47 protein-coding genes and 2 pseudogenes (2 of these 49 cut by a window edge) are annotated in these 57,671 nt (G+C 71.5%); 29 read left to right on the top strand and 20 right to left on the bottom strand.

Annotation, left to right across the window (positions count from 1 at the left end; translation table 11 throughout):
• Window positions 1-640, bottom strand: the beginning of a protein-coding gene (locus tag ACF1A1_RS01200) for a PLP-dependent aminotransferase family protein (RefSeq protein WP_391644120.1). It extends 812 nt beyond the left edge of the window; only the first 640 of its 1,452 coding nucleotides appear in the window; it begins with the start codon at window positions 638-640; the stop codon falls past the left edge of the window.
• A 197-nt stretch (window positions 641-837) separates the two neighbouring features.
• On the opposite strand from ACF1A1_RS01200, the gene ACF1A1_RS01195 reads away from it, so the two are divergent.
• Window positions 838-1,308: a carboxymuconolactone decarboxylase family protein gene (locus ACF1A1_RS01195; protein ID WP_391645302.1), complete on the top strand. Its 471-nt coding sequence runs from the start codon at window positions 838-840 to the stop codon at window positions 1,306-1,308.
• A 435-nt stretch (window positions 1,309-1,743) separates the two neighbouring features.
• Here the strand turns inward: ACF1A1_RS01195 and ACF1A1_RS01190 are convergent, their stop codons facing one another.
• From ACF1A1_RS01190 to ACF1A1_RS01180, 3 genes are all read right to left on the bottom strand, one after another.
• Window positions 1,744-3,231, bottom strand: coding sequence for a glutamate synthase subunit beta (locus tag ACF1A1_RS01190; protein WP_391644118.1), 1,488 nt, complete (start codon window positions 3,229-3,231; stop codon window positions 1,744-1,746).
• Between the two features lie 134 nt (window positions 3,232-3,365).
• Window positions 3,366-3,848, bottom strand: coding sequence for a DUF1772 domain-containing protein (locus ACF1A1_RS01185; RefSeq protein ID WP_391644116.1), 483 nt, complete (start codon window positions 3,846-3,848; stop codon window positions 3,366-3,368).
• 210 nt (window positions 3,849-4,058) lie between these two features.
• The gene (locus ACF1A1_RS01180; RefSeq protein WP_391644114.1) at window positions 4,059-4,763 is read right to left on the bottom strand and encodes a DUF2293 domain-containing protein; all 705 of its coding nucleotides are present in this window, start codon (window positions 4,761-4,763) and stop codon (window positions 4,059-4,061) included.
• Window positions 4,764-5,161: 398 nt separating this feature from the next.
• On the opposite strand from ACF1A1_RS01180, the gene ACF1A1_RS01175 reads away from it, so the two are divergent.
• The 3 genes from ACF1A1_RS01175 (at window position 5,162) to ACF1A1_RS01165 (ending at window position 6,967) form a co-directional block, all read left to right on the top strand.
• Complete coding sequence (locus tag ACF1A1_RS01175; RefSeq protein ID WP_391644112.1) at window positions 5,162-5,803, top strand: uridine kinase; 642 nt, start codon at window positions 5,162-5,164, stop codon at window positions 5,801-5,803.
• A 64-nt stretch (window positions 5,804-5,867) separates the two neighbouring features.
• A complete protein-coding gene (locus tag ACF1A1_RS01170) occupies window positions 5,868-6,281 on the top strand; it encodes a PPOX class F420-dependent oxidoreductase (RefSeq protein ID WP_391644110.1) in 414 nt (137 codons plus the stop codon).
• A gap of 251 nt (window positions 6,282-6,532) precedes the next feature.
• Complete coding sequence (locus tag ACF1A1_RS01165) at window positions 6,533-6,967, top strand: CBS domain-containing protein (RefSeq protein WP_391644108.1); 435 nt, start codon at window positions 6,533-6,535, stop codon at window positions 6,965-6,967.
• Between the two features lie 10 nt (window positions 6,968-6,977).
• Here ACF1A1_RS01165 and ACF1A1_RS01160 read toward each other — a convergent pair whose 3' ends face one another.
• Complete coding sequence (locus ACF1A1_RS01160) at window positions 6,978-8,105, bottom strand: magnesium and cobalt transport protein CorA (protein WP_391644106.1); 1,128 nt, start codon at window positions 8,103-8,105, stop codon at window positions 6,978-6,980.
• Between the two features lie 292 nt (window positions 8,106-8,397).
• Between ACF1A1_RS01160 and ACF1A1_RS01155 the strand changes: the two genes are divergently transcribed.
• Entirely contained in the window at window positions 8,398-9,192 is a 795-nt protein-coding gene (locus tag ACF1A1_RS01155; protein WP_391644104.1) for a methyltransferase domain-containing protein, read from the top strand.
• 171 nt (window positions 9,193-9,363) lie between these two features.
• On the opposite strand, the gene ACF1A1_RS01150 is transcribed toward ACF1A1_RS01155, so the two are convergent.
• Window positions 9,364-10,425 carry a carbohydrate kinase family protein gene (locus ACF1A1_RS01150; protein WP_391644102.1) on the bottom strand — a complete coding sequence of 354 codons (1,062 nt, stop codon included), beginning with the start codon at window positions 10,423-10,425 and terminating at the stop codon, window positions 9,364-9,366.
• A gap of 17 nt (window positions 10,426-10,442) precedes the next feature.
• Complete coding sequence (locus ACF1A1_RS01145) at window positions 10,443-11,351, bottom strand: pseudouridine-5'-phosphate glycosidase (protein ID WP_391644100.1); 909 nt, start codon at window positions 11,349-11,351, stop codon at window positions 10,443-10,445.
• A gap of 99 nt (window positions 11,352-11,450) precedes the next feature.
• Here ACF1A1_RS01145 and ACF1A1_RS01140 point away from each other — a divergent pair, with 99 nt between their 5' ends.
• Window positions 11,451-11,879, top strand: coding sequence for a VOC family protein (locus ACF1A1_RS01140; RefSeq protein ID WP_391644098.1), 429 nt, complete (start codon window positions 11,451-11,453; stop codon window positions 11,877-11,879).
• 271 nt (window positions 11,880-12,150) lie between these two features.
• Here the strand turns inward: ACF1A1_RS01140 and ACF1A1_RS01135 are convergent, their stop codons facing one another.
• Together ACF1A1_RS01135 and ACF1A1_RS01130 are read right to left on the bottom strand one after the other, a co-directional pair.
• Entirely contained in the window at window positions 12,151-12,705 is a 555-nt protein-coding gene (locus ACF1A1_RS01135; protein ID WP_391644096.1) for a methylated-DNA--[protein]-cysteine S-methyltransferase, read from the bottom strand.
• Window positions 12,706-12,779: 74 nt separating this feature from the next.
• Window positions 12,780-13,649 carry a glycerophosphodiester phosphodiesterase gene (locus ACF1A1_RS01130; RefSeq protein WP_391644094.1) on the bottom strand — a complete coding sequence of 290 codons (870 nt, stop codon included), beginning with the start codon at window positions 13,647-13,649 and terminating at the stop codon, window positions 12,780-12,782.
• A 273-nt stretch (window positions 13,650-13,922) separates the two neighbouring features.
• Between ACF1A1_RS01130 and ACF1A1_RS01125 the strand changes: the two genes are divergently transcribed.
• The 5 genes from ACF1A1_RS01125 (at window position 13,923) to ACF1A1_RS01105 (ending at window position 21,300) form a co-directional block, all read left to right on the top strand.
• A complete protein-coding gene (locus ACF1A1_RS01125) occupies window positions 13,923-14,786 on the top strand; it encodes an MHYT domain-containing protein (RefSeq protein WP_391644092.1) in 864 nt (287 codons plus the stop codon).
• 40 nt (window positions 14,787-14,826) lie between these two features.
• A complete protein-coding gene (uvrB, locus tag ACF1A1_RS01120) occupies window positions 14,827-16,980 on the top strand; it encodes an excinuclease ABC subunit UvrB (protein ID WP_391644090.1) in 2,154 nt (717 codons plus the stop codon).
• Window positions 16,981-17,133: 153 nt separating this feature from the next.
• Window positions 17,134-17,712 (top strand): TerD family protein, encoded by a 579-nt coding sequence (locus tag ACF1A1_RS01115; RefSeq protein WP_391644088.1) that lies wholly within the window; start codon window positions 17,134-17,136, stop codon window positions 17,710-17,712.
• Window positions 17,713-17,968: 256 nt separating this feature from the next.
• Complete coding sequence (locus tag ACF1A1_RS01110; RefSeq protein WP_391644086.1) at window positions 17,969-20,008, top strand: TerD family protein; 2,040 nt, start codon at window positions 17,969-17,971, stop codon at window positions 20,006-20,008.
• Window positions 20,009-20,310: 302 nt separating this feature from the next.
• The gene (locus tag ACF1A1_RS01105) at window positions 20,311-21,300 is read left to right on the top strand and encodes a TerC family protein (protein WP_391644085.1); all 990 of its coding nucleotides are present in this window, start codon (window positions 20,311-20,313) and stop codon (window positions 21,298-21,300) included.
• 422 nt (window positions 21,301-21,722) lie between these two features.
• Here the strand turns inward: ACF1A1_RS01105 and ACF1A1_RS01100 are convergent, their stop codons facing one another.
• Both ACF1A1_RS01100 and ACF1A1_RS01095 read right to left on the bottom strand, forming a co-directional pair.
• The gene (locus ACF1A1_RS01100) at window positions 21,723-23,039 is read right to left on the bottom strand and encodes an MFS transporter (protein WP_391644083.1); all 1,317 of its coding nucleotides are present in this window, start codon (window positions 23,037-23,039) and stop codon (window positions 21,723-21,725) included.
• A gap of 83 nt (window positions 23,040-23,122) precedes the next feature.
• Window positions 23,123-24,169 carry a S66 peptidase family protein gene (locus ACF1A1_RS01095; RefSeq protein WP_391644081.1) on the bottom strand — a complete coding sequence of 349 codons (1,047 nt, stop codon included), beginning with the start codon at window positions 24,167-24,169 and terminating at the stop codon, window positions 23,123-23,125.
• A gap of 103 nt (window positions 24,170-24,272) precedes the next feature.
• Here ACF1A1_RS01095 and aroQ point away from each other — a divergent pair, with 103 nt between their 5' ends.
• The gene (gene aroQ, locus ACF1A1_RS01090; protein ID WP_391644079.1) at window positions 24,273-24,746 is read left to right on the top strand and encodes a type II 3-dehydroquinate dehydratase; all 474 of its coding nucleotides are present in this window, start codon (window positions 24,273-24,275) and stop codon (window positions 24,744-24,746) included.
• Window positions 24,747-25,403: 657 nt separating this feature from the next.
• Here aroQ and ACF1A1_RS01085 read toward each other — a convergent pair.
• Together ACF1A1_RS01085 and ACF1A1_RS01080 are read right to left on the bottom strand one after the other, a co-directional pair.
• A complete protein-coding gene (locus tag ACF1A1_RS01085) occupies window positions 25,404-26,060 on the bottom strand; it encodes an MBL fold metallo-hydrolase (protein ID WP_391644077.1) in 657 nt (218 codons plus the stop codon).
• Window positions 26,061-26,070: 10 nt separating this feature from the next.
• Window positions 26,071-26,757 (bottom strand): maleylpyruvate isomerase family mycothiol-dependent enzyme, encoded by a 687-nt coding sequence (locus tag ACF1A1_RS01080; RefSeq protein ID WP_391644076.1) that lies wholly within the window; start codon window positions 26,755-26,757, stop codon window positions 26,071-26,073.
• 223 nt (window positions 26,758-26,980) lie between these two features.
• On the opposite strand from ACF1A1_RS01080, the gene uvrA reads away from it, so the two are divergent.
• Window positions 26,981-30,013, top strand: a complete 3,033-nt coding sequence (uvrA, locus tag ACF1A1_RS01075) for an excinuclease ABC subunit UvrA (protein ID WP_391644074.1) — start codon at window positions 26,981-26,983, stop codon at window positions 30,011-30,013.
• Window positions 30,014-30,168: 155 nt separating this feature from the next.
• On the opposite strand, the pseudogene ACF1A1_RS01070 reads toward uvrA, so the two are convergent.
• A pseudogene (locus ACF1A1_RS01070) lies at window positions 30,169-30,742 on the bottom strand (YceI family protein).
• A 100-nt stretch (window positions 30,743-30,842) separates the two neighbouring features.
• On the opposite strand from ACF1A1_RS01070, the gene ACF1A1_RS01065 reads away from it, so the two are divergent.
• Window positions 30,843-31,697 carry a helix-turn-helix domain-containing protein gene (locus ACF1A1_RS01065; protein WP_391644072.1) on the top strand — a complete coding sequence of 285 codons (855 nt, stop codon included), beginning with the start codon at window positions 30,843-30,845 and terminating at the stop codon, window positions 31,695-31,697.
• A 57-nt stretch (window positions 31,698-31,754) separates the two neighbouring features.
• Here ACF1A1_RS01065 and ACF1A1_RS01060 read toward each other — a convergent pair whose 3' ends face one another.
• Both ACF1A1_RS01060 and ACF1A1_RS01055 read right to left on the bottom strand, forming a co-directional pair.
• Window positions 31,755-32,666: a carbohydrate kinase gene (locus ACF1A1_RS01060; RefSeq protein WP_391644070.1), complete on the bottom strand. Its 912-nt coding sequence runs from the start codon at window positions 32,664-32,666 to the stop codon at window positions 31,755-31,757.
• 40 nt (window positions 32,667-32,706) lie between these two features.
• Complete coding sequence (locus ACF1A1_RS01055; RefSeq protein WP_391645300.1) at window positions 32,707-33,798, bottom strand: LacI family DNA-binding transcriptional regulator; 1,092 nt, start codon at window positions 33,796-33,798, stop codon at window positions 32,707-32,709.
• Window positions 33,799-33,927: 129 nt separating this feature from the next.
• On the opposite strand from ACF1A1_RS01055, the pseudogene ACF1A1_RS01050 reads away from it, so the two are divergent.
• Window positions 33,928-34,193, top strand: a pseudogene (locus tag ACF1A1_RS01050) (Rieske (2Fe-2S) protein); the annotation flags it as partial.
• 39 nt (window positions 34,194-34,232) lie between these two features.
• Here the strand turns inward: ACF1A1_RS01050 and ACF1A1_RS01045 are convergent.
• On the bottom strand, window positions 34,233-35,201 hold the full coding sequence (locus ACF1A1_RS01045) for a hypothetical protein (protein ID WP_391644068.1): 969 nt from the start codon (window positions 35,199-35,201) through the stop codon (window positions 34,233-34,235).
• Window positions 35,202-36,213: 1,012 nt separating this feature from the next.
• Between ACF1A1_RS01045 and uvrC the strand changes: the two genes are divergently transcribed.
• The 12 genes from uvrC (at window position 36,214) to pgi (ending at window position 52,158) form a co-directional block, all read left to right on the top strand.
• Window positions 36,214-38,418 carry an excinuclease ABC subunit UvrC gene (uvrC, locus tag ACF1A1_RS01040; RefSeq protein WP_391644066.1) on the top strand — a complete coding sequence of 735 codons (2,205 nt, stop codon included), beginning with the start codon at window positions 36,214-36,216 and terminating at the stop codon, window positions 38,416-38,418.
• Window positions 38,415-39,521: an RNase adapter RapZ gene (gene rapZ, locus ACF1A1_RS01035; protein ID WP_391644064.1), complete on the top strand. Its 1,107-nt coding sequence runs from the start codon at window positions 38,415-38,417 to the stop codon at window positions 39,519-39,521. The genes uvrC and rapZ overlap by 4 nt, the downstream gene beginning before the upstream one ends.
• Window positions 39,518-40,585 carry a uridine diphosphate-N-acetylglucosamine-binding protein YvcK gene (yvcK, locus tag ACF1A1_RS01030; RefSeq protein ID WP_391644062.1) on the top strand — a complete coding sequence of 356 codons (1,068 nt, stop codon included), beginning with the start codon at window positions 39,518-39,520 and terminating at the stop codon, window positions 40,583-40,585. Before rapZ ends, yvcK begins: the two co-directional genes overlap by 4 nt.
• Window positions 40,576-41,565, top strand: coding sequence for a DNA-binding protein WhiA (gene whiA / locus ACF1A1_RS01025; protein WP_391644060.1), 990 nt, complete (start codon window positions 40,576-40,578; stop codon window positions 41,563-41,565). Before yvcK ends, whiA begins: the two co-directional genes overlap by 10 nt.
• A 218-nt stretch (window positions 41,566-41,783) precedes the next feature.
• Window positions 41,784-44,741: a M14 family zinc carboxypeptidase gene (locus tag ACF1A1_RS01020; RefSeq protein WP_391644058.1), complete on the top strand. Its 2,958-nt coding sequence runs from the start codon at window positions 41,784-41,786 to the stop codon at window positions 44,739-44,741.
• A gap of 229 nt (window positions 44,742-44,970) precedes the next feature.
• A complete protein-coding gene (gene gap / locus ACF1A1_RS01015) occupies window positions 44,971-45,978 on the top strand; it encodes a type I glyceraldehyde-3-phosphate dehydrogenase (protein WP_391644056.1) in 1,008 nt (335 codons plus the stop codon).
• A gap of 134 nt (window positions 45,979-46,112) precedes the next feature.
• The gene (locus tag ACF1A1_RS01010) at window positions 46,113-47,324 is read left to right on the top strand and encodes a phosphoglycerate kinase (protein ID WP_391644054.1); all 1,212 of its coding nucleotides are present in this window, start codon (window positions 46,113-46,115) and stop codon (window positions 47,322-47,324) included.
• A gap of 5 nt (window positions 47,325-47,329) precedes the next feature.
• Window positions 47,330-48,106, top strand: a complete 777-nt coding sequence (gene tpiA / locus ACF1A1_RS01005) for a triose-phosphate isomerase (RefSeq protein ID WP_391644052.1) — start codon at window positions 47,330-47,332, stop codon at window positions 48,104-48,106.
• 113 nt (window positions 48,107-48,219) lie between these two features.
• Entirely contained in the window at window positions 48,220-48,450 is a 231-nt protein-coding gene (secG, locus tag ACF1A1_RS01000) for a preprotein translocase subunit SecG (RefSeq protein WP_391645298.1), read from the top strand.
• A gap of 210 nt (window positions 48,451-48,660) precedes the next feature.
• Complete coding sequence (locus ACF1A1_RS00995; protein WP_003957010.1) at window positions 48,661-48,996, top strand: RNA polymerase-binding protein RbpA; 336 nt, start codon at window positions 48,661-48,663, stop codon at window positions 48,994-48,996.
• 243 nt (window positions 48,997-49,239) lie between these two features.
• Window positions 49,240-50,433, top strand: a complete 1,194-nt coding sequence (locus ACF1A1_RS00990) for an MFS transporter (protein ID WP_391645296.1) — start codon at window positions 49,240-49,242, stop codon at window positions 50,431-50,433.
• A gap of 72 nt (window positions 50,434-50,505) precedes the next feature.
• A complete protein-coding gene (gene pgi / locus ACF1A1_RS00985; RefSeq protein ID WP_391644050.1) occupies window positions 50,506-52,158 on the top strand; it encodes a glucose-6-phosphate isomerase in 1,653 nt (550 codons plus the stop codon).
• 73 nt (window positions 52,159-52,231) lie between these two features.
• Here the strand turns inward: pgi and ACF1A1_RS00980 are convergent, their stop codons facing one another.
• From ACF1A1_RS00980 to ACF1A1_RS00970, 3 genes are read right to left on the bottom strand one after another with little or no spacing between them, the layout of a single operon-like run.
• Complete coding sequence (locus ACF1A1_RS00980; RefSeq protein ID WP_391644048.1) at window positions 52,232-54,514, bottom strand: ABC transporter permease; 2,283 nt, start codon at window positions 54,512-54,514, stop codon at window positions 52,232-52,234.
• Between the two features lie 53 nt (window positions 54,515-54,567).
• Window positions 54,568-55,323, bottom strand: a complete 756-nt coding sequence (locus ACF1A1_RS00975) for an ABC transporter ATP-binding protein (protein ID WP_391644046.1) — start codon at window positions 55,321-55,323, stop codon at window positions 54,568-54,570.
• Window positions 55,320-55,835: a PadR family transcriptional regulator gene (locus tag ACF1A1_RS00970; protein ID WP_391644044.1), complete on the bottom strand. Its 516-nt coding sequence runs from the start codon at window positions 55,833-55,835 to the stop codon at window positions 55,320-55,322. The genes ACF1A1_RS00975 and ACF1A1_RS00970 overlap by 4 nt, the downstream gene beginning before the upstream one ends.
• 122 nt (window positions 55,836-55,957) lie before the next feature.
• On the opposite strand from ACF1A1_RS00970, the gene ACF1A1_RS00965 reads away from it, so the two are divergent.
• Both ACF1A1_RS00965 and ACF1A1_RS00960 read left to right on the top strand, forming a co-directional pair.
• Window positions 55,958-57,229, top strand: coding sequence for an ABC transporter substrate-binding protein (locus ACF1A1_RS00965; protein WP_391644042.1), 1,272 nt, complete (start codon window positions 55,958-55,960; stop codon window positions 57,227-57,229).
• A gap of 175 nt (window positions 57,230-57,404) precedes the next feature.
• Window positions 57,405-57,671, top strand: partial view of a glycoside hydrolase family 13 protein gene (locus ACF1A1_RS00960; RefSeq protein WP_391644040.1) — the start only. 1,362 nt of this gene lie beyond the right edge of the window; the window shows 267 of its 1,629 coding nt (coding positions 1-267); the start codon lies at window positions 57,405-57,407; its stop codon lies off the right edge, out of view.

Here is a 57,671-nt window from a genome sequence, read left to right as displayed (position 1 = left end):
CCAGCCCGTACGCCTCCACGGCCAGCGGACCGCGCAGCACCCCGCCCCCGCCCTGCCCGAACAGCAGGCGCAAGGCGTGCGCGAAACCGGAACAGATCACGATGCGTTCGGGCTCGGTACGCACACCACGCGCGCGTGCGAGGTACTCGGTGAGCGCCTCGCGCAGCTCACGGCGCCCGGCCGGGTCGCCGGGCCCGAACACCTCGTTGGGCGCCTGCTGCAGGGCCCGCCGATAGGACGTCAGCCAGGCCGCTCGGGGGAACGCCGACGCGTCCGGAGTGCCCTGCCGGAGGTCGTGCAGCGGGCCACGCGCGCGTGGAGGTGCCTTTGCGGGCACGCGTGCGGCGTGTCGCAGCGGTTCCGCGCGCTCGGCGACCCGCGTACCGGAACCCTGACGGGCTGTCAGCCAGCCCTCCGCCACCAGCTCCGCGTAGGCGTCGGCCACCGTGTTGCGCGCGACCCCGAGGTCGGCGGCGAGCGAACGATACGGCGGCAGCCGGGTTCCCGGGGCGAGCCGCCCGCTGCGCACGGCCTCCCGCAGCGCCCGGATCAGCGCGGCCCGCCGCCCGCCCGGCCCGGACAGCTCCAGGTGCAGGTCGGCGCCGATCCGCTCCGCGGAATTGACCCACGATTCCCCCATGGAAATGCACCCTACCGGGGGTCTTTCCGGACCGTAGGTTGAAGGACATGACGACGCACACGATCGACACGACGCCCACCGGCACGAGCGGCGCGAACGACACCATCGGCACCGGCGTCACGGGGGACACCACCGGCATCCATGGCACGAGCGGCACCGCCGGCACCGCTGCGGCCCCCGTCGGCCCCTCCGCCACGATCGCCGCCGCCGAGGCCACCCGCCCCCGCCTCGACTTCGCCCGGTCCGCCCGCAAGGCCTTCCGCGCCCTCGTCGGCTTCGACGCCGCCGCCCGGGAGGGCCTCGACCCGGCTCTCGTCGAACTCATCCAGATCCGCGCCTCCCACCTCAACCACTGCGCGTACTGCCTCCACATGCACACCAACGACGCCCGCAGGGCCGGCGAGAGCGAGGACCGCCTGCACATGGTGGCCGTCTGGCGCGAGGCCCGGCACTTCTTCACCGAGAAGGAACAGGCCGCGCTGGCCCTGACGGAGGCGGTCACGCTGGTGGCCGGCGGAGGCGTCCCGGACGAGGTCTACGCCGAGGCCGCGGCCCACTTCGACGACGCGGAACTCGCCCAGGTGCTGGCCCTGATCTGCACGATCAACACGTGGAACCGGGTGGCCCTGGCGACGGCCAAGGTGGCGGGGACGGACGAGCGCCGCTGACCCCCAGGTCCCTGCGGCATGCGGGGACGGACGAGCGCCGCTGACCCACGGTCCCTGCGGACATCCGACCGGTCCCCTGCCGCCATCCGACCGGTCCCTGCGGTTGTCCGACCGGTCCCTGTGGCCGGCCGTCCGGCCGGTCTCGCGGCCGTCCGCCCGGTCGCCCTGATGCGCCCGCCCCCACGGCTGCCCAACCGGTCCCCGCAGCCACCTGCCACACCTGCCACACCCGGCCACACTCGCCACACCCGGTCGCCACGGACCGCCCGTCCCGCGGCCGCCCGGCTGGTCCCCCTGGCCACCCCGGCCGTGGGACAGCCTCGGGGACTGATGGGACCGCGAGACGCCGACCTCGCGCGGGTGGCGCCGCACCGCAGGGCCACCGCCCGTCCCCCCGTCCTCCGGGCCTCCCGGCCGGCCCCGTGGCCGCCCGGCCTACGTGCTCATGGGCCGGTCGTACGGCCCCACAGGTGCCGGCAGCCGTGTACTGCCCGTCAGGTGGCGGTCGACGGCCGCCGCCACCGCTCGTCCCTCCGCGATCGCCCACACGATCAGCGACTGCCCGCGCGCCGCGTCCCCCGCGGCGAACACGCCGGGCACGTTCGTCGCGAAGTTTGCGTCCCGCGCGATGGTGCCGCGCGGCTCCAGCGCCAGCCCCAGCTGCTCGACGAGCCCGTCCTCCCGGTCGGGTCCGGAGAAGCCGAGGGCGAGCAGTACGAGGTCGGCGGGGAGCGCCTGCCCGGTGCCCGCCACGGGCCGCCGCTGCGCGTCGACCTCGACGAGGTGCAGCGAGCGGACGTGGCCGCTCTCGTCGCCGGTGAAGCGGAGCGTGGACGCCGCGAAGAGCCGCGCGTCCGCGTCCGCCGCAGGCGCCGTCCGAAGGTCGCGTGCCTCCTCGTGCGCGGCCGACAGCCGGTAGATCTTCGGGTACGTCGGCCAGGGATCCGTGTCCTCGTCGCGCTCCGCGCCCGGCTGGGCGTAGATGTCCAGCTGGGTCACGGACGCGGCGCCCTCCCGTACGGCCGTCCCCAGGCAGTCCGCCCCGGTGTCGCCGCCGCCCACGATCACCACGTGCTTGCCGGCGGCGGACATCGGCGAGGCCTCCAGGTCCCCCTCGCACACCCGGTTGGCCAGCGGCAGATACTCCATCGCCTGATGGATGCCGGTCAACTCCCGTCCCGGAACGTGCAGTTCACGCCACGCCGTCGCCCCGGTGGCGATCACCACGGCGTCGTAGCGTGCCCGCAGGTCGGCCGCGATGACGTCCCGCCCGACCTGCGTCGACGTACGGAACTTGGTCCCCTCGGCCCGCATCTGCTCGATCCGCCGCTCCAGATGGTGCTTCTCCATCTTGAACTGAGGGATGCCGTACCGCATCAGACCGCCGATCCGGTCGTCCTTCTCGTACACGGCGACCGTGTGCCCGGCCCGGGTCAGCTGCTGCGCCGCGGCCAGGCCGGTGGGTCCGGAGCCGATCACCGCGACCGTCCGCCCGGACAGCCGGTCCGGCTGCCGCGGCGGCGTGAACCCCTCCTCCCAGGCCCGGTCGGCGATGGCGGCCTCGACGTTCTTGATGGTGACGGCGGGCTGGTTGATGGCGAGCACGCACCCGGCCTCACAGGGGGCCGGACACAACCGGCCGGTGAACTCGGGGAAGTTGTTCGTCGCGTGCAGCCGGTCGCTCGCCGCCCGCCAGTCCTCCCTCGACACGAGGTCGTTCCACTCGGGAATCAGGTTGCCGAGCGGGCAGGCGTCGTGGCAGAAGGGGATGCCGCAGTCCATGCAGCGGTCCGCCTGCTTGCTGATGATGGGGAGCAGCGCTCCGGGGACGTACACCTCGTCCCAGTCCCGAACCCGCTCCTCGACCGGCCGGCGGGGCCAGTCCTGGCGGGGCGTGGTCATGAATCCCTTGGGATCGGCCATGGCCGTGTTCCTTGCGTACGCGAGCGGCGGGCCGTGCGTCATCGGGCGGCACTCTTTGAGCCACGATACGTCCGGCCGGTCGCTCGCGCAGGGCCCGGACAGCGCTTTCTCGCTGGGTGGGACGGTGCCGGCCGTCAGGTGAGAGCCAATATGTACGCGACGGCGGCAGCGGCCGAGGCGACGGTGCGGACGTGGTTCCACGCCGTCCATTCGCGTACGTACGTCGGCCAGTACGAGGCCGCCTCCGCGGTGCCCGGGGCCAGCCTGAGCAGCGCGTTGTTCCGCGGCACGTTCGCGATCATCGTCACCCCGAACGACCCGAACAGATACAGCGCGCTGCCCAGCAGCAGTTCCACCGTTCCCTCGTCCGGCCACAGCACGAACGTCACCACCGCGATCACTGCGCACACCACTGCCGAGCCGAGGAACACGATCATGAACGCCGGCCTCACCGCGCTCACGTTGATCGCGTTCATCGCCGCCACGCCCTGCGCGGGCGGCAGTGCGGCCAGCCCCCTCATCACGAAGGTCGAGAACCCGCAGAAGGTTCCCGCCACCAGCCCGGTCCCGAGCACCCCGAGCACCGTCAGCACGAAGTACGGTCCATCGATCGTCAAGGTCAACTCCCACTCGCGTCCTGCGTGGCGTCTTACGTCGCGCCCCATGTTGCGCCCCATGTCGCGTCCCACGTCGAACCGGGAGACCGCCGGCGCCGTCCGTCATGTCATGACCAGTGAATTCCCGCACGGGAACAGTGACCATGGCCAGAAGCCTCGGAAACATACGCGAGCGTCCAGAGCGCGCGCCTGCGCGGGAGGCCCGGCACCTCAGGACGCGGCGGAGCCGATCCCCGCCCCCCACCCCCACTCCCGCAGCACCCTCTCCACCCCCGCCGTGATCCGCAGACGCGCCTCGTGCCGTGGCACCCCGCTCATCAGCAAACGGTCGTACGACGTGTCCAGATGCCGTACGGACGCCACGACCGCGGAGACGACGGCCCCCTCGGACAACGCCCGCCCGGCCGCGCTGCGCCCCACCCGCCCACTGCCCCGCACCGACGCGTGCGCGGCGATCGCATGGGCCCGGTCCGCCGGGCAGCCGGGGAACAGCCGGAGGATCTCCGCCGCGAAGGCCTCCGTGAACCGCATGTCCTGCGCCGCCCGCCGCCGCGCGTCCCGTGCCCGGCGCCGCCGTCTCGCCTCGGCGTCCGCCAGACACCGAGTCTCGGCGCGTGCCAGCCCCGCCTCCTCGACGAGGACGCCCTGCCGCTCGTAACGCCCCTTGCGCCGGTTGAACCGGACGACGACCACCGACAGCGCGCTCTCCTCCCGCGACCGGCGCGTCAGCGCCGTGTCACCGCGTGGAAGGAACACCAGGTGCCCCAGATCGGCACAGTCGAGGCAGTGCGGTGCGCCGTCCTCCAGGACGAGCATCGGCAGCGGCCCGCGGCGGCACCCGGCACAGTGCCGGCGCCGCAGCGGCTGGACGACGACAAGCCCGGTACGGGGCGGGGGAGTTGTGAGGGCCGGCATAGTGGCTTCATTCCCCCCGGTGAGCCCGGCACCACGTGGTCATCGCGTCCGTCGACGGTCTGTGCGCACTGTGTGTCCCGCTCAGGGCCGTCGCCCTCAAGATGCTCGACGACACCCCGCGGGCGAGGACACGCGACGGCCCTCCCGCGTCCTGCGGACGACGAGAACCCGCTGTGCGTCGCACCCGCCCGCCCGGCGACACCCCGGGCGCGAGGGAACGCGACGGCCCTCTCCCGCGCCCCGCAGACAACGAGAACCGGCCGTGCGTCGCCCCCCACGGCCCCCTCTCTCTGCCGCCCGCCGCGCCCCCGTGCCCGGAGCGAGAACCGTCTCCCGCGCCTGTCCGCCGCCCGCTGCGCCCACGAGCGCGACGCGTCCGGGCCGGTACCTGACGCATCATGGGCCGTGTGCGACTCGAAGCGATCACCTGGGAACGGCTCGGCGACCTCCTCGCCGACCGGCTGCGCGACCTGACGCCGGACGACGGCAGCCCCTGGCCGCGCGTCGCCTTCGACGGCGCCCCGGCGGCCTGCCCCGGTGACCTCGCCGAACGCGTCGCCGAGGCACTGCGCATACGGGGCCGCCCCTCCAGGGTCGTCGACACCCACGGCTTCCTGCGGCCCGCCTCCCTCCGCCTGGAGTACGGCCACCACGATGTCGAGGCCTACTACAACGGATGGTTCGACACCGGCGCCCTGTGGCGCGAGGTGTTCGGTCCTCTCGAGCCCGGAGGCGACGGCCGGATCCTGCCCGACCTCCGTGACCCCGTCACCGACCGCGCCACCCGCAGTTCCTACGTCTCCCTCCCGCCCGGCGGCGTTCTGCTGCTTCACGGCCCCCTCCTGCTGCGTCACTGGTTCCCCTTCGACCTGACCGTCCACGTCCTGCTCTCCCCGGCCGCCCTGCGCCGTCGCACTCCCGAGGGCGACCACTGGACGCTGCCCGCCTTCGAGCGCTACGCCCACGAGACCGACCCCGCGGCCACGGCCGACGTCCTCGTCCGTGCCGACGATCCCCGGCATCCGGCCTGGAACGGGTGAGCCGCCCACGAGGGTGATCGGGCAAACCCCTTTACATGCACGTGCATCTAAGTATGCTGCTGTCATGCCGATCCCCTCGCAGACCTCCGTCTCCTTCGACGCCCCCGTCCGTGCCCTCCTCGACGGCAGGAACTTCGCCTCCGTCGCCACCCTCGGCCCCGACGGCTCCCCCCAGAACTCGGTGGTCTGGATCAAACGGGAGGGCGACACCGTCCTCTTCTCCTCGACCGACGGCCGCCAGAAGGTGCGCAACCTCCGCCGCGACCCCCGCGTCAGCCTGACGGTCTTCGACCTCGCCAACCCCTACACCTCGGTCGAGATCCGCGGCACCGCCGAGATCCTCCCGGACCAGGACAAGCGGCTTCCGCACGAGCTGTCCCACAAGTACCTCGGCATCGATCCGCCCGCCGAGCGGGACGACGAGGTGCGCGTGATCATCCGTGTCGTGCCCCGGAAGGTCGTGGGGTTCTCGGCCTGAGGGACGGCTCCCAGGAAGGCCTGGCCGGTTGCCCCTGCCGCGCTCGCGTGCAGAGTGGCCTTCGTTCCCGCCGCCGCCTCGTCGCGGCCGTGACGTGCGATCCTCCGCGGTCCCGTTCCTTCGGCCGAAGGTGCGCCCGTCCTCCCGCCCGGCGAAAATTGAGGCGCCGGGATCGGAATACGAGATCGCAGACCGCCGGGACAGCGGCGCGTTCCGCGTCGCGCCGGCCGTCCGGCACCGGGAGGTAGACCATGACCACCGCCGGAGAGATCATGCACCGGGGCGCCCAGTGGATCCCCGCCCACGAGACCCTCGACCGCGCCGCCCAGCTGATGCGCGAGCTCAATGTCGGGGCCCTGCCCATCAGCGACGAGAACGAGCGGCTCTGCGGCATCCTCACCGACCGGGACATCGTCGTCGGCTGTGTGGCCATGGGCCACGACCCCGCCAAGGTCACCGCCGGCGAGATGGCCCAGGGCACACCGCGCTGGATCGACGCCGGAGCCGACGTCAGCGAGGTGATCCAGGAGATGCAGGAGCACCAGATCCGCCGACTGCCGGTGATCGAGAACAAGCGCCTGGTGGGCATGATCAGCGAGGCCGACCTCGCCGAGCACCTGACCGACGATCAGCTGGCCTCCTGGGCCGAGAGCGTCTACGCCAGGACCGGCACCGCCCGGCACTGACGCCGGCCGCTCACAGCCAGCCGTTGCGCCGGAAGCCGCGGTGCAGCACCAGGCAGACGAGGGATATCACCCCGATGACCATGCCGTAGCCGTACCGCCAGTGGAGTTCCGGCATGTGGTCGAAGTTCATGCCGTACAGCCCGCAGACCATCGTCGGCACGGCGACGATCGCGGCCCAGGCGGTGATCTTCCGCATGTCCTCGTTCTGCGCCACCGTGACCTGCGCGAGGTGCGCCTGGAGGATCGAGTTGAGCAGTTCGTCGAACGCGGCGATCTGTTCCGTGGCCCGCATGAGGTGGTCGGAGACGTCCCGGAAGTACGCCTGTATCTCCGGGTCGACCACCCGCACCGGCCGGTCGGCCAGGTCCACCAGGGGCCGGCCGAGGGGCACCACCGCCCGCTTCAGCTCCAGGAGTTCACGCTTGAGCTGGTAGATGCGCCCCGGGTCGGCCCGCGCGCCGTTCTCCGCGAAGACGTCCATCTCGACATGGTCGATGTCCGCCTGCACGGCGTCGATGACGTTGAGGTACTCGTCGACGACGTGGTCCGCGATCGCGTGCAGGACAGCCGACGGTCCCTTGGCGAGCTGGAGGGGGTCGGACTCCAGCTCCTCGCGCAGCGGACCGAGCGAGCCGTGCCGCCCGTGCCGCACGGTGATGACGAAGTCATGGCCGAGGAACACCATGATCTCGCCGGTGTTGACCACCTCGCTCGTGGCCGTGAGCTGCTCGTGCTCCACGTAGCAGACCGTTTTGAACACCGCGAACAGTGTCTCGCCGTACCGCTCCACCTTCGGGCGCTGGTGGGCCTCGATCGCGTCCTCGACCGCCAGCGGGTGCAGGTCGAGCAGCTCGGCGATGCCCGCGAACTCCTCGTTCGTGGGCTCGTGGAGACCGAGCCAGACGAAGCCGTGGCCGCTCTTGCGCACCCGCTCCACCGTGTCGACGAGGTCCCCGCCGACCGGAGCCCGGGCGCCGTCCTGGTACGACACGCAGTTGACCACCGAGGAGCCCAGCGGGGACCGGGCGGGATGGCTCAGGTCGACCCGCGCGCGCCGCCGGGCCAGCCGTGCCATCCTCCGCAGGCCGCCGACCGTGCCCAGGCCGGTGACCTTCCGCAGATTCCCCGCCATGGTCATCTGGCTCTCCTCGCGTGGATCTCCTCGTGGCGCCTTCCTGCGCCCTGGCGCGCCAGTTTGCCAGGCCCGCGCAGGCCGTGGGTAAGCCTGTGGGAAGGGGGCGTTCCGCTTTGTTCCCGCCTGTGGACGGCCTGATGTGGGTCTGCCCGCGGCGGGGGGACTCCCACCCCTTCCCGTCCCCTCCGTATGCCCTCCCCGTCCCCTTCCCGCTCCCCGGTCGACCACCTTCGGCCAGGGCATACCGGCCGCGTCGACCCCCGCCGGCGACCGGGACAACTGGGATGATCGTCGCATGACGCGAACCGACGGGTACCTCCTCGACAACCAGCGGTCCGAGGCGGGAGAACGCTTCGAGGCCTTCGCCGCCCTCTTCGATCCCACGACGTTCCGCCACCTCGAAGGCTTGGGCGTCGGACCCGGCTGGCGCTGCTGGGAGGTCGGTGCGGGCGGCACCTCCGTGGTGTCCTGGCTGGCGAAGAAGGTCGGGCCGACCGGCAAGGTGGTCGCGACCGACATCGACACCTCACGGCTGACCCCGGCCGCCCGCCCACCGGTCGAGGTACGCGTCCACGACGTCGGCGCCGAGCAGCCGCCGGGGGAGGGCTTCGACCTGGTGCACGCCCGGCTGGTCCTGGTCCATGTGCCGGACCGGGAACGGGCGTTGCACTCGATGGTCAGGGCCCTGCGCCCCGGCGGACGGCTCCTGGTCGAGGACGCGGACCCCGCCCTGCAACCCCTCGTCTGCCCCGACGAACACGGCCCCGAACAGCAACTGGCGAACCGGATCCGGCACGGATTCCGCAAGCTCCTCGCCGACCGGGGCGCCGACCTCTCCTACGGCCGCACACTCCCGCGCCTGCTCCGCGAGGCCGGGCTGCGGCGCGTCGAGGCCGACGCCCACTTCCCGCTCACCTCGGCCGCCTGCGCCGCCCTGGAGTCCGCGACGGTCCGCCAGATTCGCGACGACCTGGTCACCGCCGGCCTGGCGACCGACGATGACATCGACCGGCACCTGGCCAACGTCGCCTCCGGGATCATGGATCTGGCGACGGCGCCGATGATCTCGGCCTGGGGGCGGAAGGGGTAGCGCGCGCGCCCCGGGGACACGCGCGTGGGCCTTCCCGCCGTCGTGCGGCGCCGTCACCGGATGTCCGCCGTGCGGCCGGCGCCGCGGTGTCCCGGGGCCGCGTACGTGCAGCGATTTCTACTCCCAGCTGTGGGCGCTCGGCGACGGGTGGCGGCCCCGCCGGCGACACCCTCATCCGGCCTGGCCGGTGCTCACCGCCGACGCCGCGCCGTCACCTGTCGTCGGCCGTGTCGCCGTCATCCCGGTCGGCGCGGACGGGTCCGCCGTCGCCGCCGTGTCGTCACCAGGTGTGGGTGGCCTGCCACCCACCCGCTCCACCGCCCGCGCGCCCGCCCGGCATCCCTCGACCGCCGCGTCGCCCGGCTCGGCGCCCGCCAGCAGGGCGGCGAGGAACGCGCCCGTGAAGGCGTCGCCCGCGCCCGTGGTGTCCCGGGGCCTCGCGGGGACGGCGGGGACACGGGCGGTCACGGCACCGTCCCGGACCACCAGCGCGCCGTCCACGCCCTGCTTGGCCACCACCAACGGGACGTGGCGGCTCAGTTCGACCGCCGCGTCCGCCCCGTCGGGCAACCCGGTCAGCAGACACGCCTCGTCACGACTGGGCAGCAGCACGTCCACTCCCTGAACGAGCCCGAGAAAGCGGTCCACACCCAACTCCACCAGGAATCCCGCCGACGCCGGGTCGAGGCTCACCGGCACCCCACGCGCGCGTGCCGACGTCAACGCCGTCCTCACCAGCGCCCGTCCGGACGCGGAGAACAACAGGTAACCCGACAGGTGCAGCCGGTCCACCCCGTCGAGCAGGGCGTCAGACCAGTCGCCGGGATCGAGCCTCAGCGACGCGCCGCTGTCGGTGAGGAACGTCCGCTCGGCCGCCGCCCCCGTGTCGACCAGGCAGATCACCGTCCCGGTCGACGCCTCGGGATCGACGACGAGCCGGGGCCGCACCCCGCAGCCGATCAGCTCCCGTTCGTGCCAGGCCACCGCGTCCGCACCCACCCGGCCCAGCAGCCGTACGTCCGCGCACCCCCAATGCGCCGCCCAACACGCCACGTTGGCGCCGGCCCCGCCCGGCACGGTGCGGATCACGGCGGCCGTGTCCGTCCCCGGGGCCAGCGGTCCCCCGTGCCGCGCGACGACGTCCGTCACGACGTCCCCGACGACCAGCAACGCCCCACCGCGCGGACGCCCGCTCCCAGGCTCCCCGGCCCGTGGGTCACGACGCCGACCCACCCCGCCCGACCTCCCGGTCACGCCCCGGCCCACGCCGCGGCGATACTCCCCGCCAGCCGTACGTTGCCGCGCACCGCCGCCAGATTGGCCCTCAGGGACGCGCCGTCGGTGTGCCGCACCAGGTAGTCGAGCAGGAACGGTGTCACGGCCTGGCCGGTCACCCCCTCCTCCTCGCACGCGTGCAGCGCTTCGGCGAGCACACGCGCGTGCAACTCCGGATCCAACTGCTCCGCCTCCGGAACCGGATTGGCGACGATCAGCGCCGACTCCGGCACGGCGAGGGCGTCCTGAGCACGCATCACGTCCGCCACCTGCTGTGGGCTGTCCAGCGTCCAGTCCACCGGATGCCCCGAGTCGGACAGGTAGAAGCCGGGGAAGCGGTCCGTGCCGTACCCGGCCACGGCGACGCCCAGCGTCTCCAGCCGCTGCAGCGTGGCCGGAACGTCCAGGATCGACTTCACCCCGGCGCACACCACGGTGATCCGCGTGCGCGCGAGCAGACCCAGGTCGGCCGACTCGTCCTGGGTCACCGTCCACTCCCGGTGGACCCCGCCGAGCCCGCCCGTCGCGAACACCCGCACCCCCGCCAGCGCCGCCAGCAGCGCGGTCGCGGACACCGTGGTCGCCCCGCTCGCCCTCGCGGCGACCGCGAGCGGCAGGTCGCGATGGCCGAGCTTGCGGATCCCGTCCTCGTTGGCGATCCGCTCCAACTGTTCCTTGTCCAGGCCGACATGGGGCCGCCCGTCCAGCACGGCGATCGTCGCCGGTACGGCGCCCTCCGCGCGTACGACCGCCTCCAACTCCAGCGCCACCCGCAGATTGCGCGGACGCGGCAGCCCATGGGCGATGATCGTGGACTCCAGGGCCACCACGGGTCGACGCGCGTCGACCGCCTCCCGCACCTCTTCCGACACCACCAGCACCACGTGCCCGCCTCCTGTCCGTCGGTCCTCCCTCATCTCTGTCGGGCCGCGCACCCGGTCAAACCCTTGCGACTTGTGGGGGACCACACGAGCCTGGAATGCATGACGGACAACACGACACGTCTCGACCACGTCGTCCTGTGGGTGCGCGACCCACTCGCCGCCGCCGACTTCTACGAGAAGACCGTCGGCCTGGAGCCCGTGCGGGTCTCCGAGTTCGCAGCGGGCGAGGTGCCGTTCCCCTCGGTACGCGTCAACGACGAGACGCTCCTGGACCTCATGCCGCTGAGCACGGCGGAACGCATGACGATGCTCCCCGGCGCCGCGGAGAGTGCCGGACACCCCGTGAACCACATCTGCCTGGCCCTGTCCCAGACGGCCTTCGACGCACTCGGCGCCCGGCTGGCCGACCGCTCCGTCCCCATGTCGGACGTCTCGCACGGCTCCTTCGGCGCCCGCGGCAAGGCCACCCGCAGCTTCTACTTCCGCGACCCGGACGGCAACGTCGTGGAGGCACGGCACTACGACTGACGCCCCTGCGAACGGTGCCCCCGCCCGGCCCCTGCGAGCGGTGCCCCCGCCCGGCCCCTCAGCCACCGTCCAGTGCGCCTCGGCCTGAGCCGCCGTCCGGTGCGCCTCCGGTCATGGTGAGGTCGCACAGGCGCTGGGCGGCGGCCCGCGCGGGCCGCCGCCCAGCACCCGTCAGGCGCGGCGGCGGTCGCCGTACGAGATCGGTCCTCGGGCGTACCGGTGTGTGGGACGGGATCATCGGCTGGCCCGGAACAGCGGTGCCGGGCAGGGCTCAGAACAGCGGCTCGGGCAGGACCCCTTCCAGGGCGAGCAGCTTCCGCTTGGTCTCCAGCCCACCGCCGAAACCGCCGATCCCGCCGTCGCTCTCCACGACCCGATGGCAGGGCACGACCACCGGCAGCGGATTGGCGCCCATCGCCATCCCCACGGCCTGCGCGGCCCCCGGCTGTCCCACCCGCTTCGCCAGATCCCCGTAACCGACGACCGCCCCGAACGGGACACCGGAGGCCAGCTCGCGCAGGACCTGCCGGTTGAAGCCGGAGATCAGCGACCAGTCCAGGGGCAGCTCGAAGTCGCGCCGGGCACCCGCGAAGTAGGCCTCGACCTGGCGTATCGCCTCGGCCAGCAGGGGGGAGCCGGGTGCCTCGACCGGCTCCGTGCCCAGCCGGTCCGCGAGGCGGCCGAGCGCCTGGTCGCGCACCCCGTCCGTGGCGTGGAACACGACGTTGACCAGACCCTCGCGGGTCGCGGCCAGCAGCAGCGGACCGATGTCGGTGCCGACGACGGTCCACACGACCTGCTGCTCGTACTGCCCGTGGCTGTCCATGCGCCCACCGTACGGCCTGCCACTGACAGCGCCCTCGGGCAGCGGGGCTCGCCGGCCCCCGGGGCGGCCGCACGTCAGGAGCGGGGCAGGGACCGCCGCACCACGTCGGGTTTGTTGGTGATGATGCCGTCGACGCCGTACCCGGCCATGGTCCGCGCAGTGGCGGCTTCGTCGACGGTCCAGACGAAGACCTCCAGCGGTTTCCCGTGCGGCCCCGTGACCGCGTGCACGGCGGACACGTAGCCCTGGGAAACGGACGTGTGCGAGGGGTTGATCAAGTCGGCGAAGCGCGCGTACCCGGGCAGGTCCGCCTCGGGCGGCTTGCCCAGCAGCCCGGTCCTGACCGCCGGCTTCAGATCGTGGACGGCCCGCAGGCTGTCGGCGCTGAAGCTCTGCACGATCAGCCGGCCCGCCAGGTGCCGCCGGTCGAGCCAGCCCTCGTTGCTCAGCACTTTGAGGGTCTCCCGCTCGATCCCCGGGTAGAGCTGGGGGTTCTTGATCTCCAGAAGCAGCTTCTGATGGTGATGCTCGACACGGCGGAGGTACTCCTTCAGCGTCGGCACGCGCGCGCCCGCGTACGCGGAGCCGAACCAGCTCCCGGCGTCGAGCTGTGCGATCTCGGCCGCGGTGAAGTCCTTCACCTGCCAGGGCGCACGTCCGGGGAAGACCTCCTCGACGTCGGTCGTCCGGCGGAGGCTGTCGTCGTGGATCACCACGAGCGCGCCGTCCTTGGTGCGCTGGACGTCGTTCTCCACCCAGCGAACGCGCAGGCCGGCCGCCGCGTCGACCGCGGCCAGGGTGTTCTCGGGGGCCTGCGCGGAAGCGCCCCGGTGGGCGATCACCTCGGGCCGGGCACCGATGCCCCGCGCGTCGTGGACGGGGAGCAGAAGGGCGACGGCGCCCAGAAGCGCGGTGGTCGTGGCGGCAACTGCGCGCGCGTACATGCGTACTCCTCGCGTCGGACGGTCACGTACAGCTCCACTGTGACAGCAGAACGTCAACGCCGGAGGAGTGCTGGATGACCACGGAATGAAGGGAGACGCCCGCGCCCACACCGGTGCCGCACATGTGGGGCAAGGGCGTGTTTCTTTGCCGGAAAATCGTTCGACCATTCCGGTGGGGGTCATACTCTCTGCGTCACCCCTGGCCGCTCACGCCGTCCTGGGAGGGGGCGCGCTACAGGGACATCCAGCAACAGGGCGGAAGGGCAACCGCGCATGCACGGCACGGTCGACGGATTCAGCTACGGAATCGTCACCCCGCTGGTGGCCTACCTCATGGCCTGCCTCGGTGGCGCCCTGGGCCTGCGATGCACCACCAGAGCCCTGCTCGTCTCCCACTCCTGGCGTCCCGGATGGCTGGCCCTCGGCTCCGCGGCGATCGGCTCCGGCATCTGGACCATGCACTTCATCGCGATGATGGGCTTCACGGTCGCGGGGGCCCCGATCCACTACGACAAACCGACCACCTACGCCAGCCTGGGCGTCGCCGTCGTCATGGTGGGCGTAGGGATCTTCATAGTCGGCTACAAGGGCGCGACCGGCACCGCGCTGTTCACCGGGGGCACCATCACCGGCCTGGGCATCGCCTCGATGCACTACCTGGGCATGGCCGGGATGCGCCTCAACGGCGACGTGGAGTACAACACGCTCACCGTGGCCGTCTCCGTCGCCATAGCCATGGCCGCAGCCACCGCCGCCCTGTGGGCCGCGGGACAGGTCAGGGGCTTTCTGTGGAGCGTGGGCGCGAGCCTGGTCATGGGCCTGGCCGTCTCCGGCATGCACTACACGGGCATGGCCGCCGTGAGCGTCCACCTGCACGCCACCGGCGCACCGCCCCCGGGCGACTCAACCGCCGGCCTGCTCGCGCCGATGCTGATCGGCCCGCTCGCCTTCCTCTGCCTCGCCGGCGTCGTCGTCCTGTTCGACCCGCTGATGGTCAGGGGCAAGCCCGACCGGACCCGCGTCGAGCACAAACCCGGCGTCCCCGCCAACAACCACCCCCCGCGCCCCGACCGCCGGGTCCCGCCGCGCCCCCGCCAGGTCGCCCACCACGAGCCCCGGACCCCGCAGAACCGCTGATCGGACCCCGTTGTCAGTGGGTGGTCGTACGGTGGATGGCATGCGGCCCGTTTCCCACATCGAACGCACGGTGGCGCCCTTCGAGGTCGTCAGCCCCTACCAGCCCAGCGGCGACCAGCCGGCGGCCATCGCCGACCTGGCCAAGCGCATCGAGGCCGGTGAGAAGGACGTCGTCCTGCTGGGCGCGACCGGCACCGGCAAGTCCGCCACCACCGCGTGGATGATCGAGAAGCTCCAGCGCCCCACGCTCGTGATGGCGCCGAACAAGACACTGGCCGCCCAGCTGGCGAACGAGTTCCGCGAGCTGCTGCCGAACAACGCGGTCGAGTACTTCGTCTCGTACTACGACTACTACCAGCCCGAGGCGTACGTCCCGCAGTCGGACACCTACATCGAGAAGGACTCCTCGATCAACGAGGAGGTCGAGCGGCTGCGCCACTCCGCGACCAACTCGCTGCTCACCCGCCGCGACGTCGTCGTGGTCGCCTCGGTCTCCTGCATCTACGGCCTCGGTACTCCGCAGGAGTACGTGGACCGCATGGTCCCCCTCAAGGTCGGCGAGGAGATCGACCGGGACGAGTTGCTGCGCCGCTTCGTGGACATCCAGTACACGCGCAACGACATGGCGTTCTCCCGCGGCACCTTCCGGGTGCGCGGCGACACCATCGAGATCTTCCCGGTCTACGAGGAGCTCGCCGTCCGCATCGAGATGTTCGGCGACGAGATCGAGGCCCTGTCCACCCTCCACCCGCTCACCGGCGAGATCATCAGCGACGACGAGCAGCTGTACGTCTTCCCGGCCTCCCACTACGTCGCCGGCCCCGAGCGTCTGGAGCGGGCCGTCAACGACATCGAGAAGGAGCTGGGCGAGCGCCTGGCCGAGCTGGAGAAGCAGGGCAAGCTCCTGGAAGCCCAGCGTCTGCGCATGCGCACCACGTACGACATCGAGATGCTCCGCCAGATCGGCAGCTGCTCCGGTGTCGAGAACTACTCGATGCACTTCGACGGCCGCTCACCCGGCTCCCCGCCGAACACCCTGCTCGACTACTTCCCGGACGACTTCCTGCTCGTCATCGACGAGTCGCACGTCACCGTGCCCCAGATCGGCGCCATGTACGAGGGCGACGCCTCCCGCAAGCGCACCCTCGTCGACCACGGCTTCCGCCTGCCCTCCGCCCTCGACAACCGCCCGCTGAAGTGGGAGGAGTTCCAGGAGCGCATCGGGCAGACCGTCTACCTGTCGGCGACACCCGGCAAGTACGAACTCTCGCGCGGGGACGGCGTCGTCGAGCAGATCATCCGCCCCACCGGCCTCATCGACCCGGAGGTCGTCGTCAAGCCCACCGAGGGCCAGATCGACGACCTGGTGCACGAGATCCGCCAGCGGGTCGAGAAGGACGAGCGCGTCCTGGTCACCACGCTCACCAAGAAGATGGCCGAGGACCTCACGGACTACTTCCTGGAACTCGGCATCCAGGTCCGCTACCTGCACAGTGACGTCGACACGCTGCGCCGTATCGAGCTGCTGCGCGAGCTGCGCGCCGGCGAGTTCGACGTCCTGGTCGGCATCAACCTGCTGCGTGAGGGCCTCGACCTGCCCGAGGTGTCCCTGGTGGCGATCCTCGACGCCGACAAGGAGGGCTTCCTGCGCTCCGGCACCTCCCTGATCCAGACCATCGGCCGCGCCGCGCGCAACGTCTCCGGCCAGGTCCACATGTACGCGGACAAGATCACTCCGGGCATGGAGCGGGCCATCGAGGAGACCAACCGGCGCCGGGAGAAGCAGATCGCCTACAACAAGGCGAACGGCATCGACCCGCAGCCCCTCCGTAAGAAGATCAACGACATCGTCGCGCAGATCGCCCGCGAGGAGGTCGACACCGAGCAGCTGCTCGGCTCGGGCTACCGCGCGAAGAAGGACGGCCGGGGCACCAGGGCGCCCGTGCCCTCCCTCGGCGACAAGGCGGCCAAGGGCGCGAAGCCCGCCAAGTCCACCAAGGCGAAGGCGAAGGCCAAGGAGACCGTCCCGACCGACCGCCCCGCGGCCGAACTCGCCGAGCAGATCGAGGAGATGACGGCGCGCATGCGGGCCGCCGCGGCGGACCTCCAGTTCGAGGTCGCCGCCCGGCTGCGCGACGAGGTCTCCGAGATGAAGAAGGAACTGCGCCAGATGAAGGAGGCCGGCCTGGCCTGACGGCCCACACGGGCCCGGGCGGCGTACGCACTGTGTTGCAAGAACGACACGAAGTGCGGGCTCGGGTACGGCGTTGTCAGTGCCCTTGCGTAGGGTTTTCGTCAACCGCGGGGTCCGCGGCAACAGGGGACAGCTCGAGAGGGGAATCAGCGCGTGACCGTCAACATGACCAAGGGTCAGGCCATCAGTCTGCAGAAGAACGACGGAGGCAGCCTGACCGCGGTGCGCATGGGTCTCGGCTGGCAGGCGGCCCCCCGGCGCGGCCTGTTCGGCTCCCGCACCCGGGAGATCGATCTCGACGCCTCCGCCGTTCTCTTCGCGGACAAGCAGCCGGTCGACGTCGTCTTCTTCCGCCACCTGGTGAGCGACGACGGCTCCGTCCGCCACACCGGTGACAACCTCGTCGGCGGTGTCGGCCAGGGCGGCGACGACGAGGCGATCCTCGTCGACCTGGCCCGCGTCCCGGTCCACATCGACCAGATCATCTTCACCGTGAACTCCTTCACCGGCCAGACGTTCCAGGAGGTGCAGAACGCGTTCTGCCGTCTGGTCGACGAGACCAACGGCCAGGAGCTCGCCCGCTACACGCTGGCGGGTGGCGGCGCGTACACGGCCCAGATCATGGCCAAGGTGCACCGCGTGGGAAGCGGCTGGAACATGACGGCCCTGGGCTCCCCGGCCAACGGCCGCACCTTCCAGGACCTGATGCCCGCCATCCTGCCGGTGCTGTAAGGGTCCTCCACTGTGCCCGCGCGGGTCGCGTGGTCTGGCACCGCAGCTCGCCGCGTTGCCGAAAAGCCCTGGTAGCTCTTCCCCCTCTCGGTTGTGGTCGAGCGGGGGACCCCCACCGAGGGCTCTCCGGCGCCTTGCGATGCACGGCACCGGACGACGCGACCTCATCGGGCGCTCATCGTGCGAGGACCGCTGAGGCCTGCCGGAGGCGAGCGGTACACACAACACCACACGCGACACAGGGGGACGACAGGCGATGACGGCCGAGCTGGTGCGGGGGCAGAACCACCCGCTCTCCCAGGTCCGCCTCGAGATCAGGATCTCGGCCGGCACGCCGATCGTGGCCGGCGCCACGCTCAGCGACGAGAACGGCACGATCCACGGAGTGGAGTGGGTGGCCCACCCGGGCGCACCGACCCTGCCCGGCCTCGAGGTCTCGAGACAGGCGGCCGCCGATCACCGCCTCGCGGTGGACCTGGACGCCGTCGCCGCGGCCGTGCACCGCGTCAGCATCCTGCTCGCCCTGCCCCCGGGCGGCGGGGGACCGGCCGGTTTCGGCTCCCTCGCGGCCCCCTTCGTCGCGGTCACCGGCCTCGACGGCACCGAGGTCGCCAGCTACACCATCACCGGCCTCGCCGCCGAGTCGGCCGTCATCGCCCTCGAGCTGTACCGGCGCCAGGACGCCTGGAAGGTACGCGCGGTCGGCCAGGGCTACGCCGACGGCCTCGCCGCGCTCCTCACCGACCAGGGCCTGCCGCAGGCGCACCAGCTCGCGGCCAGTGTCCACGAGGCCGTGGCCCAGGGCCTGGCCCGCTCGGTGACTGCCCCACCGCCCCGTACGGCGGACGGCGACCGCTCCCGCCAGGCGGCCGCGTCCCCCCGCGGCCAGGACCAGAGCGGCTCCCCGTACGGCGGGCAGGGCACGCAGGGCGCCACCGGTCCGTACGCGGGATCCCAGACGCCCGCCGCGCCACCGCCGGGCGCCCCGGACTCCCAGGCGGGCTTCCCCTCCGCTTCGGCACCGACGGACCCGCCGGCCACCCAGCCGACGACACCGCCCGCGCCCGCCACCGACGGCCCGATCAACTACAGCCACCCGCGCCGGCGGAACTCGGCCCCCCCGCCCCCGCCCTCCGCACCCCCGGCCCAGCCCGGACAACCCGCGCGGCCGGTCGCCGGGGACGCGACCGGCTGGTCCATGGAGGAGCGGCTCTACAACCAGGTCTGGGGCATGTTCGAGGACCTGGCCCGCACCACGGCCGCGTACCGCAGCGCCGTCGACTTCGCCGACACGCGTATGGAGAGGGAGCTCGACGAGGTCCTGTCCGACCCGCGCAGCCGCATCGGCGGCCAGGGCGACGCCGCCCGTGAGAGGGCCCGCGCCAAGCACACCCAGCTCGTCGACCAGGCCCGGCAGGCCCTGGACCGGGATCTCGACCAGCTCGCGGCCGAGGCCGACGTCGTCGAGCCGGCGCTGCCGCCGGCGTACGCCCGCTGGGACAACCCGGCCTGGCACGCCTACCGCGTCCCCATGGAGATGCCCATGGCCCTGCGCCTGGGTGACCTGCACCTGCCGGAAACCGACCGGCTGCGCATACCGCTGCTGGTCCGCCTCCCGCTGGAGCGCGGCCTGTGGATCGACAGCGGGCGGACGGCATCGTCCGACGGCTCGTTCGGCGACTCCCACGAGTTGCGGCGCCTCGCCATGGAGTCGGCCGTGGCGCACACGGCCCGGCTGCTGGCGGTGCATCCGGCGGGCGAGTTCACCGTGCACGTCATCGACCCGGCCGGCTCGGGCGCGCAGGCCCTCGCACCGCTGGTGCGGACCGGCGTGCTCGCGACCCCGCCCGCCGCCGGCGCGGCAGGCGTGGCCGACGTCCTGGGCCGGCTCACCCAGCGCGTCGACCTCGTGCAGATGGCCGTGCGCGGCGGTGCGGCCGACGCGCTCCCACCCGGCTTCGACATCTCCCAGCAACTCCTGGTCGTCAACGACTTCCCGCACGGCTTCGACGACCGCGCGGTGAACCAGCTCCGCTACCTCGCGGACGAGGGCCCCGCCGTCGGCGTCCACCTGATGATGGTCGCCGACCGCGAGGACGCCGACGGTTACGGACCGTTGCTGGACCCGCTGTGGCGTGGTCTGATGCGGCTCACGCCGGTGCCCGACGATCACCTTGCCGACCCCTGGGTCGGACATGCCTGGACCTACGAGCCGGCGCTGGTCCCGCCCGGCAGTCAGGTGCTCGAGCAGGTCCTCGCCCAGGTCGCCGCGGTCCGTCGTTCCAGGCTCGGGTGACCCGGGCCCGAGCCTGCACCAAGCATCGGTAAAGCACCTCTGACCAGCTAATTTGGTCGTTCTTTTGCCAACGCCTTTACCAATCCTTGGTGATTGGGGTACTGTCTTTCGTACGGAGGGGAGTACTCCCTGTCTGCTGCGGCGTACCCGTCAATACGGATCAGGCCAGATCCCGGGGCGTCGGCCCGTGTGGTCCCGCGCGTGTGCTGCGTGCCGGGGCCCGGGGTGGAAGAGACCTCCGGCAGCGCGACGACGCTGATTACCTGCCGTTACGTACTGCCGGAGGCGCAGTGGATGTTTCCATGACCCTGTGGGTCCTGACCATCGTGGGCCTTGCCGCCCTCATCGCGGTCGACTTCTTCATCGGCCGCAAGCCGCACGACGTGTCCATCAAGGAAGCCGGTATCTGGACCGTCGTCTGGATCGTGCTCGCCGGGCTCTTCGGACTCGGTCTGCTGATGTTCGGCGGCGGCCAGCCCGCCGGCGAGTTCTTCGCGGGCTTCATCACCGAGAAGTCGCTCAGCGTCGACAACCTCTTCGTCTTCGTCCTGATCATGGCGAAGTTCGCGGTCCCGTCGCAGTACCAGCAGCGGGTCCTGCTCATCGGCGTCCTCATAGCCCTGGTCCTGCGAGCCGTCTTCATCGCCGCGGGCGCCGCGATCCTCGCCAGCTTCTCGTGGGTGTTCTACCTCTTCGGCGCCTTCCTGATCTGGACCGCCTGGAAGCTCGTCCAGGAGGCCCGGGCCGACGCGGACGACGAGGAGTACGAGGAGAACAAGCTGCTCAAGGCCGCCGAGCGCAAGTTCGGTGTCGCTGACCGCTACCACGGCACCAAGCTGTGGATCCAGCAGAACGGCAAGCGGGTCATGACCCCGATGCTGGTCGTCATGCTCGCCATCGGCACCACCGACGTGCTCTTCGCCCTCGACTCGATCCCCGCGATCTTCGGCCTGACGCAGGACCCGTACATCGTCTTCACGGCCAACGCGTTCGCGCTCATGGGCCTGCGGCAGCTGTACTTCCTCATCGGCGGCCTGCTGAAGAAGCTGGTCCACCTGAGCTACGGCCTGTCGATCATCCTGGGCTTCATCGGCGTGAAGCTGGTGCTGCACGCGCTGCACGAGTCCGGCGTCCACGTGCCGGAGATCAGCATCCCGGTCTCGCTCGGCGTCATCTGCTCCGTCCTGATCATCACCACGATCACCAGCCTGCGGGCCTCGCGGAAGCAGGCGGCGGCCGAGGCGGCGCAGACGGAGAGCGAAGGCACTCAGAAGGACAGCATCGACGTCTGACCACGGACGACGTAGCCGCAACCACCCCCGGAAGCGGGGGGGGGGGGGGCGCCCCCCCCCCCCCCCCCCCCCCCCCCCGGGGGGGGGCGGGGCCCCCCCCCCCCCCCCGCCCCCCCCCCCCCCGCCCCCCCGCGCCCCCCCCCCCCCCCCCCCCCCCGGCGGGGGGGGCGCGCCCCCCCCCCCCCCCCCGCTTCCGGTGCTTCGCCGGGTGCTGCGCGGTCCCCGGCGACCGTAGCGACCCTGGCAGTCCTGGCAACCCCCGGCCTGGTCCTGCCGACCTTCACCACTCGCAAGCCGGGACCGCAGTTACTCCGCCGTCCCACTCGCCTTCACCGCAGCGTCCTCGCTGATCGTCTCCGGGCCCGTCGACCTCGTTGGGCCCCGCCATGGCCGGCACCGGTCTGACCAGCCCCGACCAGCCGTCACCCCGCGGCGGCCTCCGCCTCGGCCCCCGTCGCGACCACCCGCACCGGGCGGGTCTCGGGCAGCAGGGCGAAACACCCGAGGCTGAGCAGCGCGATGCCCGTCAGGTAGGCGGCCACGCCCCACGGCACGCGCCCGCCGTCTTCCGCGAGGGCCGTCGCCACGATCGGCGTGAGCGCGCCCCCGAGGACGCCACCGAGGTTGTAGCCGACCGCCGCGCCCGTGCAGCGCACGCGCGGCTCATAGAGCTCGGGCAGGTAAGCGGCGATCACGGCGAACATCGTGACGAAGGCGACCAGTGCTCCCAGGAAGCCCACGAACATCGGCAACGGCTCTCCGGTCGCCAGGAGCGCGACCATCGGGAACATCCACAGTGCGGACGCCGCACACCCGGTGAGGCACAGCGGCCGCCGGCCGAAGCGGTCGCCGAGCAGGGCTGCCAGCGGCGTCAACGCCCCTTGCACCGCCACCGCGGCGAGGATGCAGGCCAGCATGACGGTACGGCTCACCCCGAGCCGCTCCGTGGCGTAGGCCAGGGACCACGTCGTCACGGCGTAGAAGATCGCGTACCCGACGGCGAGGGCGCCCGCGGTCAGCAGGACGAGCCGCCAGTGGGAGCCCACGACCTCGGCGAGCGGCACGCGCGCGTGGTCGTCGATCTCCAGGAACCGCGGGCTTTCAGGGAGCGACGACCTGAGCCACAGCCCGAGCACCGCCAGCACCCCGGCCGCCCAGAAGGGCACCCGCCACCCCCACCGCGCGAACTGCGCCTCGGTGAGCGTCGCCGACAGGGCCAGCACCACCCCGTTGGCCAGCACGAACCCCACCGCGGGCCCCACCTGCGGAAAGCTCGACCACAGCCCGCGCCGCTCGGCGGGCGCGTGTTCCGCGGTCAGCAGCACCGCGCCGCCCCACTCCCCGCCCAGCCCCAGCCCTTGCAGGAACCGCAGCACGAGCAGCAGCAGGGGAGCGGTCACCCCGATCGCGTCGTACGTCGGCACGCATCCGACCGCGACCGTCGAGGCTCCGGTCAGCATCAGCGAGAACACGAGGACCGGCCGGCGTCCGTGCCGGTCCCCGATGTGCCCGAAGAGCACCGAGCCCAGCGGCCGCGCGACGAACCCCACACCGAACGTCGCGAAGGCCGCCAGCGTCCCCGCCGGCGGTGAGAACGTCGGGAAGAACAGCGGCCCCAGGATCAGGGCCGCCGCGGTCCCGTAGACGAAGAAGTCGTAGAACTCGATGGCCGTCCCGGCGAGCGAGGCGGCCGCGAGCCGTGGCATGGAGGGCGCCCCCACGGTGCGTACGTCGTGCATGACGCCTCAACCACCCAACGTGACACCGGGTTACGGGGGCGTGCGGCAGCGCGCGTCGCACCGGGCGGCTCGCAGCGGCCGCCTCAGTAGGTGACGGTGATGCGCCGTGCGGGGCCGTCGACGCGGATCGTCCCGCCGTAGGGGAGGACGAACTGGGGGTCCGTGTGGCCGAAGTCCACGTCGAAGACGGCCAGGATGTCGGGGGCGTACGCCCGCAGCGCGCTCTGCACCGCCTCGCGCTGTTCGGTGGCGTACCGTGCGCTCTCCTCCGGGCTGTTGGGGCGCTCGAAGGACCAGGTCTTGGCGCGGGCCATCAGCAGCGCCGGGAAGCGCTGGAGGATGCCGCGTTCGCCCATGTTGCGCAGGATCCGGAAGACCTCCGTGGCGCTGGGCAGTTCCTCCGAGGTCTCGAGGATCAGTACGCCGCCGTCGTACACCGACAGGTCGTGCGAGATCTCGCGGTCCGCCATCAGCAGCCAGGAGAGGATCTCCAGGTTGCCGCCCCAACTGCGGCCCTCCACCACGCGGTCCGCGTTGAGCCAGGTCCATCCGGTGCCGGGCCGGGTCTCCGGCTCCGCCTCGAAGGTCGCCGGATCGGCCCAGTCGCGGTTGACGTCGTTCCAGCGATCGACGGGCCGCAGTTCGTACTCGCCCGAGGTGAACAGCGCCGCCCGCAGGGAGTCGGCGGTGAGCCGGTCCATGGCCACGGGCCGCCCGAGCTGGACCATCACACTGGCACCGTGGTAGCCGACGATGCCGGTGTTGTACAGGTAGGCGAGCAGGTTCACGTTGTCACTCATGCCGAAGAACGGCTTCGGGTTGGCCCGGATCACCTCACGGTCCAGTAGCGGCAGAACGGTGATCTGGTCGTCGCCGCCGATCGACGCGATGACCGCCTTCACATCCGGGTCGGCGAAGGCCGCGTGGATGTCGTCGGCCCGCTCCTGCGGTGTCGTGCCCATCTTCCGCGTCGTCGGGTACTCGACCGGTTCGAGGCCGTACTCCGTGCGTAACCGTTCCAGCCCCAGTTCGTAGGGGCGCGGGTACAACTCGGGCAGACCCTCGGACGGCGAGATGACGGCCACGCGGTCACCGGGCGAGGGCTTGGGAGGGTACGAAGGACTCGTCATGCGGGGAGGGTACGGCCTGATGGCCCGCTGTTTCACCGTGATAAACCGGGTCTGAGCAGCGGTCCCCGGCGGGCCGCCCCACGCCGAACGGACCGGAGGAACCGTGCCCCGCACCCTCGCCAACGCCCCGATCATGATTCTCAACGGCCCCAACCTGAACCTCCTGGGGCAGCGCCAGCCCGAGATCTACGGGGCCGAGACCCTCGCCGGCGTCGAGGAGATGTGCGTCAGGGCGGCGGCCGCGCACGGCGGCACCGTGGACTTCCGGCAGTCGAACCACGAGGGTCAGTTGGTCGACTGGATCCACGAGGCGCGTCTGAACCACTGCGGGATCGTGATCAATCCGGGCGCCTACTCGCACACCTCGGTCGCGATCCTGGACGCACTCAGCACCTGCGACGGTCTGCCGGTCGTCGAGGTGCACATCTCCAACATCCACCAGCGCGAGTCGTTCCGGCACCACTCGTACGTCTCCCTGCGCGCCGACGGCGTCATCGCGGGCTGCGGAGTGCAGGGCTACGTCTTCGGCGTGGAGCGGGTCGCCGCACTGGTGGGGGCGGCACGGGCGGACGCGTGAGCGCCTCCCCTGGCGGACGCGCAGTCCACGGCCCTCTTGCGCTCGTCACTGATCGACACCTGTCCCGTACGCGGGCTCGTCGGTGGCGATCGCAGGATTGCCCGAGGTCCTGCCGGCAACGGGCCCTTGGCCCATGGGTTCCCGGCCGAACCGGACGGCGTGGCAGCCGCCTTCTCCTCCGGCTGCGGAGCGCAGCCGACGGCGTCGTCGCGGACATCCGGCAGCACGCCCGCGGCCGCGACGGCCTGGATGTGGGCGAGCTCCTGCACGGGTGAGGAGGGCCACGGTGACGCCGGCAACGGCGTGGCGCGGGACACGGGGGGGCGAGGCGCAGGGCGGGAGAGCGGCAGTGAAGGCCGTGCTTGCCGAGGTCGCAGCATCGGCTGTCCGCCGGACGTGAGCGAATGTTGCAGTCTCGTGCAGCGCCCACAGCAGCGTGCCTGGGCCGCCGGTCGAGGGCGGGGAACGTAGACCGGCGGCCCATTCCGAGCGGGAGCCGTCATCCCGCGCGGGGCTACCACCAGTTGACCGCGCAACCATGTGTGTGGGGAGCGCGTGCGGGGCACCGGCGCGTGCACGTCATTCACACGGGGCGCGCGTACGACGACGCACGCCCCCTGTGCGCGCACTGCGCACCCCTTCGCGCGCAGGGAGCACTCACCAACCGCGCGCGTGCCACTCCGGCAGGTGCGGACGCTCGGCGCCCAGGGTGGTGTCGTTGCCGTGTCCCGGATAGACCCAGGTCTCGTCCGGGAGGGCGTCGAAGAGCTTCGTCTCGACGTCGTGGATCAGGCTGGCGAACGCCTGCGGATCCTTGCGCGTGTTGCCCACGCCGCCCGGGAAGAGACAGTCGCCCGTGAAGACGTGGGGATGCCCGTGCGGGTCGTCGTAGACGAGGGCGATCGAGCCCGGGGTGTGCCCGACCAGGTGGCGCGCGGTGAGTTCCACGTTCCCCACCCGGATGACGTCGCCGTCGTCGACCAGGACGTCGGTCGGCACCGGGATGCCCTCGGCGTCGTCCCGGCCGGCGTACGTACGCGCGTGCGTGGCCGCCACGACCTCGGCGAGCGCCTGCCAGTGGTCGCCGTGCCGATGGGTGGTGACGACGGACGCGATGCCGTCGTCGCCGATCATGCCGAGGAGCGTCTCCGCGTCGTTGGCCGCGTCGATCAGCAACTGCTCGTCCGTGGCCCGGCAGCGCAGCAGGTAGGCGTTGTTGTCCATCGGACCGACCGCGATCTTGGTGATCATCAGGTCCTTGAGCTCGTGCACGTCCGCCGGGCCGCCGACCCTCACCTCTCCGCTGTACGTCATGACGGCCAGCCTATAGCGGCGGAAGGACCGGGAGAGGCCCGCCGTCGACGGCCAGCCGGGATCCGTCGCGGCGCCCGGCGAGCCAGCCGAGAAGGTCGGCGGGGGACCCTGTGACGGTCACCTCGGGGCCGTCGGCCTCCCGGCCGGTGCGCCACGCGCGCGTGCCGTCCGTCAGGCGGGTCGGCGGCACGTCGGGGTGCCCGCCGAACCGCTCCGCGAGGAAGGCGATCTCCCGCTCGGTGAACTCCGCCGGCAGGTCCTCCAGCTCGTAGCCGATGCCGAGGTCCACGTGGTGCAGCTCGACCTCGACCCACCGCCGGAAGGGCACCCGGGCCGCGGAGTCGGTGACCCCGTTGCGCAGCTCCACCGTGCGCGACCAGTCGGCGGGCGCGGCCCCGGCCTCCTGGAAGCGGGCCGCGCTGTCCCGCACATCCGCGAGCTGGACGTCCAGGGCACGCGGGGCGTCCCGCTCGATGTCCACCTCCCGGGCCTCGCCGGAGACGTACATGGGACGGCCCTGGAGGACGTTCACGAGGGCGTCCGCGTTGCGGGCCAGGTGGGCGAGGACGTGGCCCCGGCTCCAGCCGGGCAGACGTGACGGCTCGGCCGCCGCCGCGTTGTCCAGTTTGGCGACTGCGGTCAGCAGTCGCTCGGTCGCCTCACGTACAGATGCCAGGTCATGAGCGTGATCAGTCATGGTGCTGACCTTAGCCCCGCCACCCCTTCGGGTGAAGGTGACGGACTACGCCCGCAAATCGAATGCGCGTGCTATATGGTCGGTGGCGGCGTCGGGCATGCTGGATGGTCGGGGATTGTTGTCAACCGGTGAATCCGAACCGGCGTTGTCAGTGGCTCCCCCTAGTCTGAGAAAGACGGGGGCCCCGCCCCTGTCACTTCTCTCAAGAAAGGTGCGGACCGGCGTGGCCGACCGTCTCATCGTCCGTGGCGCGCGCGAGCACAACCTCAAGAATGTCTCGCTCGACCTGCCACGCGACTCGCTCATCGTCTTCACGGGCCTGTCGGGGTCGGGCAAGTCCTCGCTGGCCTTCGACACGATCTTCGCCGAGGGCCAGCGGCGCTACGTGGAGTCCCTCTCCTCGTACGCCCGGCAGTTCCTCGGCCAGATGGACAAGCCGGACGTCGACTTCATCGAAGGCCTCTCCCCGGCGGTCTCCATCGACCAGAAGTCGACCTCGCGCAACCCGCGCTCCACGGTCGGCACCATCACCGAGGTCTACGACTACCTGCGACTCCTCTTCGCGCGCATCGGCAAGCCGCACTGCCCGGAGTGCGGCCGCCCCATCTCGCGCCAGTCGCCGCAGGCCATCGTCGACCGGGTCCTGGAGCTGCCGGAGGGGAGCCGCTTCCAGGTGCTGTCGCCGCTGGTGCGCGAGCGCAAGGGCGAGTTCGTCGACCTCTTCGCCGACCTGCAGACCAAGGGCTACTCCCGCGCGCGCGTGGACGGCGAGACGGTCCAGCTCTCCAACCCGCCCACCCTGAAGAAGCAGGAGAAGCACACCATCGAGGTGGTCGTCGACCGCCTCACGGTGAAGGAGTCCGCCAAGCGCCGGCTCACCGACTCCGTGGAGACCGCCCTCGGCCTGTCCGGCGGCATGGTCGTGCTCGACTTCGTCGACCTCCCCGAGGACGACCCCGAGCGCGAGCGCATGTACTCGGAGCACCTGTACTGCCCGTACGACGACCTGTCCTTCGAGGAACTGGAGCCCCGCTCCTTCTCCTTCAACTCGCCCTTCGGCGCCTGCCCCGAGTGCACCGGCATCGGCACGCGCATGGAGGTCGACCCCGAGCTGATCGTCCCCGACGAGGACAAGTCCCTCGACGAGGGCGCCATCCACCCCTGGTCGCACGGCCACACCAAGGACTACTTCGGCCGCCTGATCGGCGCCCTCGCGGACGCGCTGGGATTCCGCACGGACATCCCCTTCGCGGGCCTGCCGCAGCGCGCCAGGAAGGCCCTCCTGTACGGCCACAAGACGCAGATCGAGGTCCGCTACCGCAACCGGTACGGCCGCGAGCGGGTGTACACCACGCCCTTCGAGGGCGCCGTCCCCTTCGTCAAGCGCCGGCACAGCGAGGCCGAGAGCGACGCCAGCCGCGAGCGCTTCGAGGGCTACATGCGCGAGGTGCCCTGCCCGACCTGTGAGGGCACCCGCCTGAAGCCGATCGTCCTGGCGGTCACGATCATGGGGAAGTCCATCGCCGAGGTCTCCGCCATGTCCATCAGCGACTGCGCGGACTTCCTGGGTGAGCTGAGGCTCAGCGCCCGCGACAAGAAGATCGCCGAGCGCGTGCTGAAGGAGGTCAACGAGCGGCTGCGGTTCCTGGTCGACGTCGGACTGGACTACCTCTCGCTCAACCGCGCGGCCGGCACGCTCTCCGGCGGCGAGGCCCAGCGCATCCGGCTGGCCACCCAGATCGGCTCCGGACTCGTCGGTGTCCTCTACGTCCTCGACGAGCCGTCCATCGGCCTGCACCAGCGCGACAACCACCGGCTGATCGAGACCCTGGTGCGGCTGCGCGACATGGGCAACACACTCATCGTCGTCGAGCACGACGAGGACACCATCAAGGTCGCCGACTGGGTCGTCGACATCGGCCCGGGCGCCGGCGAGCACGGCGGCAAGGTCGTGCACAGCGGCTCCCTGAAGGAACTGCTCGACAACGCCGAGTCGCAGACCGGCCAGTACCTGTCCGGCAAGAAGTCCATCCCCGTGCCCGACATCCGGCGCCCGCGCGACCCGTCCCGGCAGCTCACGGTCCACGGCGCCCGGGAGAACAACCTCCAGGACATCGACGTCTCCTTCCCGCTGGGCGTGTTCACCGCAGTCACCGGTGTGTCCGGCTCCGGCAAGTCGACGCTGGTCAACGACATCCTGTACACCCACCTGGCCCGCGAGCTGAACGGCGCGAGGAACGTGCCGGGCCGGCACACCCGCGTGGACGGCGACGACCTCGTCGACAAGGTCGTACACGTCGACCAGTCGCCCATCGGCCGCACCCCCCGGTCGAACCCGGCCACCTACACCGGCGTCTTCGACCACATCCGCAAGCTGTTCGCCGAGACGACCGAGGCGAAGGTCCGCGGCTACCTGCCCGGCCGCTTCTCCTTCAACGTCAAGGGCGGCCGCTGCGAGAACTGCTCCGGCGACGGCACGATCAAGATCGAGATGAACTTCCTCCCGGACGTCTACGTCCCGTGCGAGGTCTGCCACGGCGCTCGGTACAACCGGGAGACCCTGGAGGTCCACTACAAGGGCAAGTCCATCGCCGACGTCCTGAACATGCCGATCGAGGAGGCGACGGAGTTCTTCGAGGCCGTCCCCGCGATCGCCCGTCACCTCAACACGCTGAAGGACGTCGGCCTCGGCTACGTCCGGCTCGGCCAGTCCGCGACCACCCTGTCCGGCGGCGAGGCCCAGCGTGTCAAGCTCGCCAGCGAACTGCAGCGCCGCTCCACCGGCCGCACGGTCTACGTCCTCGACGAGCCGACCACGGGCCTGCACTTCGAGGACATCAGCAAGCTGCTGACGGTCCTCGCCGGTCTGGTCGACAAGGGCAACACGGTCATCGTCATCGAGCACAACCTCGACGTGATCAAGACCGCCGACTGGATTGTCGACATGGGCCCCGAGGGTGGCGCCGGCGGCGGCCTCGTCGTCGCCGAGGGCACACCGGAGGAGGTCGCCGGAGTACCGGCCAGCCACACCGGCAAGTTCCTGCGGGAGGTCCTCAGCGCCGACCGCATCAGCGACGCGGCCTCGGTCAAGGCTCCGCGCGGCACGGCGGTGAAGAGGGCGGTCGCGGCCAGGTCGACGGCGAAGAAGACGGCGACCGCCAGGACGTCCGCCAACAACACCGCCACGCAGAAGGCGGCCGGGGCCACGAAGAAGGCGACGCCCGCGAAGAAGACGACGCGGGCCCGCAAGGCCTGAGTCGAACGGACGCCAGGGCCGGCGGAGCGTGCCACATTGTGACCGGACGCTCGTCAGCTCATGGCAAGTCCTGAACGGCTATGACAAACCCGGAAGTTCTGGAATGAACACGGCGCCCTGCGGGAACTCCCCGCGGGGCGCCGCCCGTTCCACCATCAGCCACTCTGGCCCTGCGGTTCGACGAACTGCATGTCCAGCTGCACCTTGACAACATCACCGAGGAACCCGGCGCCGAAGTCCAGCCCGAAGTCGCTGCGCCGGATCTCACCCGTCGCCTCGAATCCGGCGTGCCTCCCTCTGATCCACAGGGGAGTCCACCACCCCGCCGAAGTCGACGGCGAGCGTGACCGGGCGGGTCACGTCCCCGATGGTCAGATCCCCTTCCATCGTCCAGTCCTCGCCCTCCCCGGACACGCGCGTCGAGCGGAAGGCCATCGTCGGACGGTTCTCCACGTCGAGCAGGTCGGCCGCGCGGGTGTGCGCGTCCCGGTCGGGGTTGCCGGTGTCCAGAGAGGCAAGAGCGATCTCGGCGCTCACCCGCACGTCGTCGGCCGTCTCACCGACGTACAGCTCGGCCGTCACCTCCCTGAAGCGGCCGCGCACCTTGGCGATTCCGAGGTGCCGGATGGTGAAGTTGACCGCGGAGTGCAGCGGGTCGAGTTCCCAGTCGCCGGGGGACAGGGGCAGGGCCGTGGTGGTCAGCGTCTTGGCGGTGATGTCCTGAGTCATGGCTCCACCCTCCGCGCGCCGGCGGACGGGAGGGAGACCGGCCCGAGGGTGGTAGTGAGAGGGCCACCCTCGGCGGCGCATCCCGCTGTACGTTCGGCGGGTGAGCGACAACGAGTTGGGCACGTTCCTGCGCACCCGCCGCGAAGCCGTCACGCCCGCCGAGGTGGGGCTGCCCACGGGCCCCAGGCGCCGCACGCCCGGACTGCGCCGTGCGGAACTGGCCACGCTCGCCGGTGTCAGCGTCGAGTACCTCACCCGCCTGGAACAGGGGCGCGACCGCAACCCCTCCCCCCAGGTGCTCGGCGCCCTCGGTGACGCGCTGCGCCTCACCGTGCCGGACCGGATCCTGCTGCGCCGGCTGGCCAAGGAGGCCGGTGCCGACAAGGAACTGTGCGCCTCGGTGGCACCGCCGGTCCGCACGGTACGTCCCACCGTGCGCGCGCTCCTCGACCGGCTGGAGCCGACACCTGCCGTCCTGCTCAACTGGATCGGCGACATCGTGGCGCACACCTCCGGCTACGAGCGGTTCGCCCGCCCGCTGGGCCTGCTCGACGGTGGCGCGCCCAACCTCGTGAGGTACGTGTTCACCGACGAACGGGCCCGGAGCGCGTTCCCCGGCTGGCACCGTCTCGCCGACGAGCAGGTCGCCCACCTGCGACACGAGGCCTCCCTGCACGACCCGAACGTCACCGCACTCGTCGACGAACTGACGGTCACCGCCGGCGCCCCGTTCACCGAGCGGCTCACGGCCGTTCCGGCCATGCCGGCCCGGTTCGGCACCGACATCGTCGACCACCCCGGGGCGGGGCGGCTGCGTCTGTCGTACGAGACGCTGTCCCTGCCGGAGGAGGGGCAGCGCCTGATGGTCCACCTCCCGGCCGACGAGGCCACGGCCACCGCGCTGGACCACCTCAACGGGCGCAAACCGGGAGCCCTGCGCGCGGTGAGCGGCTGATGCACACCGGCCGACCGGGACAACCGGCCGGTGGATGCAGGCCGCCCCACCGCCCCCTTACAGTTCGCCGACCTCGGCGGCGTACGGTGGCTCGGCGCCCGCCCGGGAGCAGGTGACCGCCGCCGCGCGCGCCGCGAACCGCAGCAGCCGCTCCCAGCCCTCGCGGCCCAGGCGGGCGAGCGCCGCCGAAGACAGGGCGTCCCGCGCCGAAAGGCCGTGCAACAGGGCCGCGTTCACGGTGTCGCCGGCACCGATGGTGTCCACGACGTCGACCTTCTCGCCCGGCACCGGATACACGGCGCCGTCCTGGGTGAACGCGGTCAGCCCGTCGCCGCCGTGCGTGATCACGACGGCCGAGGGGCCGGCGGACAGCCACTCGCGAGGAGTGCCGCCCAGCCAGCGGGCGTCCTCCTCGGAGAGCTTGAGCAGGGACACCGAGGGCAGCCAGCTCTTGAAGCGGGCCCGGTACGCGTCGGCGTCAGGGATCAGGCCGGTCCTGATGTTCGGGTCGAGCAAGGTGAACACGCCCTGCGCCGCCGCGGTCCGCATCAGCTCCTCGTAGGCGCTCGCACCCGGCTCCAGGACGAGCGAGCAGGTGCCGAAGGACACCGCCCGAGTCCCGGCGGGCAGGCCGGCCGGGACGGTGAACAGCCGGTCGGCGGTGCCCTCGACGTAGAAGGAGTAGGCGGCGGAGCCGTTCCCGTCGATCGTGGCGACCGCGAGGGTGGTCGGTTCCGGGCCGCGCTGCACCGCCGACACGTCCACGCCCGCTTCCCGCAGCCCCTCCAGCAGCGCCTCGCCGAAGGCGTCGTAGGAGGTGCGGGAGCAGAAGGCCGTGCGGGAGCCGAGGCGGCCGAGGGCAACGGCCGTGTTGTACGGACCGCCACCGCGGGCCGGCTGCAGACCCGCGAGGGCGCCCGTGCCCTGCGGTACCAGGTCGATCAGGGCCTCACCTGCGACGACGATCACGGGGTGGTTCCTCTCTCCGATGGCTCGGACTGCTCACTGCTCACTGCTCGGGTCGCGGCTCACTGCTCGGGTCGCCGGAAGCCGTGGGGTTCAGGGGCACGGGGGGCCGTTCCGGCCGGTCGGCGCAGCCGCAGGACGTGCGGTGGACGAAGGCGCAGGGGAGCCGCACGGTCCGGGCGGGCCGGTCGGGTGCGGCGAGGCGTTCGAGGAGCACGCGGACGGCCCGGGCGCCGATGTCCTTGCTGGGCTGGGCGATCGCGGTCAGCCGGGGGGAGAACAGGTCCGCCCAGGCGAAGTCGTCGAAGCAGCACAGCGCGATGTCGTCGGGCACGGCCAGGTCGTGTGCGCGCAGGACCCGCAGGGCGCCGAGGGTCATCGCGTTGTTCCCGGTGACCAGGGCGGTGGGCGGGACGGCCTGCGACAGCAAGGCGGCGGTGGCCCGTTCGGCGCCGGCCGACTCGGAGTCGCCGTGCACCAGGAGGCGTTCGTCATAAGGCAGCCCGGCGGAGGCGAGGCCGTGTCGGTAGCCGGTGATGCGTTCGACGGTGGTGCTGAGGCCGGGCTGGCCGGCGACGAGGGCGATGCGGCGGTGGCCGAGTCCGGCGAGATGCGTGACCAGCCGGGCCGTGGGTTCGGCGTTCTCGGCGCAGACCTGGTCGAAACGGGGCGAGCCCCCCGCCGGGGCATCCACGATCCGGTCGAGGAGGACGGTGGGCACGCGGTGGCGGGTGAGATAGGCGAGGAGACCGCCCGGGTCCGCGGACGGCGCGACGATCATGCCGTCCACGCGGCGCTCGTGCAGGAGCTGGACGACCTTGCGTTCGTGCTCGGGGTCGTCGTGCGGATCGGCGATCAGCAGGCTGTAGCCCGCCTCCAGGGCGGCGGCCTCGACACCCTGGAGGATCTCGGTGAAGTAGGGGTTGCTGATCGCCGACACCGCCAGCCCGATGGAGCGGGTGCGGGAGGTCACCAGGGAGCGGGCGAGGGTGTTGGGCGTGTAGCCGAGCTCGTCTATGGCGTCGAGGACGGCCTGCCGGGTGTGGGGCAGCACGGGGCGGGTGTCGTTCAGCACGTGGGAGACGGTCGCCACCGAGACCCCGGCGTGCCGTGCGACGTCGGCCATGGTCGGCATCGTGTCCCCCTCCCCGAGCGTGGCGGTGCCGTTCTGGGCGCGACGGTATCCCATCCAGCGAGGGCGCGTAAACGCTTGCGCAAGCGTTTACGTCGGTTGCACGGTGTCGGCAGCCACTGCGCACGCCCGGCTCAAGGAGATGCCAAGCCCTACCGCGATCACAGCGTGGTGGTCAGCCGGTCCGCGAGCGGCGAGCTGAAGGCGTACAGCTCGATCTGCACGCACGCCGGGTGCCCCATCGACAAGCCGACGGGACGACCCTGATCTGTCCCTGCCATGGCAGCGAGTTCGACGCGACGACCGGTGAGGTGCTGAGGGAACCGGAGACCGTGCTCCTGAACGAGCTCCCGGTCAAGGCCGAGAACGGCAGGATCGTCGCGGGGCCGGGGGCCTGATCGGCCTGATCCGTACGGCGCCCGCCAGAGTGCGCCCGTTCACTCCCAGTCCCACCCGATGCCCACCATGCCCGACCGCACCCGCGGCTCGACGAGGTGGACGGAACGGTGTCGCCGGCTCAGTGCCAGTTCCTGACGGCCGCTGCGCGGTGCCGCCGCCGAGTGCCGGGTGAAGCGGTGGCAGCGTGTGGGCAGCGCGTCCTCGTCGAACCGGATCTGGAGGGCGTACTGGCCGCCCGGTGTGCCGAAGCTTCGGACGTACTCGCGGCAGGCACCGGCGGTGCCGTCTTCGACGCCGTAGCGGAAGAGGAAGGTGTCGCCGGCCCGCAGGCGGGTGTCGAAGAGGAGTTCGGCGACGAGGACGCCGGTGTCGTGGTGCCGGCGGACGCGCCCGGGGCGGCAGTTCTCCAGGGTGTGCAGTGTCATCCGCTCCGGAGCGCAGCCGGGATCGCCGTGGTGGACGGCGACGAAGCGGTCGATGCCGTCGCGGTGGGCGCGGACGATGTGCTGGGACTCGCGGCCCAGGAGTTCCCGGCCCGCGCCGATGCGGACACGCTCGTGGTGGCCCAGGGTGTGCAGCCCGCCGTCCGGAGAGCACTCCAGTTCGACGAGCAGCTTGGCGAGAACGTCCGAGGCCTCCATGAAGGAACGGTATGAGCGGCCCGTCGGCGGCCTGTCGGCCGTGTCCGCGTCGGCCTGTGTGAGCAGCCGGATCAGGGACTCGTCCGGCAGCCGCAGGATCTCCTCCAGGGCCCGGACGGCGCGGAGAGACTCGGGGCGCTGCGGGCGCCGGGCGCCCTGCTGCCAGTAACTCAGACTGGTGACCCCGACTTTCACGCCGTGCCGTGACAGGTGGTGCTGCACGCGCTGAAGAGGCAGACCCCGGGCGGCGATCGCGGCGCGCAGGGCGACGTGGAAGGGGCCGCCCCGTAGGGCCGCGTCCAGTTCCGCGGCGGCGTCGTCGTGGGCGTCGGCGATGGCGATCACGTGGTGTGGGGCGTGCGGCATGCAGGGGCCTTTCTGTGAATGCGCACGACGGTTGGTCGGACCGTTCGTGTCGGTGGCCGGGCCTCCGGTGACGCGGGGGCGCCTTCACATCCGTAGGGCGTGCTGCACCGCCCCGAGTTCCCCCGCATTGAAGCGTGTTGACCAAGTCCCGACAACACCTGAGACCCCAACACGACCTGCCGGTGGCCGAGTCGGGGCTCTTGCCCACGCCCCGGACGACCGGTAGGCCGTTCACCGGGGAGTCGGGGCTCTTGCCCACGCCCCGGACGACCGGTAGGCCGTTCACCGGTTCCCCGGCCGGAGGAGCGAGGCTCTCGGCGTGCGGAGACCTGGAAGTTCGGCGACGGCTCGGGGCCGGCGACGGCCCCGGACACGCCCGCTCTGCTGCGGGAGCGGATCTCCGGGGGGCGGCTCGAAACGTGGCTGACCGGTTCCGCGGTCCGCTCGCCCGCCGGGTGGGCGACGGGAGCGGGGCGATGGTGGTGCTGCCCGACGGCGAGGACGACCCCCAGGCGGCGGGGGGAGGCCGTGGGATCCCGGCGCCGAGGGTGGATCCGCCCCTGCGCCGGCCAGGCCCCGACGCGGGCCAGTCGCCGTGCGCGGACCTCCTCCCGCCAGGCCCCGACGCGGGCCAGTCGCCGTGCGCGGACCTCCTCCCGCCAGGCCCCGGCGCGGGCCAGTCGCCGTGCGCGGACCTCCCGCCAGGCCTCCACGCCGATCAACCCCGTGCGCGGACCCCTCAGGCCCCCGAAGCCAACCAACCCCGAGCCCGGACCTCCCCCCAGCCCCCACGCCGACCGGCCTGCCCCCACACGGACTCCCGCGCCGATCGACCCGATCTCCCAGCCCCCCGCACAGCCGCTCCAACACCTCTCCGAACGATCATCACCTCACCCCGCACCCGCCCGTTGTCCACAGTCCCGTCGGCCGTGCGCACCTCCGCCCCGGACACCGCCCCGTGGTTGTCCACAGCCCCGCCGGAGTGTCACTCCGCGCCAGTAGGGTGTGAGACATGGCCGACCCCTCCAGCTACCGCCCCAAGCCGGGATCGATCCCGGACTCGCCCGGGGTCTACAGGTTCCGCGACGAGCACCGCCGGGTGATCTACGTCGGAAAGGCGAAGAGCCTGCGCCAGCGCCTGGCGAACTACTTCCAGGACCTCGCGGGCCTCCACCCGCGCACGCGCACGATGGTCACCACGGCCGCGTCCGTGGAGTGGACGGTGGTGTCCACGGAGGTGGAGGCGCTCCAGCTGGAGTACTCCTGGATCAAGGAGTACGACCCCCGGTTCAACGTCAAGTACCGCGACGACAAGAGCTACCCGTACCTCGCGGTGACGATGAACGAGGAGTTCCCGCGCGTGCAGGTGATGCGAGGCCACAAGAAGAAGGGGGTCCGGTACTTCGGGCCGTACGCGCACGCGTGGGCGATCCGCGACACCGTCGACCTCCTCCTGCGCGTCTTCCCGGTGCGCACCTGCTCCGCCGGCGTCTTCAAGAACGCCGCCCGCACGGGCCGCCCCTGCCTGCTCGGCTACATCGGCAAGTGCTCCGCGCCCTGCGTCGGCCGGATCTCGCCCGACGACCACTGGGAACTGGCCGACGAGTTCTGCGACTTCATGACCGGCCGTACCGGCACGTACCTGCGTCGTCTGGAGAAGCAGATGATGGAGGCGGCCGAGGAGATGGAGTACGAGCGGGCCGCCCGCCTGCGCGACGACATCGAGGCCCTGAAGAAGGCCATGGAGAAGAACGCGGTCGTGCTCGCGGACGCGACCGACGCCGACCTGATCGCGGTCGCCGAGGACGAGCTGGAGGCGGCCGTCCAGATCTTCCACGTGCGCGGCGGACGCGTGCGCGGCCAGCGCGGCTGGGTCACCGACAAGGTCGAGGACATCACCACCGGCGCCCTCGTGGAGCACGCCCTCCAGCAGCTCTACGGCGAGGAGACCGGAGACGCCGTCCCCAAGGAGGTCCTGGTCCCCGCCCTGCCCGACCCGGTGGAGCCGGTCCAGGAGTGGCTCACCGGTCGCCGCGGCTCGGCCGTCTCGCTGCGCGTCCCGCAGCGCGGCGACAAGCGGGCCCTCATGGAGACCGTCGAGCGCAACGCCCAGCACGCGCTCGTGCTGCACAAGACCAAGCGCGCTTCCGACCTGACCACACGCTCGCGTGCCCTGGAGGAGATCGCCGAGGCCCTCGACCTGGACAGCGCGCCGCTCAGGATCGAGTGCTACGACATCTCGCACCTCCAGGGCGACGACGTCGTGGCCTCCATGGTCGTCTTCGAGGACGGCCTCCAGCGCAAGAGCGAGTACCGGCGCTTCCAGATCAAGGGCTTCGAGGGCCAGGACGACGTCCGCTCCATGCACGAGGTGATCACCCGCCGCTTCCGGCGCTACCTCGCCGAGAAGGAGCGGACGGGGGAGTGGACCGACGGCGAGCCCGCCCCCACCGCAGGTTCCCCGACCTCCCCCACCGCTGGCTCCGCGACCTCCCCCACCGGTGGTTCCCCGGCGGCACCCACCGGCGGCTCCCCGGCCACACCCACGAACGGCTCGGCCGCCACGTCCTTCGACGAGGCCGCCGGCGTGTCCGAGGCTCCCCTCACCGACGCCCTCAAGGACGACGACGGCCGCCCCAAGCGCTTCGCCTACCCTCCGCAGCTCGTCGTCGTCGACGGCGGACAGCCGCAGGTTGCCGCCGCCAAGCGCGCCCTGGACGAGCTGGGCATCGACGACATCGCCGTCTGCGGCCTCGCCAAGCGCCTGGAGGAGGTCTGGCTGCCGGACGACGACGACCCGGTCGTGCTGCCCCGCACGAGCGAGGGCCTCTACCTGCTCCAGCGCGTCCGCGACGAGGCCCACCGCTTCGCCATCACCTACCAGCGCACCAAGCGCGCCAAGCGGTTCCGCTCCAGCCCCCTGGACGACGTACCGGGCCTCGGCGAGACCCGCAAGCAGGCGCTGATCAAGCACTTCGGTTCGGTGAAGAAGCTGCGCTCCGCGACGATCGACCAGATCTGCGATGTACCGGGCATAGGCCGCAAGACGGCCGAGACGATCGTCGCGGCCCTCGCCCAGGCGGCTCCGCCCGCACCCGCCGTCAACACGGCGACTGGAGAGATCATGGATGAGGAGGAGCCCGACACGACGGCGGGCTCCCCCGGGGAGCCCGTCACCGCGGGCGCCCCGGAAGAACGACGGGGGCAGGAGACATGACCGAGCACGACGCACAGCACACAGCCGACCGGGATCAGCCCACAGCCGACCGGGATCAGGCGCCCACAGCAGTGTCCCAGCAGGCGCCGAGGGACATCGGCGAGGATTCCACCCGGCGCGACGACACACGCCACGACGCCGCCGGGCCCGACACGGGCCCCGACAGCGCCGAGCACACCGCAGGCCATGAAGACGGAGCACAGGTGAGTACGGACGCCACACCGCCCGGTATCCCCGAGGCGGCCATCCCCGAGCTGGTGATCATTTCCGGCATGTCCGGGGCGGGCCGGTCGACGGCCGCCAAGTGTCTGGAGGACCTCGGCTGGTTCGTCGTCGACAACCTCCCGCCGGCCCTGATCCCCACCATGGTGGAGCTCGGCGCCCGTTCCCAGGGCAATGTGGCGCGGATCGCCGTCGTCGTCGACGTCCGCGGCCGGCGCTTCTTCGACAACCTCCGCGAGTCCCTCGCCGACCTCGCGGCGAAGAACGTCACCCGGCGGATCGTCTTCCTGGAGTCCTCCGACGACGCCCTGGTGCGCCGCTTCGAGTCGGTGCGCCGCCCGCACCCCCTCCAGGGCGACGGCCGCATCGTCGACGGCATCGCCGCCGAGCGCGAGCTGCTGCGCGAGCTGCGCGGCGACGCCGACCTGGTGATCGACACCTCCAGCCTCAACGTGCACGAGCTGCGCGCCAAGATGGACGCCCAGTTCGCGGGCGAGGAGGAGCCCGAGCTGCGGGCCACCGTCATGTCCTTCGGCTTCAAGTACGGCCTCCCCGTCGACGCCGACCTGGTCGTGGACATGCGCTTCCTGCCCAACCCGCACTGGGTTCCGGAGCTGCGCCCCTACACCGGCCTGAACGAGGAGGTGGCCACCTACGTCCTCAACCAGCCCGGGGCCAAGGAGTTCCTCGACCGGTACGCGGAGCTCCTCCAGCTGATCGCCGGGGGCTACCGCCGGGAGGGCAAGCGCTATGTGACCATCGCGGTCGGCTGTACGGGTGGCAAGCACCGCTCGGTCGCGATGTCGGAGAAGCTCGCCGCGCGCCTCGCGGCCGAGGGCGTGGAGACGGTGGTCGTGCACCGGGACATGGGACGGGAATGACAGGACGTACTCCGCGGCTGGGCCGGCTGCGCAGGACGGCGCCGGAGGGGCGCGTGAGCCGGCCGGTCGAGGCCCGGGGCGGCAAACCGCGCCGCCGCGGCACCCAGCCCAAGGTCGTCGCCCTCGGCGGCGGCATGGGCCTGTCGGCCTCGCTCGCCGCGCTGCGCCGGATCACCGGTGACCTCACCGGCGTCGTCACGGTGGCCGACGACGGCGGTTCCAGCGGGCGCCTGCGCGACGAGCTGGGCGTGCTGCCGCCCGGTGACCTGCGCAAGGCGCTGGCCGCGCTGTGCGGCGACGACGACTGGGGCCAGACCTGGGCCCGGGTCATCCAGCACCGCTTCCAGTCACAGGGCGAGATCAACGGCCACGCGGTCGGCAACCTGCTGATCGTCGCCCTGTGGGAGCAGCTCGGCGACCACGTCCAGGCGCTGGACCTGGTCGGCAAGCTCCTCGGCGCGCAGGGGCGCGTGCTGCCCATGTCCGCGGTGCCCCTGGAGCTCCAGGCGCTGGTCAAGGGGCACGACCCGGCCCGACCCGAGGACGTCGACATCGTGCGCGGGCAGGCGACCGTCGCGCTGACGCCCGGCGAGGTGCAGTCCGTGCACCTCGTGCCGCACGACCCGCCGGCCGTCCCGGAGGCGGTGGAGGCCGTCCTGGACGCCGACTGGGTGGTGCTGGGTCCCGGCTCCTGGTTCTCCTCGGTCATCCCGCACCTGCTGGTGCCCGAACTGCTGGACGCCCTCACGGAGACGAAGGCACGCCGGGTACTCTCCCTGAACCTGGCGCCGCAGCCGGGAGAAACCGAGGGCTTCTCCCCGCAGCGTCATTTGGAGGTTTTGGGACGACACGCCCCTAAACTCGCCCTGGACGTGGTGCTGGCCGACGAGGCCGCCGTGCCTGACCGCGACTCGCTGACCGACGCCGCCAAGCGGTTCGGGGCCGCGGTCGAGCTGGCGCCGGTGGCCCGGCCCGACGGAACTCCGCGACATGATCCGGAGCTGCTGGCCGCCGCGTACGACCGTATTTTTCGGATGCATGGAAGGATCGGCCCATGGCGATGACGGCAGCGGTGAAGGATGAGATCTCCCGGCTCCCCGTCACCCGGACCTGCTGCAGGAAGGCGGAGGTCTCCGCCATCCTGCGGTTCGCCGGCGGCCTCCACCTGGTGAGCGGGCGCATCGTGATCGAGGCGGAGCTGGACACCGCGATGGCGGCCCGCAGACTCAAGCGGGACGTCCTGGAGATCTTCGGCCACAGCTCGGAGCTGATCGTGATGGCGCCCGGCGGCCTGCGCCGCGGCTCGCGCTATGTCGTGCGCGTCGTCGCGGGCGGTGACCAGCTGGCCCGTCAGACCGGCCTGGTGGACGGCCGGGGACGGCCGATCCGGGGCCTGCCCCCGCAGGTGGTCTCGGGGGCCACCTGCGACGCCGAGGCGGCCTGGCGCGGGGCCTTCCTGGCGCACGGCTCGCTCACCGAGCCCGGCCGGTCCTCCTCCCTCGAGGTCACCTGCCCCGGCCCCGAGGCCGCGCTCGCCCTCGTCGGTGCCGCCCGCCGCCTGTCCATCGGCGCCAAGGCCCGTGAGGTGCGCGGGGTCGACCGGGTCGTGGTGCGCGACGGCGACGCCATCGGCGCCCTGCTCACCCGCCTCGGCGCCCACGAGTCGGTGCTGGCCTGGGAGGAGCGCCGGATGCGCCGCGAGGTGCGCGCCACGGCGAACCGTCTCGCCAACTTCGACGACGCCAACCTGCGCCGCTCCGCCCGCGCGGCCGTCGCCGCCGGTGCCCGGGTCCAGCGGGCCCTGGAGATCCTCGGCGACGAGGTCCCCGAGCACCTCGCGGCCGCCGGCCGGCTCCGCATGGAGCACAAGCAGGCCTCCCTGGAGGAGCTGGGCGCGCTCGCCGACCCGCCGCTGACCAAGGACGCGGTCGCCGGCCGTATCCGCCGGCTGCTGGCGATGGCCGACAAGCGGGCCTCCGACCTCGGCATCCCGGGCACCGAGGCCAACCTCAGCGAGGAGCTCGCCGACAACCTGGCGGGCTGAGCCGGCGGGTCCGCGAAGTAAAGGACCGTCAGCCCGCCCAGACCCCCACCCGGTTCGTCAACACGCCGGTGCCGACGCCCTCCTGGGCCGTCGGCACCGGCGTTTTTCCCGTCCCTTGACCCCAATTCCCCGTACTTGAGGCACTCTTGACTCGATCATGAAGTGTCATGAGCCTGGCTTGTGTTCGCTGCTGTGGCGGACCCACGCTAGGGGGGTTCATGAGACGTAGAGCGAGATCGATCCTCGCTGTCGGCGCGCTCCTGATCGGCGGAGCGAGCATCGCACCCATCGCCCAGGCACAGCCCGGAGGTTCGTCCGGGACATCCGACGCGGACGAGGTCAAGGTCTTCCGCGCCGAGGTCACCAAGCAGCAGGTACCCCTGCTGCTGGCGGCAGGTCAGGACGGTCACGAACTCAGTGAGCAGGCGCCCGAACAGGGCACCGCCACCATCGAGGTCTACCTCACCGACGACCAGGCGAAGAAACTCGAGAAGCAGGGCGTACCGCTCACCGAGCACACCCTGTCCGCCAAGGCCGAGGACCGCGTCGAGGCCGCCGCCGACGGGGTGTTCCGCCCCTACAGCGGCAAGGGCGGGCTGAAGGAGGAGATCCTCCGCACCGGTCAGGAGAACCCCGGCCTCACCAAGGTCGTCTCCATCGGCAAGACGATCAACGGCCAGGACATCCTCGCGCTCAAGCTCACCAAGAACGCGAAGAAGACCAAGGACGGCTCCAAGCCGTCCGTGCTGTACCTGTCCAACCAGCACGCGCGCGAGTGGATCACCCCGGAGATGACCCGCCGGCTGCTCCACCACTACCTGGACAACTACCGGACGGACCAGCGGATCAGGAAGCTCGTCGACACCACCGAGCTGTGGTTCGTCCTGTCGGCCAATCCCGACGGCTACGACTACACCTTCGAGAACACCGACAACCGCCTGTGGCGCAAGAACCTGCGGGACGTCAACGACGACGGCGTGATCTCCACCGGCGACGGCGTCGACCTCAACCGCAACTTCGCCTACAAGTGGGGCTACGACGACGAGGGTTCGTCCCCCCACCCCACCAGCCAGACCTACCGCGGCGCGGGCCCGAACTCCGAGCCCGAGACCAAGGCGCTGGACGCGTTCCAGAAGCGCATCGGCTTCGAGTACGGCATCAACTACCACTCCGCCGCCGAACTCCTCCTCTACGGCGTCGGCTGGCAGGTCGCGACGGACACCCCGGACGACGTCCTCTACAAGGCGCTGGCCGGCACCCCGGACAACTCCGCGATCCCCGGTTACCACCCGCAGGTCTCCTCGGAGCTGTACACCACCAACGGCGAGGCCGACGGTCACGCGGCCAACGTCAACGGCACGGCGATGTTCACCCCCGAGATGTCGACCTGTCAGACGATCTCGAACCTCGACCCGGACGACCAGTGGAACGCGGCCGACTGCCAGTCGGTCTTCAACTTCCCGGACGACGAGAAGCTGATCCAGCAGGAGTTCGAGAAGAACGTCCCGTTCGCGCTCTCGGTCGCCGAGAGCGCTGCCCGCCCCGACCGGCCGAAGTCCTCGGTCGGCCTGACCGCGGCCGACTTCACCCCGGCCGGCTTCACCACGTCGTACTCCCGCGGCGCCGACCAGGAGGTCTCCGTCGTCGCCCGCAAGGCGCTGCGCGACAAGGAGCTCAAGTACCGCGTCAACGGCGGCCGCACGTACGACCAGGCGCTCAGGCCGTGGAAGGGCGGCGAGACCTACGGCGGTGAGGACAACCTCTACTTCGACGAGTACCGGGCCAAGGTGCAGGACGGCGAACCGGGCGACAAGGTCGAGGTGTGGTTCACCGGCGAGACACCGGGCGGCAAGAAGGTCTCCAGCGAGCACTTCACCTACACCATCGCCGAGCGGCCCCGGGCCGACACCCTCGTCGTCGCCGAGGAGGGCACGGCCGCCACACAGGCGCGGACCTACGTCGACGCGCTGAAGGCGAACGGCCGCAGGGCGATCGTCTGGGACGTCGCCACCCAGGGCCCGCCGGACGCGCTCGGCGTGCTCGGCCACTTCGGCACGGTCGTCCACTACACGGGCGCGAGTGTCCCCGGCAACCCGACCCAGCTGGAGCTGCGCGCCTTCCTCAACGAGGGCGGCAAGCTGATCGAGGCGGGCGAGCTGGCCGGTGGCAACGTCGACCTCGGCGACGGCACCCCGTCCAACGACTTCAGCCAGTACTACCTGGGCGCCTACACCCGGACGTCCCTGTCCGGCGCCACCGCCTTCGAGGGCACCGGCGCACTCGCCGGCACGGGCGGTCCCCTGGGCGCCGCGCCCGGCAACCCGCTGAACCAGGCCGGGTCCTACAGCCTCACCTCCGAGGCACTGCCCGAGGCGACGTTCCCGCAGTTCGCGGGCGCGGGCGCGGGCCGCTACCCCGGCACCGCCAATCCGTACGGCCCCTACGAGGGCACGTCCATGGCCGCCGTCACGCACAGCGACTACGCCTGGAACCGCCTCACCCGCACCATCGACCTCACCGGGGTGAGCGCGACCGACAAGCCGGCCCTGCGCACCCGCATGCTGTGGAACACGGAGGAGGGGTACGACCACGCCGTCCTGGAGGCGCACACCGCCGGGGCCGACGACTGGACCACGCTCCCCGAGGCGGGCGGCGCCACCGGCACCGCCGTACCCGTCGAGTGCGAGGCGGGCTACTTCATCCAGTCCCACCCCGCCCTCCAGCGGTACCTGACGCTCTCCGGCGGCGCCTGCGCGCCCACCGGCACCAGCGGCTCCTGGAACAGCTTCACCGGAGCCTCGGCCGGCTGGCAGGAGGTGTCCTTCGACCTCTCCGCGTACGCCGGGAAGACCGTCGAGCTGGCACTCTCCTACATCACCGACCCCGGCTCCGGCGGCCGCGGCGTCCTCGTCGACAACGCGTCCCTCGTGATCGGCGGCACCGCGATCGAGACCGAGGGCTTCGAGACGTCGCTGGGCGCCTGGAGCGTCCCCGGCCCGCCCGCGGGCAGCCCCGCGGTCGTCAAGGACTGGGCACGCTCCGGCGCGCTCTTCCAGACGTACGCGTCGGTCACCACGGACGACACCGTGCTGCTGGGCTTCGGCCTGGAACACGTGGCCGCGGCGGCCGACCGCAACGCGCTCATCGGAAAGGCACTCGCCTCACTTGACGAGTGACACGCTGAGGTCAACACCGCGCGACCCGATGTGATCAGAACGAGTGACCGGCCCTTCAAGCCAGGGCGGTCCGTACCCCTACTGGCGGGTACGGACCGTCCTGCCGTGTATGGGGCGACTCGATGTCACCCCGGGCGTCTCGGAGAGGTAGGGTCGGGGGTGGTCGGGGACATCCCAAATACAGCTCGCCGGCACCGCATGGCCGGCGTACCAACGAGGAGATCGGTTCGTGACGATCCGCGTAGGCATCAACGGCTTTGGCCGCATCGGTCGTAACTACTTCCGCGCGCTACTGGAGCAGGGTGCTGACATCGAGATCGTGGCTGTCAACGACCTGGGTGACACCGCGACCACCGCTCATCTGCTCAAGTACGACACCATCCTGGGCCGCCTGAAGCAGGAGGTCTCGCACACCGCCGACACGATCACCGTCGACGACAGGACCATCAAGGTCCTCTCCGAGCGCAACCCCGCCGACATTCCGTGGGGCGAGCTGGGCGTCGACATCGTCATCGAGTCCACCGGTATCTTCACCAAGAAGGCCGACGCCGCGAAGCACCTCGCCGGCGGCGCCAAGAAGGTCATCATCTCGGCCCCGGCCACGGATGAGGACGTCACCATCGTGATGGGCGTCAACCAGGACAAGTACGACGCCGCCAACCACCACGTCATCTCCAACGCCTCCTGCACCACCAACTGTGTGGCGCCGATGGCCAAGGTCCTCGACGAGAACTTCGGCATCGTCAAGGGCCTGATGACGACGGTGCACGCGTACACGAACGACCAGCGCATCCTGGACTTCCCGCACAAGGACCTGCGCCGCGCCCGTGCCGCCGCCGAGAACATCATCCCGACCACCACCGGTGCCGCCAAGGCCACCGCACTGGTCCTGCCGCAGCTCAAGGGCAAGCTGGACGGCATCGCCATGCGCGTCCCGGTTCCCACCGGCTCGGTCACCGACCTGGTGCTGGAGCTCAGCCGCGAGGTCACCAAGGAAGAGGTCAACGCCGCCTTCCAGAAGGCGGCCGAGGGCGAGCTCAAGGGCATCCTCGAGTACACCGAGGACCCGATCGTCTCCTCCGACATCGTCAACGCCCCGGCGTCCTGCACCTTCGACTCCTCCCTGACCATGGTCCAGGAGGGCAAGAACGTGAAGGTCATCGGCTGGTACGACAACGAGTGGGGCTACTCCAACCGCCTCGTCGACCTGACGGTCTTCGTCGGCAACCAGCTCTGATCAACAGAGCGGACACCTCGATGTGAGGCAGGGCCCGGACGGCGCAGGGACGCGTCGCCCGGGCCCTGAGTCACGTACGGATCGACCCTCTCTACGATCACGGAGCAACACCAGCCCTCCCGGGAGCCCTTTACATGAAGACGATCGACGAACTCCTCTCCGAAGGCGTGGCCGGTAAGCGGGTCTTCGTCCGCGCCGACCTCAACGTGCCGCTCGACAGCGGCACCATCACCGACGACGGCCGCATCCGCGCCGTGCTGCCGACCGTCAAGGCCCTCGCGGACGCGGGTGCCAGGGTGGTCGTCGCCTCCCACCTGGGCCGCCCCAAGGGCGCCCCGGACCCCGCCTTCTCCCTCGCCCCCGCCGCCTCCCGCCTCGGTGAACTCCTCGGCTCCGCCGTCGCCTTCGCGACCGACACGGTCGGCGAGTCCGCCCGCTCCACCGTCGCGGCCCTGGGCGACGGCCAGGTCGCCGTCATCGAGAACCTGCGCTTCAACCCGGGCGAGACGGCCAAGGACGACGCCGAGCGCGCCGCCTTCGCCGACCAGCTCGCCGGACTCGCCGACGTCTACGTCGGCGACGGCTTCGGCGCGGTGCACCGCAAGCACGCCTCCGTGTACGACCTCCCGGCCCGCCTGCCGCACGCCGCCGGCTTCCTCATCGCCACCGAGGTCGGCGTCCTGAAGAAGCTCACCGAGGACGTCAGGCGCCCCTACGTCGTCGCCCTGGGCGGCGCCAAGGTCTCCGACAAGCTCGCCGTCATCGACGAGCTGCTCGGCAAGGCCGACCGCCTCCTCATCGGCGGCGGCATGGCCTACACCTTCCTCAAGGCCAAGGGCCACGAGGTCGGCATCTCCCTCCTCCAGGAGGACCAGGTCCCGGCCGTCCAGGAGTACATCGCGCGCGCGGAGAAGACCGGCGTCGAGCTGGTCCTGCCCGTCGACGTCCTGGTCTCCACCGAGTTCCCGGACCTGAAGACGAAGGCCCCGGCCAACCCCACGGTCGTCGCCGCGGACGCGATCCCCGCCGACCAGGAGGGCCTGGACATCGGCCCGCAGACCCGCAAGCTGTACGCCTCGAAGCTCGCCGACGCGGCCACCGTCTTCTGGAACGGCCCGATGGGTGTCTTCGAGCACCCCGACTACGCCGAGGGCACCAAGGCGGTCGCCCAGGCCCTCATCGACTCCCCGGCCTTCACGGTCGTCGGCGGCGGCGACTCCGCCGCCGCCGTCCGCATCCTGGGCTTCGACGAGGACGCATTCGGCCACATCTCGACCGGCGGCGGCGCCTCCCTCGAGTACCTCGAGGGCAAGACGCTCCCCGGCCTCGCCGCACTGGAGGACTGACCTAGATGAGCACGCGCACGCCGCTGATGGCGGGCAACTGGAAGATGAACCTCAACCACCTCGAGGCCATCGCCCACACCCAGAAGCTCGCCTTCGCCCTGGCGGACAAGGACTACGACGCCGTCGAGGTCGCCGTCCTGCCGCCCTTCACCGACCTGCGCTCCGTGCAGACGCTGGTCGAGCACGACAAGCTGAAGATCAAGTACGGCGCCCAGGACATCTCCGCGCACGACTCCGGCGCCTACACCGGCGAGATCTCCGGCCCGATGCTGGCCAAGCTGAGGTGCACGTACGTCGCGATCGGCCACTCCGAGCGCCGCCAGTACCACGGCGAGACCGACGAGCTGGTGAACGCCAAGGTCAAGGCCGCCTACAAGCACGGCCTGACCCCGATCCTGTGCGTCGGCGAGGAGCTCGACGTCCGCGAGGCGGGCAACCACGTCGCGCACACCCTCGCCCAGGTCGAGGGCGGTCTGAAGGACCTCCCGGCCGAGCAGGCCGAGACGATCGTGATCGCCTACGAGCCCGTGTGGGCCATCGGCACCGGCAAGGTCTGCGGAGCCGACGACGCGCAGGAGGTCTGCGCCGCCATCCGCGGCAAGATCGCCGAGCTGTACTCCCAGGACGTCGCCGACAAGGTCCGCATCCAGTACGGCGGCTCCGTGAAGTCCGGCAACGTCGCCGAGATCATGGCGCAGGCCGACATCGACGGCGCGCTGGTGGGCGGGGCCTCGCTGGACCCCGAGGAGTTCGTCAAGATCGTGCGCTTCCGCGACCAGTGATCCGAGCTGTGAGTATGCGGTAGACGCGATCCGTCGTACCCTTGCGGGGGCACAGCCCTGTCGCTGTGCCCCCGTCGTTATCCGAATCCGAGGAAGTTGGTCCAGCCGTGGTTTTGGGGTTCTCGATCGCCCTGATCGTCTTCAGCCTGCTGCTGATGCTGCTGGTGCTGATGCACAAGGGGAAGGGCGGCGGCCTCTCCGACATGTTCGGTGGCGGCATGCAGTCCTCCGTCGGCGGCTCCTCGGTCGCCGAGCGCAACCTCGACCGCATCACCGTCGTGGTCGGTCTGCTCTGGTTGGCGTGCATCCTGGTCCTCGGCATCATGATGAAGACGAACAGCTGATCAGCGACGCACACAAACGCACATTCCGCACGTAAGGCCCCATGTTGGGTACGCGCAGCTGAGCGCGGCCTATCATGGGGCTTGCGTCTAGGTGTGGGGGCTGTAACTCCAATCACTGGACGCGCGTTGGGCCTTACGTAGACTGAGGCGCTCGCAGCGAAGCGAAACGCCGACTCGCTTTGCGGCACCATCACGCAGGGAGTTACGACCGTGGCAAGTGGCAACGCGATCCGAGGAAGCCGGGTCGGGGCGGGGCCGATGGGCGAGGCCGAGCGCGGCGAGTCCGCGCCGCGTCTGCGCATCTCCTTCTGGTGCTCCAACGGGCACGAGACGCAGCCCAGCTTCGCCAGCGACGCACAGGTGCCCGATACCTGGGACTGCCCGCGCTGCGGCTTCCCGGCCGGCCAGGACCGGGACAACCCGCCGGACCCGCCGCGCACCGAGCCCTACAAGACGCACCTCGCCTATGTGCGGGAGCGGCGCAGCGACGCGGACGGCGAGGCGATCCTCGCCGAGGCGCTCGCCAAACTGCGGGGCGAAATCTAGGAGTTGAGAACCGGCCGGGTGCCCGCGGGCGCCTGGCCGGAGCTGTTTCGCGCCCCGGTGGCCGGCCGTCTCCGGACCGATTGTCAGTGGTGCCCTCTACGGTTTTCGAAGTGGTCCTCGTCGCGCTTCCCGTGGCGAGGACGAACCGGCGAACCGGGAGGGGGAGTTGTGGCAGCGGTCGGCAGGGCGGACGGCGGCGCGCCCGCATGGCGCGGTGGCTTCGGGCGACTGTGGAGCGCCGCCGTGATCTCGCGGTTCGGGGACGCGTTACGGACGACCGCGCTGCCCCTGCTCGCCGTGCGGCTCACGGACAACCCCCTGGTCATCGCCTCCGTGACCGCCTGCGCCTACCTCCCCTGGTTACTGTTCGGCCTGCTCGGCGGGGCCGTCGCCGACCGGGTGGACCAGCGGCGCGCGATGTGGGCCGTGGACACCGTGCGCGGTCTGCTCGTGGCCGCCTTCGCGCTCACCGTCGCCCTCGGGCACGCCTCGATCCCGCTGCTGCTCGCCCTCGCCTTCCTGCTGACCACGCTCCAGACCCTCTTCGACAACGCCGCCACGGCACTGCTGCCGTCCCTGGTGGCACGCACGGCCCTGGGCGGGGCCAACGCCCGGCTCATGACCGGCCAGCAACTCGCCGGTGGCCTGTCGGCCGCGCCGGTCGTGCCGCTGCTGTTCGGCGTCGGCGCCTTCCTGCCGTTCGCGGCGGACGCGGTCACCTATCTGCTGGCCGCCGCCCTGGTCGCCTCGCTGCGGACACACCCGCCCGAGCGGGAGCCGCGCCCCGCGGGCAGCACCCTGCGGGCGGAGATCGGCGCAGGGCTGCGCGCGCTGTGGCGCGACCGTGTCCTGCGGCCCGTCTGCCTGGCCACCCTGCTCTGCAACATCGGCATGGGCGCCCTGATCGCCACCCTCGTGCTCCATGTGACGCACTGGCTGCGCGCGGGCAGCAGCGGCTTCGCCGCCGCCATGACGGTGTACGCCGTCGGCAGCCTCGCCGGCGGGTTCGTCGCCCAGCGGATCGCCCGGCGCACCGGGCGGGCCCGGGCCCTGCTGCTCGGCGGCACCGTCCAGACGGCATCCCTGCTGCTCATCGGCGGCGTCCGCCATCTCGGCGCCCTCCTCGCGGGCATGCTGCTGCTCGGCGTCATGAACATGGTGTGGAATGTCCACCAGGTCACGCTGATGCAGCAACGCAGTCCCGAGGCCATGGTGGGCCGCATCTCCTCCGCCTTCCGTACGGCCTCCACCTCCGGTGCCCCGCTCGGCGCCCTGCTCGGCGGAACCGTGGCGGCAGCCCTCGGCCTGAACGCGCCCGCGCTGCTCGCGGCCCTGCTGTTCGCCCTGGCCGTCATCTCGCTGATACCGGCGGGCAGGGCGGACGTATCCGTTGTTGCACCGCAGGACGGTCCCACCGCGGCTCACGTCACGGGCTGATCAATTAGGTTGGGACCCGCAGCGGACAAGGTGCGCAGCACGGACAGGTGAGAAAAGAGGGCTGGGTCCGACATGAACGCAGACGGCCGTACGAGGCTCAACCAGACGCCCGAGTGGACCGCTCTGGCCAAGCACCGCGAGGAACTCGGCGAGGTGCAGCTGCGCGAGCTGTTCGCCGCCGACCCCGGGCGCGGCAGCGGGTACACGATGCAGGTCGGCGACCTGCACATCGACTACTCCAAGCACCTCGTCACCGACGAGACGCTGCGGCTGCTGCGCGAGCTGGCCGCCGCCACCGATGTCTTCGGCCTGCGGGACGCCATGTTCCGCGGCGAGAGGATCAACACCACCGAGAACCGCGCCGTGCTGCACACCGCCCTGCGCGCCCCGCGCGACGCGGTGATCGAGGTCGACGGGGAGAACGTCGTCCCCGCGGTGCACGCCGTCCTCGACAAGATGGCCGACTTCGCCGGCCGGGTCCGCTCCGGCGCCTGGACCGGCCACACCGGCAAGCGCATCAAGAACGTGATCAACATCGGCATCGGCGGCTCCGACCTGGGCCCGGCCATGGCCTACGAGGTGCTGCGCAGCTACACCGACCGCGACCTCACCGTCCGCTTCGTCTCCAACGTGGACGGTGCCGACCTGCACGAGGCGACCCGGGACCTGGACCCGGCCGAGACGCTGTTCATCATCGCGTCCAAGACCTTCACCACCATCGAGACCATCACCAACGCCACCTCGGCCCGCGGCTGGCTGCTGGACGCGCTCGGCGACGAGGCCGCCGTCGCCAGGCACTTCGTCGCGCTGTCGACCAACGCGGAGAAGGTCGCCGACTTCGGCATCGACACGGCCAACATGTTCGAGTTCTGGGACTGGGTCGGCGGGCGTTACTCCTACGACTCGGCGATCGGCCTCTCCCTGATGATCGCCATCGGCCCGGACCGCTTCCGCGAGATGCTCGACGGCTTCCACCTCGTCGACGAGCACTTCCGCACCGCCCCCGCCGAGGCCAACGTGCCGCTGCTGCTCGGCCTGCTGGGCATCTGGTACGGCAACTTCCACGACGCCCAGTCGCACGCGGTGCTGCCCTACAGCCACTACCTGTCCAAGTTCGCCGCCTACCTCCAGCAGCTCGACATGGAGTCCAACGGCAAGTACGTCGGCCGGGACGGCAGGGAGGTCGACTGGCAGACCGGTCCCGTCGTCTGGGGCACGCCGGGCACCAACGGTCAGCACGCCTACTACCAGTTGATCCACCAGGGCACCAAGCTGATCCCGGCGGACTTCATCGGCTTCGCCGAGCCGGTCGCCGAGCTGAGCGGCCAACTGCGGGCGCAGCACGACCTGTTGATGGCCAACTTCTTCGCCCAGACCCAGGCGCTGGCCTTCGGCAAGACCCCGGACGAGGTGCGGGCCGAGGGGGTGCCGGACGAGCTGGTGGCGCACAAGACGTTCAAGGGCAACCACCCGACGACCACGATCCTCGCCCGTGAGCTGACCCCGTCGGTGCTCGGCCAGCTCGTCGCGCTCTACGAGCACAAGGTGTTCGTGCAGGGGGCGGTGTGGAACATCGACTCCTTCGACCAGTGGGGCGTGGAGCTCGGCAAGGTCCTCGCCAAGCGCGTCGAACCCGCCCTGACCGAGGGCGCCGAGGTACCCGGCCTGGACGCCTCCACGCGGGCGCTGGTCGCCAGGTACCGGGAGCTGCGCGGCCGGCGGTGACCGCCGCCGCGGGACGCGGCGGCCTGCGGCCGCCTCGTCCCGCGGAGTTCCCCGGCGGTCCCGGCGTCGTCCGTCAGGCCACGGCGCTCAGGGTGTCCGCGAGACGGCGGCGGGCGGCACGGGTCGCCGGCACGGCGGCGAGCGCGGTCGCTCCCAGTACCGTGGCGGCGCAGAACAGCAGCAGGAAGGCGGGTGACGGGCCTTGGGCGATCCCGGCGCCGACGCCGCTCGATCTGCCCTGGGCGTCGATCACCCAGTGCGCGAGGGGGGTGCCCAGGGCCGTGCCGACGAGGACCGCGGCCAGGGCGGTGCCGCCGGTGGCCGTGACGGTGATCGCGGTGATCTGCCGCGGGGACAGTCCGACGGCCTTGAGCGCCAGCACATCCCGTTCGCCCTCGCGCACCGTGCCGCCGATCACGGTCAGCAGTTCGATGAGTCCGATGAGCGCCAGGACGGCGATCAGTCCCACGACGACTCCGCGCAGCGGGGAGAGCCCGTCGGCCGGGTTCGTCGCGGCGTGCACGTCCAGGTGACCGTGTCCGGCCACGGCCAGCCGGCCGGCGACCGTGTGCGGGTCGGCGCCGGGGCGCAGCCGTAGCTGGTACAGGGTCGGGCCGAGCCCGGGGTCGTTCTCGCGCAGGGTGTCGAGCGAGGTGGAGATGACCCGGCCGGCGTTCTCCGGCTCGATGCTGCGGCCCACGATGTGCAGGATCTGCGGCTGGTCGCCCACGGTCATCCGCACCCAGTCGCCGACCCGCACGTCGAGCAGGTCGAGCAGGCCCTGCCCGGCCACCGCCTCGTCGCGGCCGCGCGCGGGGCGGCCCTCGACCACGGCGTACGGGTACGGATCCTGGCGGGTGCCGAGGCCGCGCAGGGCGATGGTGGCCGTCTGCCCCGGGACCAGGGCCGCCACCTCCACGCCCGGGTAGGCCGTGGCGACCTGGGGGTCGCGTTCCAGCAGGGCGCGCGTGTCCCGGTCGGTGAGGCCGGCGTCCGCGTGCACGGTGAGCGCGGTCGGCAGACCTATCTGCTCGGGCCTGGTCTGGAATCGGTCGATGGTGGTCCAGGCGCTCATCGCGACCACGATCAGCAGCAGCGGCAGCGCGAGCCGGGCCACCGTCGCCAGCGACCGCGGGCGCCTGGTGAACGCCTTGTGCCAGCCGAGGACCAGGGCGGGCGGCAGCCCCAGTCCGAGCGCGCGGCGCGCCACGCCGGAAAGCCGTCCGCCCACCGGAGCCGCCGGCCGCGGCACCGGTACCGGAGGCACACGCCCCGCCCGCCAGGCCGCGAGCCCGGTGGTCGCGCCGATGAACAGCACCGCCCCCACCGGCACCGCGAACAGCGCCACCGTGTGCGCGGGCAGCCCCTGCCACACGCCGACCGCGTCCCCGAGGCGCCCCGGGACACGGCTGCCCAGCGCCTGGGTGAGCGCCGCCGCGGCCACGGCGCCGAGCAGCGCGTAGGCGATGTGCTGGAGCAGGAAGACCCGGACGACCTGGCCGGGCGTGAAGCCGATCGCCTTCAGCACCGAGATGTCCCGCAGGTGGCCGCGGATGCGGGTGCTGATCGCCCCGTGCACGGCCAGTCCGGCGGCGACCAGCGCGCCCAGGCCGAACAGGCCCAGCACCTGCCCGAGCAGCCGGTTGTCGCCCTGTGCCTCCGCGCGGGCCTGCTGCCAGGTGGAGACCTCGCTGATCGCGCCCGCGCCCAGGACGGTGACGGCGCGCTGGACGGCGTAGTCGGTGTCGTCGGGATCGGTCAGGCGTACTCCGGTCACCTGGCCGTCCGGGTTGGGCACGGCGGACGGGAGTGCCCAGACGAGCCCGGGCTGCTCGCCCGGGCGGTAGCGCGGTTCGGCGCTGTCGGCGATGCCGAGAACGGTCAGTTTCCGGGCGGTGCCGGGCAGGGTGAGGGTGTCGCCGGGGCCGGCCACCAGGGCGCGGGCGAGGCGGCTCTCCAGCACCACGCCGTCGGGGGTGGCGGGGTCCAGCCAGTGACCGGAGGTGATCAGCGGGCGGCCGACGGCCGGCCGCTCGGACGTGCCGCGCAGTTCGACGGAGGCGCGGGTGCCGCGGGAGGTGAGGGTGGTGGAGGCGACGGGGTAGGGGCCCGCGACGGATTCGACGCCGTCCAGCGTGGTCAGCCTCCCCGCTTCGGCGGACGGGCCGGTGTGGATCCACACGTGCGCGCCGCGCGCCTGGGTGAAGATCCGCTGCCAGGGGTTGGTCGCGTATCCGAAGAGCGCCGTGGCCAGCAGGAGCGAGGCGACGATGCCCGCGGTGGCGAGCACGAGGAACAGCGCCTCGCCGCGGTGCGTGCGCAGATCGGAGTGCGCCCAGCGCAGAGTGGCTCGCACGGGCTCAGCCTCTCCGCTCGCGCGGGGCGCCCTGATCGTCGTAGACCCGCATGTCAGTCCTTGAGCTCCAGCACCCCGGAAATACCGGTTCCGCGCGAGGGTGTGCCGTCCAGTTCCGCGTCGTCGGCTATCCGTCCGTCGAAGAAGCTGATCACCCGGTCCGCGGCGCTCGCCAGTCGGGCGTCATGGGTGACCAGCACGATCGTCTGGCCGCGCTGGTGGAAGCGGGACAGCAGCCGCATCACCTCGCGGGTGCCCTTGCTGTCGAGGCTGCCGGCGGGCTCGTCGGCCAGCAGCAGCGGCGGGTGGTTGACCAGGGCCCGGGCCAGCGCGACCCGCTGCTGCTCACCGCCGGACAGCTCGCCCGGCATGCTCCGCTCCTTGCCGGCCAGCCCCAGCTCGGTCAGCAGTTCCTGCCGCGCGGCGCGCGCCTGCCGGGGGGAGGCCCCGCCGAGCAGCGCGGGCAGCTCGACGTTGTCGGCGACCGACAGGTTCGACACCAGGTTGAAGAACTGGAAGACGATGCCGATGCGCTTCCTGCGCTCGACCGCCCAGCGCGCCTCGCTGTAGGTGTCCGTGCACTCGCCGTCCAGCCAGAGGCTGCCGCTGTCCGGCCGTTGCAGCCCGCCGAGCAGATGCAGCAGCGTCGACTTCCCGGCGCCGGACGGGCCGGTGACCGCCACGAACTCGCCCTGCCGAACGGACAGGTCGACCCCGCGCACGGCGTGTGCCGGTGCGCCCTCGCCGTAGTGCGTCTTGACCAGGCTCTGGGCGCGCAGCACGGGAGCACGAGGGGGACTGTCGTTCACTCCAGTTCCTCCAGCTCTTCCTGACACCGCTCCAGCCAGTCGAGGTCGGCCTGCAGGTGCAGCATCGCGCCCTCTATCAGCAGCTGGGCGATGCGGTTGTCCCGGTTCTCGGCGGCGGCCAGTTTCGACAGGTTGCGCATGGTGTTCAGGTACTGGCGCCGCTGCTTGTTGATGAGGGCGATCTGGTCGGCGAGACCGGTCTGCGGGGCGAGGGCGAGCTTCATGAAGAATTCGTCCCGCACCCGCGGCTCGTCCTCGGGCTCCTCGAACCAGGCCCGCAGTGCCTCCCGCCCGCGGTCGGTGAGGTGGTAGACCTTCTTGTTGGGCCGGCTGGACTGCTCGATGTCCTCGCCCTCGATCAGTCCCTGCTTCTCGAGGCGGCCGAGGGTCACGTAGACCTGGCCGACGTTGGGCTGAGGGTACGCGGAGCCCAGCAGTTGCTCAAGGTCCTGCTTGAGCTCGTAGCCGTGGGCGGGGCCGCGGGCGAGGAGTGCCAGGAGGGGCAGGCGCACTACTGCGGTCCTCCTGTCCTCGTAATGTGCTCCAGGCCCTAGTATCGCCCATACCTAACAGGTATACATGGCCTCCGACCCCGGGCGAAGGCGCCCGGTGCCAGGTGTACAGGGAGGAACCTATGCGGTGGATGCACGCCGCCGGTAGGGGCCTTCTCGTCCTCGCGGTGGTCATGACCGGTTATGTCGCCTCCGGCGCGCACGCCGATGACGGGACGGCGGGCCGCCGCGGACCGCTCACCCTGGCGACCGCCGGAGACCTCACCGGCTATCTCGGCCCTCTCCTCGAGGGCTGGAACCGCACCCACCCCGGCGAGCGGGTCACCCTGGTCGAGCTCCCGGACTCCGCCGACGAGACCCACGCGCAGATGGCCACCGACCTGCGCGACGGTGACCGCAGCCGCTTCGACGTCCTCAACATCGACGTCAACTGGACCTCCGAGTTCGCCGCGGCGGGCTGGATCCGCCCGCTGCCCCCCGACCGCTTCCCGCTGAAGACCTTCCTGCCGCCGGTCGTGGACACGGCGACCTATGACGGACGGCTGTACGCCGTCCCGTACGTCACCAACGCCGGCCTGCTCCTCTACCGCAAGGACGTCCTCGCCAAGGAGGGGGTGCCGCCCCCGCGCACCTGGGCCGAACTGGAGCGGGACGCGAAGACCATCGCCCCGAAGTACGGGCTCGACGGTTACGCCGGTCAGTTCCTGCCGTACGAGGGCCTCACCGTCAACGCCGCCGAGGCCGTCTACTCGGCGGGCGGCACCATCCTCGGGGACGAGGGCGAGCGGGTCACCGTGAACTCCGCGGCGGCCCGCGAGGGCATCGGCTTCCTCGCGCGCGGAGTGCGGGAGGGGTGGATCCCGAAGGCTGCGCTGACGTACAAGGAGGAGGAGTCCAAGCAGGCCTTCCAGGACGGCAGGCTGCTCTTCCTGCGCAACTGGCCGTACGCGTACGTCGTCGCGTCCGCCAAGGGCTCGCCGGTCGCCGGGAAGATCGGCGCCGTACCGCTGCCGGGACCGGACGGGCCGGGCACCAGCGTCCTCGGCGGTTCCAATCTGGCCGTCAGCACGCACGCGCGGTACCCCGACTCGGCGGCGCGCCTGATCGCGTACCTCACGAGTGAGCCCGTCCAGCGCCAGGTCCTCACGCACGGCGCACTGCCGCCCGTACGCGCCGCGCTGTACGAGGATCCCGAGCTGGTGCGGGAGTTCCCGTATCTGCCGACCCTGCGCGCCGGCGTGCTGGCGGCCGCGCCGCGCCCGAAGAGCCCGCGCTACGACCAGGTCAGCCTGGTGGTGCAGGCGGTCGTGCACGACGCGATGACCGGGCGCGAGACGCCCGAGGCCGCGGTGCGCCGGCTGGCACGGGAACTCGACGCCATCGCCAGCCGCTAGCCAGTCGTAGTTACTTGTTAGGTAACGCCGACATCTCATCTCGGCTCCATCTGGGCTGATAAGTCCGAATATGACGGGCTAACCCCTCAGGAGTTTCCGTTCAGTTCATTGACACCCTCGCGACATGCCTACCTAACATGCATGCATAACAGCTGCCCTTCACAGAGACAGGTCGATGGGTTTGAACAGGCACCGCTGGTGGCGCGACGCAGTGATCTACCAGGTGTACGTCCGCAGCTTTCTGGACAGCACCGGCGACGGCATCGGGGATCTCGCCGGGGTCAGGGCCGGACTGCCGTACCTGAAGAAGCTGGGCGTCGACGGGATCTGGCTGAGCCCCTTCTACCCCTCACCGCAGCACGACCACGGCTACGACGTGGCCGACTACCGCGACGTCGACCCGGTCTTCGGCGACCTCGCCGAGTTCGACCTGCTGGTGACG

Origin of the sequence: Streptomyces sp. NPDC014995, from assembly GCF_043080745.1 — a bacterium.
Lineage (GTDB): Bacteria > Actinomycetota > Actinomycetes > Streptomycetales > Streptomycetaceae > Streptomyces.
This window is presented reverse-complemented; position numbering and strand designations above follow the sequence as displayed.

Coding starts and splice junctions, on each gene's coding strand:
- ACF1A1_RS01190 (WP_391644118.1), bottom strand. CDS start 3,231: ATGGCCGATCCCAAGGGATTCATGACCACGCCCCGCCAGGACTGGCCC.
- ACF1A1_RS01180 (WP_391644114.1), bottom strand. CDS start 4,763: ATGCCGGCCCTCACAACTCCCCCGCCCCGTACCGGGCTTGTCGTCGTC.
- ACF1A1_RS01175 (WP_391644112.1), top strand. CDS start 5,162: ATGGGCCGTGTGCGACTCGAAGCGATCACCTGGGAACGGCTCGGCGAC.
- ACF1A1_RS01170 (WP_391644110.1), top strand. CDS start 5,868: ATGCCGATCCCCTCGCAGACCTCCGTCTCCTTCGACGCCCCCGTCCGT.
- ACF1A1_RS01165 (WP_391644108.1), top strand. CDS start 6,533: ATGACCACCGCCGGAGAGATCATGCACCGGGGCGCCCAGTGGATCCCC.
- ACF1A1_RS01160 (WP_391644106.1), bottom strand. CDS start 8,105: ATGACCATGGCGGGGAATCTGCGGAAGGTCACCGGCCTGGGCACGGTC.
- ACF1A1_RS01155 (WP_391644104.1), top strand. CDS start 8,398: ATGACGCGAACCGACGGGTACCTCCTCGACAACCAGCGGTCCGAGGCG.
- ACF1A1_RS01140 (WP_391644098.1), top strand. CDS start 11,451: ATGACGGACAACACGACACGTCTCGACCACGTCGTCCTGTGGGTGCGC.
- ACF1A1_RS01135 (WP_391644096.1), bottom strand. CDS start 12,705: ATGGACAGCCACGGGCAGTACGAGCAGCAGGTCGTGTGGACCGTCGTC.
- ACF1A1_RS01130 (WP_391644094.1), bottom strand. CDS start 13,649: ATGTACGCGCGCGCAGTTGCCGCCACGACCACCGCGCTTCTGGGCGCC.
- ACF1A1_RS01125 (WP_391644092.1), top strand. CDS start 13,923: ATGCACGGCACGGTCGACGGATTCAGCTACGGAATCGTCACCCCGCTG.
- uvrB (WP_391644090.1), top strand. CDS start 14,827: ATGCGGCCCGTTTCCCACATCGAACGCACGGTGGCGCCCTTCGAGGTC.
- ACF1A1_RS01110 (WP_391644086.1), top strand. CDS start 17,969: ATGACGGCCGAGCTGGTGCGGGGGCAGAACCACCCGCTCTCCCAGGTC.
- ACF1A1_RS01105 (WP_391644085.1), top strand. CDS start 20,311: ATGACCCTGTGGGTCCTGACCATCGTGGGCCTTGCCGCCCTCATCGCG.
- ACF1A1_RS01100 (WP_391644083.1), bottom strand. CDS start 23,039: ATGCACGACGTACGCACCGTGGGGGCGCCCTCCATGCCACGGCTCGCG.
- ACF1A1_RS01095 (WP_391644081.1), bottom strand. CDS start 24,169: ATGACGAGTCCTTCGTACCCTCCCAAGCCCTCGCCCGGTGACCGCGTG.
- ACF1A1_RS01085 (WP_391644077.1), bottom strand. CDS start 26,060: ATGACGTACAGCGGAGAGGTGAGGGTCGGCGGCCCGGCGGACGTGCAC.
- ACF1A1_RS01080 (WP_391644076.1), bottom strand. CDS start 26,757: ATGACTGATCACGCTCATGACCTGGCATCTGTACGTGAGGCGACCGAG.
- ACF1A1_RS01055 (WP_391645300.1), bottom strand. CDS start 33,798: ATGCCGACCATGGCCGACGTCGCACGGCACGCCGGGGTCTCGGTGGCG.
- ACF1A1_RS01045 (WP_391644068.1), bottom strand. CDS start 35,201: ATGCCGCACGCCCCACACCACGTGATCGCCATCGCCGACGCCCACGAC.
- uvrC (WP_391644066.1), top strand. CDS start 36,214: ATGGCCGACCCCTCCAGCTACCGCCCCAAGCCGGGATCGATCCCGGAC.
- rapZ (WP_391644064.1), top strand. CDS start 38,415: ATGACCGAGCACGACGCACAGCACACAGCCGACCGGGATCAGCCCACA.
- yvcK (WP_391644062.1), top strand. CDS start 39,518: ATGACAGGACGTACTCCGCGGCTGGGCCGGCTGCGCAGGACGGCGCCG.
- whiA (WP_391644060.1), top strand. CDS start 40,576: ATGGCGATGACGGCAGCGGTGAAGGATGAGATCTCCCGGCTCCCCGTC.
- ACF1A1_RS01020 (WP_391644058.1), top strand. CDS start 41,784: ATGAGACGTAGAGCGAGATCGATCCTCGCTGTCGGCGCGCTCCTGATC.
- ACF1A1_RS01010 (WP_391644054.1), top strand. CDS start 46,113: ATGAAGACGATCGACGAACTCCTCTCCGAAGGCGTGGCCGGTAAGCGG.
- tpiA (WP_391644052.1), top strand. CDS start 47,330: ATGAGCACGCGCACGCCGCTGATGGCGGGCAACTGGAAGATGAACCTC.
- pgi (WP_391644050.1), top strand. CDS start 50,506: ATGAACGCAGACGGCCGTACGAGGCTCAACCAGACGCCCGAGTGGACC.
- ACF1A1_RS00965 (WP_391644042.1), top strand. CDS start 55,958: ATGCGGTGGATGCACGCCGCCGGTAGGGGCCTTCTCGTCCTCGCGGTG.